Source organism: Microbacterium sp. KRD172, assembly GCF_017168295.1.
GTDB lineage: Bacteria > Actinomycetota > Actinomycetes > Actinomycetales > Microbacteriaceae > Microbacterium > Microbacterium profundi.
Map to the genome: position 1 here is coordinate 62,681 of NZ_JABFAS010000002.1, position 55,675 is coordinate 118,355.

Annotated in this window: 61 protein-coding genes, 3 pseudogenes and 1 other annotated feature (1 of these 65 only partly in view); of the genes and pseudogenes, 47 read left to right on the forward strand and 17 right to left on the reverse strand. The window is 65.0% G+C overall.

Annotated features, from left to right (window positions below):
• Positions 1-411: 411 nt before the first annotated feature.
• Positions 412-1,581: a DNA cytosine methyltransferase gene (locus J1M43_RS00360; protein ID WP_241245161.1), complete on the reverse strand. Its 1,170-nt coding sequence runs from the start codon at positions 1,579-1,581 to the stop codon at positions 412-414.
• A 137-nt stretch (positions 1,582-1,718) separates the two neighbouring features.
• Between J1M43_RS00360 and J1M43_RS00365 the strand changes: the two genes are divergently transcribed.
• Entirely contained in the window at positions 1,719-2,129 is a 411-nt protein-coding gene (locus J1M43_RS00365; protein ID WP_206475331.1) for a very short patch repair endonuclease, read from the forward strand.
• A 69-nt stretch (positions 2,130-2,198) separates the two neighbouring features.
• Positions 2,199-2,435, forward strand: coding sequence for a hypothetical protein (locus J1M43_RS00370; RefSeq protein ID WP_206475333.1), 237 nt, complete (start codon positions 2,199-2,201; stop codon positions 2,433-2,435).
• Between the two features lie 153 nt (positions 2,436-2,588).
• On the opposite strand, the gene J1M43_RS00375 is transcribed toward J1M43_RS00370, so the two are convergent.
• Positions 2,589-3,452, reverse strand: coding sequence for an NAD(P)H-binding protein (locus J1M43_RS00375; protein ID WP_206475334.1), 864 nt, complete (start codon positions 3,450-3,452; stop codon positions 2,589-2,591).
• An 82-nt stretch (positions 3,453-3,534) separates the two neighbouring features.
• Between J1M43_RS00375 and J1M43_RS00380 the strand changes: the two genes are divergently transcribed.
• The 4 genes from J1M43_RS00380 (at position 3,535) to J1M43_RS00395 (ending at position 5,820) form a co-directional block, all read left to right on the forward strand.
• The gene (locus J1M43_RS00380) at positions 3,535-4,263 is read left to right on the forward strand and encodes a WYL domain-containing protein (RefSeq protein WP_307823186.1); all 729 of its coding nucleotides are present in this window, start codon (positions 3,535-3,537) and stop codon (positions 4,261-4,263) included.
• A gap of 134 nt (positions 4,264-4,397) precedes the next feature.
• Positions 4,398-4,883, forward strand: a complete 486-nt coding sequence (locus J1M43_RS00385) for a pyridoxamine 5'-phosphate oxidase family protein (RefSeq protein WP_206475337.1) — start codon at positions 4,398-4,400, stop codon at positions 4,881-4,883.
• Between the two features lie 48 nt (positions 4,884-4,931).
• On the forward strand, positions 4,932-5,102 hold the full coding sequence (locus J1M43_RS00390) for a hypothetical protein (RefSeq protein ID WP_206475339.1): 171 nt from the start codon (positions 4,932-4,934) through the stop codon (positions 5,100-5,102).
• Between the two features lie 313 nt (positions 5,103-5,415).
• Positions 5,416-5,820, forward strand: a complete 405-nt coding sequence (locus J1M43_RS00395) for a hypothetical protein (protein WP_206475341.1) — start codon at positions 5,416-5,418, stop codon at positions 5,818-5,820.
• A 153-nt stretch (positions 5,821-5,973) separates the two neighbouring features.
• Here the strand turns inward: J1M43_RS00395 and J1M43_RS00400 are convergent, their stop codons facing one another.
• Both J1M43_RS00400 and kduI (J1M43_RS00405) read right to left on the reverse strand, forming a co-directional pair.
• Positions 5,974-6,753 carry an SDR family oxidoreductase gene (locus tag J1M43_RS00400; RefSeq protein ID WP_206475343.1) on the reverse strand — a complete coding sequence of 260 codons (780 nt, stop codon included), beginning with the start codon at positions 6,751-6,753 and terminating at the stop codon, positions 5,974-5,976.
• The gene (gene kduI / locus J1M43_RS00405) at positions 6,750-7,568 is read right to left on the reverse strand and encodes a 5-dehydro-4-deoxy-D-glucuronate isomerase (RefSeq protein WP_206475345.1); all 819 of its coding nucleotides are present in this window, start codon (positions 7,566-7,568) and stop codon (positions 6,750-6,752) included. The genes J1M43_RS00400 and kduI (J1M43_RS00405) overlap by 4 nt, the downstream gene beginning before the upstream one ends.
• 158 nt (positions 7,569-7,726) lie before the next feature.
• Between kduI (J1M43_RS00405) and J1M43_RS00410 the strand changes: the two genes are divergently transcribed.
• From J1M43_RS00410 to J1M43_RS16600, 9 genes are all read left to right on the forward strand, one after another.
• Complete coding sequence (locus tag J1M43_RS00410; RefSeq protein WP_241245264.1) at positions 7,727-9,025, forward strand: sugar ABC transporter substrate-binding protein; 1,299 nt, start codon at positions 7,727-7,729, stop codon at positions 9,023-9,025.
• 11 nt (positions 9,026-9,036) lie between these two features.
• Positions 9,037-9,945 (forward strand): carbohydrate ABC transporter permease, encoded by a 909-nt coding sequence (locus J1M43_RS00415; RefSeq protein WP_206475347.1) that lies wholly within the window; start codon positions 9,037-9,039, stop codon positions 9,943-9,945.
• On the forward strand, positions 9,942-10,823 hold the full coding sequence (locus J1M43_RS00420; RefSeq protein WP_206475348.1) for a carbohydrate ABC transporter permease: 882 nt from the start codon (positions 9,942-9,944) through the stop codon (positions 10,821-10,823). Before J1M43_RS00415 ends, J1M43_RS00420 begins: the two co-directional genes overlap by 4 nt.
• A gap of 92 nt (positions 10,824-10,915) precedes the next feature.
• Complete coding sequence (locus J1M43_RS00425) at positions 10,916-13,648, forward strand: hypothetical protein (RefSeq protein ID WP_206475349.1); 2,733 nt, start codon at positions 10,916-10,918, stop codon at positions 13,646-13,648.
• Positions 13,649-13,697: 49 nt separating this feature from the next.
• Positions 13,698-14,774 carry a glycoside hydrolase family 88 protein gene (locus J1M43_RS00430; protein WP_206475350.1) on the forward strand — a complete coding sequence of 359 codons (1,077 nt, stop codon included), beginning with the start codon at positions 13,698-13,700 and terminating at the stop codon, positions 14,772-14,774.
• Positions 14,771-15,607 (forward strand): 5-dehydro-4-deoxy-D-glucuronate isomerase, encoded by an 837-nt coding sequence (gene kduI / locus J1M43_RS00435; protein ID WP_206475351.1) that lies wholly within the window; start codon positions 14,771-14,773, stop codon positions 15,605-15,607. The genes J1M43_RS00430 and kduI (J1M43_RS00435) overlap by 4 nt, the downstream gene beginning before the upstream one ends.
• Positions 15,608-15,629: 22 nt before the next feature.
• Positions 15,630-16,406 (forward strand): IclR family transcriptional regulator, encoded by a 777-nt coding sequence (locus J1M43_RS00440; RefSeq protein ID WP_206475352.1) that lies wholly within the window; start codon positions 15,630-15,632, stop codon positions 16,404-16,406.
• Between the two features lie 381 nt (positions 16,407-16,787).
• Entirely contained in the window at positions 16,788-17,117 is a 330-nt protein-coding gene (locus tag J1M43_RS00445; RefSeq protein WP_241245162.1) for a DNA/RNA helicase domain-containing protein, read from the forward strand.
• Positions 17,118-17,123: 6 nt separating this feature from the next.
• On the forward strand, positions 17,124-17,315 hold the full coding sequence (locus tag J1M43_RS16600) for a hypothetical protein (protein WP_241245163.1): 192 nt from the start codon (positions 17,124-17,126) through the stop codon (positions 17,313-17,315).
• A 167-nt stretch (positions 17,316-17,482) separates the two neighbouring features.
• On the opposite strand, the gene J1M43_RS00450 is transcribed toward J1M43_RS16600, so the two are convergent.
• Positions 17,483-18,103 (reverse strand): cupin domain-containing protein, encoded by a 621-nt coding sequence (locus J1M43_RS00450; RefSeq protein ID WP_241245164.1) that lies wholly within the window; start codon positions 18,101-18,103, stop codon positions 17,483-17,485.
• Positions 18,104-18,280: 177 nt separating this feature from the next.
• Here J1M43_RS00450 and J1M43_RS00455 point away from each other — a divergent pair, with 177 nt between their 5' ends.
• From J1M43_RS00455 to J1M43_RS00485, 7 genes are all read left to right on the forward strand, one after another.
• Complete coding sequence (locus J1M43_RS00455) at positions 18,281-19,225, forward strand: zinc-binding dehydrogenase (RefSeq protein ID WP_033105472.1); 945 nt, start codon at positions 18,281-18,283, stop codon at positions 19,223-19,225.
• Between the two features lie 204 nt (positions 19,226-19,429).
• Positions 19,430-20,392 (forward strand): alpha/beta hydrolase fold domain-containing protein, encoded by a 963-nt coding sequence (locus J1M43_RS00460; protein ID WP_206475353.1) that lies wholly within the window; start codon positions 19,430-19,432, stop codon positions 20,390-20,392.
• Between the two features lie 189 nt (positions 20,393-20,581).
• On the forward strand, positions 20,582-21,499 hold the full coding sequence (locus J1M43_RS00465) for a hypothetical protein (protein WP_033105473.1): 918 nt from the start codon (positions 20,582-20,584) through the stop codon (positions 21,497-21,499).
• Positions 21,474-22,214 (forward strand): HIRAN domain-containing protein, encoded by a 741-nt coding sequence (locus tag J1M43_RS00470; protein WP_052166805.1) that lies wholly within the window; start codon positions 21,474-21,476, stop codon positions 22,212-22,214. Before J1M43_RS00465 ends, J1M43_RS00470 begins: the two co-directional genes overlap by 26 nt.
• 306 nt (positions 22,215-22,520) lie before the next feature.
• Entirely contained in the window at positions 22,521-23,006 is a 486-nt protein-coding gene (locus J1M43_RS00475) for a pyridoxamine 5'-phosphate oxidase family protein (RefSeq protein WP_033106388.1), read from the forward strand.
• Positions 23,007-23,055: 49 nt separating this feature from the next.
• Positions 23,056-23,226, forward strand: coding sequence for a hypothetical protein (locus tag J1M43_RS00480; RefSeq protein ID WP_206475355.1), 171 nt, complete (start codon positions 23,056-23,058; stop codon positions 23,224-23,226).
• A 127-nt stretch (positions 23,227-23,353) separates the two neighbouring features.
• Positions 23,354-24,088 carry an SGNH/GDSL hydrolase family protein gene (locus tag J1M43_RS00485; RefSeq protein WP_206475356.1) on the forward strand — a complete coding sequence of 245 codons (735 nt, stop codon included), beginning with the start codon at positions 23,354-23,356 and terminating at the stop codon, positions 24,086-24,088.
• Here J1M43_RS00485 and J1M43_RS00490 read toward each other — a convergent pair.
• Positions 24,085-25,764: an RNA-binding domain-containing protein gene (locus J1M43_RS00490; protein ID WP_206475358.1), complete on the reverse strand. Its 1,680-nt coding sequence runs from the start codon at positions 25,762-25,764 to the stop codon at positions 24,085-24,087. The two genes, J1M43_RS00485 and J1M43_RS00490, sit on opposite strands and share 4 nt — an antisense overlap.
• Before the next feature lie 302 nt (positions 25,765-26,066).
• Between J1M43_RS00490 and J1M43_RS00495 the strand changes: the two genes are divergently transcribed.
• Complete coding sequence (locus tag J1M43_RS00495; protein ID WP_206475359.1) at positions 26,067-27,590, forward strand: ATP-dependent DNA ligase; 1,524 nt, start codon at positions 26,067-26,069, stop codon at positions 27,588-27,590.
• Positions 27,591-27,600: 10 nt separating this feature from the next.
• Here the strand turns inward: J1M43_RS00495 and J1M43_RS00500 are convergent, their stop codons facing one another.
• Positions 27,601-27,777 carry a hypothetical protein gene (locus tag J1M43_RS00500; protein ID WP_206475360.1) on the reverse strand — a complete coding sequence of 59 codons (177 nt, stop codon included), beginning with the start codon at positions 27,775-27,777 and terminating at the stop codon, positions 27,601-27,603.
• A 114-nt stretch (positions 27,778-27,891) separates the two neighbouring features.
• Between J1M43_RS00500 and J1M43_RS00505 the strand changes: the two genes are divergently transcribed.
• Both J1M43_RS00505 and J1M43_RS00510 read left to right on the forward strand, forming a co-directional pair.
• Positions 27,892-28,155, forward strand: coding sequence for a type II toxin-antitoxin system Phd/YefM family antitoxin (locus J1M43_RS00505; RefSeq protein WP_033105475.1), 264 nt, complete (start codon positions 27,892-27,894; stop codon positions 28,153-28,155).
• Positions 28,152-28,532 carry a type II toxin-antitoxin system VapC family toxin gene (locus tag J1M43_RS00510; protein WP_033105476.1) on the forward strand — a complete coding sequence of 127 codons (381 nt, stop codon included), beginning with the start codon at positions 28,152-28,154 and terminating at the stop codon, positions 28,530-28,532. The genes J1M43_RS00505 and J1M43_RS00510 overlap by 4 nt, the downstream gene beginning before the upstream one ends.
• 167 nt (positions 28,533-28,699) lie before the next feature.
• On the opposite strand, the gene J1M43_RS00515 is transcribed toward J1M43_RS00510, so the two are convergent.
• On the reverse strand, positions 28,700-29,236 hold the full coding sequence (locus J1M43_RS00515; protein ID WP_206475362.1) for a hypothetical protein: 537 nt from the start codon (positions 29,234-29,236) through the stop codon (positions 28,700-28,702).
• A 224-nt stretch (positions 29,237-29,460) separates the two neighbouring features.
• The gene (locus J1M43_RS00520) at positions 29,461-29,685 is read right to left on the reverse strand and encodes a DUF2188 domain-containing protein (RefSeq protein ID WP_033105477.1); all 225 of its coding nucleotides are present in this window, start codon (positions 29,683-29,685) and stop codon (positions 29,461-29,463) included.
• A gap of 237 nt (positions 29,686-29,922) precedes the next feature.
• Between J1M43_RS00520 and J1M43_RS00525 the strand changes: the two genes are divergently transcribed.
• Positions 29,923-30,159 carry a toxin-antitoxin system gene (locus tag J1M43_RS00525; protein WP_206475364.1) on the forward strand — a complete coding sequence of 79 codons (237 nt, stop codon included), beginning with the start codon at positions 29,923-29,925 and terminating at the stop codon, positions 30,157-30,159.
• A complete protein-coding gene (locus J1M43_RS00530; protein WP_206475366.1) occupies positions 30,156-30,584 on the forward strand; it encodes a type II toxin-antitoxin system VapC family toxin in 429 nt (142 codons plus the stop codon). The genes J1M43_RS00525 and J1M43_RS00530 overlap by 4 nt, the downstream gene beginning before the upstream one ends.
• 3 nt (positions 30,585-30,587) lie before the next feature.
• Here J1M43_RS00530 and J1M43_RS00535 read toward each other — a convergent pair whose 3' ends face one another.
• Positions 30,588-31,190 (reverse strand): TetR family transcriptional regulator, encoded by a 603-nt coding sequence (locus J1M43_RS00535; protein WP_206475367.1) that lies wholly within the window; start codon positions 31,188-31,190, stop codon positions 30,588-30,590.
• 87 nt (positions 31,191-31,277) lie between these two features.
• Here J1M43_RS00535 and J1M43_RS00540 point away from each other — a divergent pair, with 87 nt between their 5' ends.
• From J1M43_RS00540 to J1M43_RS00580, 9 genes are all read left to right on the forward strand, one after another.
• Positions 31,278-31,871, forward strand: a complete 594-nt coding sequence (locus J1M43_RS00540) for a biotin transporter BioY (protein ID WP_206475368.1) — start codon at positions 31,278-31,280, stop codon at positions 31,869-31,871.
• Positions 31,872-31,975: 104 nt separating this feature from the next.
• On the forward strand, positions 31,976-33,349 hold the full coding sequence (locus J1M43_RS00545) for a plasmid pRiA4b ORF-3 family protein (protein ID WP_206475369.1): 1,374 nt from the start codon (positions 31,976-31,978) through the stop codon (positions 33,347-33,349).
• Between the two features lie 80 nt (positions 33,350-33,429).
• Positions 33,430-35,760, forward strand: a complete 2,331-nt coding sequence (gene purL, locus J1M43_RS00550; RefSeq protein ID WP_206475370.1) for a phosphoribosylformylglycinamidine synthase subunit PurL — start codon at positions 33,430-33,432, stop codon at positions 35,758-35,760.
• Positions 35,757-35,906, forward strand: coding sequence for a hypothetical protein (locus tag J1M43_RS00555; RefSeq protein WP_160175039.1), 150 nt, complete (start codon positions 35,757-35,759; stop codon positions 35,904-35,906). The genes purL and J1M43_RS00555 overlap by 4 nt, the downstream gene beginning before the upstream one ends.
• A 319-nt stretch (positions 35,907-36,225) precedes the next feature.
• The gene (locus tag J1M43_RS00560; RefSeq protein ID WP_206475371.1) at positions 36,226-36,951 is read left to right on the forward strand and encodes a DUF2786 domain-containing protein; all 726 of its coding nucleotides are present in this window, start codon (positions 36,226-36,228) and stop codon (positions 36,949-36,951) included.
• A gap of 128 nt (positions 36,952-37,079) precedes the next feature.
• Positions 37,080-37,448, forward strand: a complete 369-nt coding sequence (locus tag J1M43_RS00565) for a helix-turn-helix transcriptional regulator (RefSeq protein WP_206475372.1) — start codon at positions 37,080-37,082, stop codon at positions 37,446-37,448.
• On the forward strand, positions 37,445-39,124 hold the full coding sequence (locus J1M43_RS00570; protein WP_307823187.1) for a SulP family inorganic anion transporter: 1,680 nt from the start codon (positions 37,445-37,447) through the stop codon (positions 39,122-39,124). Before J1M43_RS00565 ends, J1M43_RS00570 begins: the two co-directional genes overlap by 4 nt.
• A gap of 185 nt (positions 39,125-39,309) precedes the next feature.
• Positions 39,310-39,663 (forward strand): TraR/DksA C4-type zinc finger protein, encoded by a 354-nt coding sequence (locus tag J1M43_RS00575; protein WP_307823188.1) that lies wholly within the window; start codon positions 39,310-39,312, stop codon positions 39,661-39,663.
• An 89-nt stretch (positions 39,664-39,752) separates the two neighbouring features.
• Positions 39,753-39,923, forward strand: coding sequence for a hypothetical protein (locus J1M43_RS00580; protein WP_206475373.1), 171 nt, complete (start codon positions 39,753-39,755; stop codon positions 39,921-39,923).
• Between the two features lie 57 nt (positions 39,924-39,980).
• Here J1M43_RS00580 and J1M43_RS00585 read toward each other — a convergent pair whose 3' ends face one another.
• Positions 39,981-40,748 carry an SDR family oxidoreductase gene (locus J1M43_RS00585; protein WP_206475375.1) on the reverse strand — a complete coding sequence of 256 codons (768 nt, stop codon included), beginning with the start codon at positions 40,746-40,748 and terminating at the stop codon, positions 39,981-39,983.
• 100 nt (positions 40,749-40,848) lie between these two features.
• Between J1M43_RS00585 and J1M43_RS00590 the strand changes: the two genes are divergently transcribed.
• Entirely contained in the window at positions 40,849-41,712 is an 864-nt protein-coding gene (locus tag J1M43_RS00590) for a helix-turn-helix transcriptional regulator (protein ID WP_206475377.1), read from the forward strand.
• A gap of 28 nt (positions 41,713-41,740) precedes the next feature.
• Here J1M43_RS00590 and gnd read toward each other — a convergent pair whose 3' ends face one another.
• Positions 41,741-42,796, reverse strand: a complete 1,056-nt coding sequence (gene gnd, locus J1M43_RS00595; RefSeq protein ID WP_206475378.1) for a phosphogluconate dehydrogenase (NAD(+)-dependent, decarboxylating) — start codon at positions 42,794-42,796, stop codon at positions 41,741-41,743.
• 156 nt (positions 42,797-42,952) lie between these two features.
• On the opposite strand from gnd, the gene J1M43_RS00600 reads away from it, so the two are divergent.
• On the forward strand, positions 42,953-43,762 hold the full coding sequence (locus J1M43_RS00600; protein WP_206475380.1) for a hypothetical protein: 810 nt from the start codon (positions 42,953-42,955) through the stop codon (positions 43,760-43,762).
• Between the two features lie 108 nt (positions 43,763-43,870).
• On the opposite strand, the pseudogene J1M43_RS00605 reads toward J1M43_RS00600, so the two are convergent.
• From J1M43_RS00605 to J1M43_RS00615, 3 genes and pseudogenes are all read right to left on the reverse strand, one after another.
• Positions 43,871-44,797, reverse strand: a pseudogene (locus tag J1M43_RS00605) (lipase maturation factor family protein); the annotation flags it as partial.
• Between the two features lie 350 nt (positions 44,798-45,147).
• Entirely contained in the window at positions 45,148-45,573 is a 426-nt protein-coding gene (locus J1M43_RS00610) for an NUDIX domain-containing protein (protein ID WP_206475384.1), read from the reverse strand.
• Between the two features lie 108 nt (positions 45,574-45,681).
• Entirely contained in the window at positions 45,682-46,080 is a 399-nt protein-coding gene (locus J1M43_RS00615; protein ID WP_206475386.1) for a VOC family protein, read from the reverse strand.
• 631 nt (positions 46,081-46,711) lie between these two features.
• Between J1M43_RS00615 and J1M43_RS00620 the strand changes: the two genes are divergently transcribed.
• Positions 46,712-47,095 carry an RNA polymerase sigma factor gene (locus J1M43_RS00620; RefSeq protein WP_206475388.1) on the forward strand — a complete coding sequence of 128 codons (384 nt, stop codon included), beginning with the start codon at positions 46,712-46,714 and terminating at the stop codon, positions 47,093-47,095.
• Here the strand turns inward: J1M43_RS00620 and J1M43_RS00625 are convergent.
• Positions 47,092-48,356, reverse strand: a protein-coding gene (locus J1M43_RS00625) for an IS3 family transposase (RefSeq protein WP_241245166.1) whose coding sequence is annotated in 2 segments (ribosomal slippage) — positions 47,092-48,071 and positions 48,071-48,356 — 1,266 coding nt in all. Because the reading frame shifts where the segments join, the coding sequence is not laid out codon by codon here. The two genes, J1M43_RS00620 and J1M43_RS00625, sit on opposite strands and share 4 nt — an antisense overlap.
• Positions 47,944-48,071 (reverse strand) — a sequence feature (AL1L pseudoknot). It overlaps the preceding gene by 128 nt.
• 80 nt (positions 48,357-48,436) lie before the next feature.
• Between J1M43_RS00625 and J1M43_RS00630 the strand changes: the two genes are divergently transcribed.
• The 8 genes and pseudogenes from J1M43_RS00630 to J1M43_RS00665 all read left to right on the forward strand — a co-directional run.
• A complete protein-coding gene (locus J1M43_RS00630) occupies positions 48,437-48,649 on the forward strand; it encodes an RNA polymerase sigma factor (protein WP_274607460.1) in 213 nt (70 codons plus the stop codon).
• 166 nt (positions 48,650-48,815) lie between these two features.
• Entirely contained in the window at positions 48,816-49,775 is a 960-nt protein-coding gene (locus tag J1M43_RS00635; protein WP_206475390.1) for a hypothetical protein, read from the forward strand.
• Between the two features lie 102 nt (positions 49,776-49,877).
• Positions 49,878-50,588: a hypothetical protein gene (locus tag J1M43_RS00640; protein WP_206475392.1), complete on the forward strand. Its 711-nt coding sequence runs from the start codon at positions 49,878-49,880 to the stop codon at positions 50,586-50,588.
• Between the two features lie 313 nt (positions 50,589-50,901).
• Positions 50,902-52,305 carry a phospholipase D-like domain-containing protein gene (locus J1M43_RS00645; RefSeq protein WP_206475393.1) on the forward strand — a complete coding sequence of 468 codons (1,404 nt, stop codon included), beginning with the start codon at positions 50,902-50,904 and terminating at the stop codon, positions 52,303-52,305.
• Between the two features lie 535 nt (positions 52,306-52,840).
• Positions 52,841-53,158 (forward strand): P-II family nitrogen regulator, encoded by a 318-nt coding sequence (locus J1M43_RS00650; protein WP_206475394.1) that lies wholly within the window; start codon positions 52,841-52,843, stop codon positions 53,156-53,158.
• A complete protein-coding gene (locus J1M43_RS00655; protein WP_186806244.1) occupies positions 53,155-53,655 on the forward strand; it encodes a hypothetical protein in 501 nt (166 codons plus the stop codon). Before J1M43_RS00650 ends, J1M43_RS00655 begins: the two co-directional genes overlap by 4 nt.
• 9 nt (positions 53,656-53,664) lie before the next feature.
• On the forward strand, positions 53,665-54,663 hold the full coding sequence (locus J1M43_RS00660) for a TerC family protein (protein WP_147040078.1): 999 nt from the start codon (positions 53,665-53,667) through the stop codon (positions 54,661-54,663).
• 109 nt (positions 54,664-54,772) lie between these two features.
• Positions 54,773-55,043, forward strand: a pseudogene (locus tag J1M43_RS00665) (CNNM domain-containing protein); the annotation flags it as partial.
• Positions 55,044-55,198: 155 nt separating this feature from the next.
• Here J1M43_RS00665 and J1M43_RS00670 read toward each other — a convergent pair.
• Positions 55,199-55,675: pseudogene (locus J1M43_RS00670) on the reverse strand (lipase maturation factor family protein); its annotated part runs 51 nt beyond the window's last position; the annotation flags it as partial.

Genomic DNA, 55,675 nt, shown 5'->3' on the forward strand with positions numbered 1-55,675 from the left:
CGACCGAGACCCCGTTGGCCTCGGCTGACAGCCATCCTCACGGTCCAACCGCCCCCGGCGCTACCAGACCAACCCACGAGTGCTACCAGAACGACCCACCCGCGCTACCGAACGACTCGGCTAAACAATGAAGATTCAACGAAACGTTTGGACGGATATTCTTCGTGACTCACGCGGATCCGGAATCCTTAGCCCGACGGATCTCGGCATAATTCAAACGGTGGCCGGCGGAAATGTGCCGTCGGATCGACAGGCAGCACGCGCATGGCGCGTGCTGGAGCGATGCGTGGATGAGGGACTGATCACGATTGCGGATCTGTCCTGATTGCGTTGAAATCTCGCGAGAACCATCGACATCATCAGAACGGCGCGAGCCTTGCATCGATCGACCGGCGGTCCGGGCGCTATATGTCAGACGGCGACGCTTGTTCCTGAACGGAGCATCTTCTGCAGATCCACGTTCGCCTCGATCGACGGGTAGTCCACCCCGGCGAACGAACGGAAGAGTGCCGTGAAGATCGCTTCCGCCCCCTTGACCGGGACGGCCATCCCGACCTGCTTCCGGACGCTCTCCTTACCGCCTTGGAATACGAACTCGTCAGGGAATGATTGCAATCGCGCCCGCTCGCGATTGGTGAGAGCTCGGTTCTGCACCCAGTGATACATGTGCGAACCGCCGCCGCCACCGCCGGTGACCGTATACGCAGGCTTCTGTGCTTCAAGCCGCTTATAGGTCGTACTGATTGTCGTCCGGGTCTTGATCTTCAAGCGCTCGGGCATGATCTCGAGTGCGCGCGGGGAGAAAGCGTGCTCTCCGGGTAGCAGGTAGCTCAGTCGTTCAACAACGGTCGGGGATTGCCTGGTGTACTCGTGATTCGGTGCACCGACAGGAATGCGGGGAACAGTCAGGGCAGTCCCGACGGAAACATCGTCATCGACGTGCATGGCCGGGGACGGGACGCGGAAAACGGTATCGAGGTCTTCACGGATTCCAACAATGACAATCCGCTGCCGCCGTTGCGGAACACCGTACTCATCGAAGGAATAAAGGTGTGGCACGAGACGGTAGCGCAACCCTGGTACAGGCTCCTGGAGATGTGCCAGTATCTGCTTGAAAGCTTCTCCTTCGTTCGCCCCTCGGAGCCCCGAGACGTTCTCCGCAACGAACCACTTCGGCACCTTCGTCGCGAGCACTTTCACACCGTACGTGTACAAAGGTCCGAACTCGCCGTCGAGCCCCTTCCACTCGCCCACCAGGCTGTAGTCGTTGCAGGGGAACCCGAAAGCAAAACCCTCGATGGGACCCAACGCCTCGATGTCCAGGTCGTGCACATTCTGATGAACGATGCCACCACCGTCGAGCGGAAGCTCGCCAGCCGTTTCGACCACCTCGGCTTCCTCACCGTAAGCCGGAACGAGGATGTTCTCGCGATAGGTTCTGCAGGTATCGCGGTCATAGTCGTTAGCCCATGCGTGCCGGAGCTCGACGCCTTCGACAGCAGCCGCAGCCCGCCGCGCCCCCAGCGCCATGCCCCCGGGACCGCTAAACAGCTCGCCCATTCGGAACTGGTACTCGGACAAATTTGCTCCTAAACAGTTGACTCTTCTTCAGCAGCTTACCGCGATTCCACCGCCCCAGCAGCTCAGCCGCGCCCGTCGCGACATTCTCGAAGATTAGTTCTAAGCTCTGACATGCTAGTTCGACGTATGCTCGTCACATGTCGTGGGCAAGCACAGAGGGCGTCCGGCGCTCGATGCAGTCCAACCGACGGCGGGACACCAAGCCCGAACTCGCTATTCGGGCGCTCCTCCACGCTGCGGGCCTCCGGTACCGCGTCGACTTCGCGCCGTTAGGCGGACGCAGGCGCGCGGACATCGTCTTCACACGAGCCAAGATCGCCGTCTTCGTCGACGGTTGCTTCTGGCATGGGTGCCCCCTCCACGCCACGCTCCCCAAGCACAACAGCAACTACTGGGTTCCGAAGCTCCAACGGAACATCGACCGAGATCGCGACACCGACGAGCAGTTGCGTTCCGCCGGATGGACCGTCTTCAGGTGCTGGGAGCACGAATCACCGACTGAGGTCGCAGATCGGATCAAACGACTCGTAAACAGGCGTGCGGTGTGAGCACGCGATCCGAGTCTGCATCCAGCGCGCCATCGTCCTCATCTATCCAGGCGGCGCTATGTTGATGCTGTGGCACGGATACGAAGATTCATCCAGGGCGACCGCGAGGTTAAAGCGCCGCGATCCGAAGTGGACGCCTACGTGCAGATGGTGCAAGACGCGGACGGCGAGCTCTTGCTCTATCTGTACAACTACGCGGCGAGCGGCCCTCAGTTCGGGGCGTCTCCAACCCAGAGCACTCATTTCGATCGCGACGCTGCAAAGGCCTTTAAGAAGATACTCGAGGACGCATTCGGTCCGCTCTGATCTGACGACGCCTCTGCTACCGTCGCTCCCAATCCGACCACCCCGACGCAGGAAGCCCTCCGCACCACCCGGAGTCGGGCCAGCATCGAGGTAGCCCGAGCGACAGGCTCCATCGATGGACGGATGAGCCCGACCAGCTGGCGGCGAAGACCGTCACCCCGCCAGCTCCTCCCGCACCCACGCCCGCAACATCGTCGGAGTGGTCGTCACCACCGACCGCTCCTGCTCGGGCGTGAAGTCATCGCGCAGTCCGGTCGACATCCCCAGCACGGCATCCGCCATCGCCGCCGGCATCCGGGCATCGACGTACTGCTGCCGCATCTCCTCATCCGCGATCCTTTCGACGACCACATCTCGCCCGAGCTCCTGCGTCAGGATCCCGGCGACCTGCGACCAGCTCAGGTCTTCAGGTCCGTGCACAGCCTGCACGCGATGTCCCGTCCACTCACGATTGAGCAGCGTCAGGGCGGCCACCTCGGCGATATCACGGGGCGCCACCCAAGCCATCGGCGCATCGATCGGCAGTACCGTCTGCATCTTCCCCGACTTCAACGACTCGACGTCGAGCAGCAGGTTGGTGAAGAAGTAGCCGCACCGCAGGTGAGTGACGTCGATGTCGAGACCGTCCAGCGCGACCTCGGTCGCCGCGAGCCCGTCGATCTCACCGGCGCCGTGGCGCTTCTCGGCGCCGATGCTGCTCTGGAAGACGACCCGAACGATACCGTTCTCGGCGACCGCACGCACGAGAGCCTCCGTGGCGCGGGCGTAATCGGCGAGCGGATCCTCCGTCATGACAGACGGATCGACCCAGTAGATAGCATTCACACCGCGAGTCGCGTCCACGACCTCGTCGGCATTCTGCGAGTCCGCACGCGCCACATCGACGTAGGGGATCAGCTCCGCGGAGATCTCCTCCGGGTGCCGCGTGAGCAGCAACGGCCGGACGCCTGAGCGCACCAGCATCCGCGTGAGGTGGTGTCCGACATTGCCGTTGGGTGTGGTGACAGCGATTCGCATGGTGAGTCCTTTCGTGTGTGACTGGCCACGTTAGAACCAGATGCGGCCTGTTTTTGGCCGCATCCTCGGCGATCATGGGATCGTGGACTCGCCATCGAATCGCACCCTAGGTCTGCTGTCGCTGCTCCAGGCAGGCGGCGATTGGAGCGTTGCTGCGCTCGCTGAGCGACTGGAAGTGAGCCAGCGAACCGTGCGACGAGACGCCCAACGACTGCGGGAGCTCGGGTACGACGTGCAGTCCAGACCGGGTCCGGGAGCCGGATATCAACTGCGCCCGGGGACGAAGATCCCCCCGCTACTCCTCAGCGCTGACGAGGTCGCCACGATCATCACGAGCCTGCTCGTGCTCGAGACGTGGAGCCCCGATGACCCGACGGCATCCGTCGCCCGCTCGAAGCTCGAGCAGACATTGCCGCCCGCCCTGCGCCGACGCGCGGCCGCCACCGCGATCTCGACCCAGATCCTGCAGGAGCCGCCCGCACCCGTGGACTGGGCGATCGTCGGCATCCTGTCCGATGCGGTCGCCCAGGGTGCACGCGTCGGCTTCGAATACACCGATCAGTCCAGGCGGCAATCCGCGCGCGTGGTCGAGCCGCACCGCCACTTCCTGCGGGACCGGCAGTGGTATGTCGTCGGCTTCGATCTCGACCGAGGCGATTGGCGCCTGTTCCGACTGGACCGGATGCAGTCGACCAGCATCCTCCCGGGCGCGCATTCGCCCCGCGAGTTTCCGTTCGCGTCGATCGAGAGCTGGTTGGCGAGCGACTTCGGCCGGACCAGCTCACCAGCCGATGGAGCCACGAATCGCTGAACACCCCCATGGCAACGTTCGGAGATCACCCCGCCATATCCCTGACACGCGTCGCTTTCAACCCCGTTCCCACGAATGCGCAGACAGCGCATCATTGGCTGCGACAGATGGAACGGAAGAGAAAGGTGAACGCCATGACTGACGCCACGGACGATCGCGCGAAGGTCGCAGAACTCGTCAAGAAGTTCCGATTCGCGATGTTCGTCACCCGCCACACCGACGGCACGCTCGTCGCGCACCCGCTCACAGTGCAGGAAGCGGAGTTCGACGGCGACCTGTGGTTCCTCGTCTCGAAGAACTCCTCGCCGATCAGAGATCTCGCCGCTGACTCGCACGCCAACGTCTCGCTCAGCTCGAATGACGCCTGGGTCTCGCTTTCGGGCACGGCACGACTCATCGAGGACCGCGAGAAGATCGACGAGCTGTGGAACCCAGTCGTCGAGGCCTGGTTCCCCGATGGTCCGGACGACCCCGCTGTCGGCGTGCTCAAGTTCAGCGCGGACTCGGCCGAGTACTGGGACACCCCGGGCGGAAAGATCGCCACAGCATTCAGCTTCGTGAAGTCGAAGATCACCGGGGAGCGCTACGACGGCGGCGAAAGCGGCAAAGTGGATCTCTGACCCCGGCGGGCGCGACGAGCGCAGGCTGCCACAAACGAAGGAGCCTCCATGAGTTCCCCCGAGGACCAGCCACACCGGAAGCACATACCCGGCCCGACCGAGGCCACCGTGCCGGAGATCGAACTTGACGAGAACATCGCGCCCCGCCCCGAGGAGGAAGTCGCTGACCTGCTCCGGGCAGAACCCGACGTCGAGGATCACAGCCAGCATAAGGAGTGAGCCTGCACGCAAGCCGAGTGGTCACCTTCGATCCAGGATGCGACCCGACCTGGTCGCATCAGCATTTCGACGACATTGGGGCGGGCCCGCCCCGACTGGTCTGGTGTCGCTCATCGCTACGCTGTCCCCCGTGATGAGTTTCTCGAAACGGGACCTGCCCGAAGCTCTGAGATGATCGAGCCGGATCTTGCAAGACGACTCACTTCCGACGAGATCAGCGCGTTGTAGCGCGAGGCACATGCGATGCACATCGACGGCATCACGGTCAGTTTATGAACTTCCATCTTCGCGCCGTCGTCCCGGCGACCCGATCGTGTCAGAGCTGCTCACTCCGGACGAGCGATGGCATATCAACACCACCAAATTGCGAAAGGACGCGCTCTGGCAACTGCTGATCGGGCTTATCTCACTGGCGACGGGTCAGGCGTTCCTTTCGGCCGGAGCCGGGATCGCACAGATCCGCAGCATCGCAGAAACAATCACCCGATTGGGCTCGGATGAGGGAGATGTCGCAGGGACTCTCGTGCGACTGATGCAGGAGTTTGACGGCCCAGTGCCGCGCGAGCGTTTGGAAGCGGCGTACCGTCATGATCCCGATCGTGACGGCGCCACGATAGATGGTTCGGCGCCCATCGACGCTCCTGCGGTCATCAACCGATTGATCGACAAGAAGGTCATCGTCGTCGCGGCCGACGGCAGCCTGACGATCCCGTTCTGACCGAGCGATTCCTCGCCAGTGATCGAGGGTCAGACCGATGACTGGGGTTCGTCCGTGAGCGCCGGTTCGACCGCGTTCGCCATGGCTTCATGGTCGTCGACGGGGACTGATCAGGACAAGCAGACAGCCGAACACCTCCGGGGCGAGAGCGCGTCAGCGCGACAGCCAGCCGCCGTCGACCACTAGGACATGTCCGTTGACGTACGCGGCATCCGGGCCGCTGAGGAAAGCCACCGCGCCGGCTATATCGCTCGCCTCGGCCCAACGCCCAGCGGGGATACGCGCACGGATCTCGCGCTCGCGTTCTTCGTCCTCCCTGAGAGCCGCCGTGTTGTCTGTACGCACGTAGCCAGGGGCGACGCAGTTCACGGTGACGCCGTGGGCGGCCCATTCGTTGGCAAGGGTCTTGGTCATGCCGACGCTGGCATGTTTACTGGCGGCGTACGAGACGACATTGATGCCGCCCTGAAATGAGAGCAGTGAAGCGATCGTGACGATGCGTCCGTAGCCACGTGAGACCATCCCGGCGCCGATCGCCTGTGTGAGCGCCCACGGCGAGTTCAGGTTGACATCGAGCACGCGCCGCCAATCACTGCGATCGTGGTCCACGGCAGGCTCACGATGGATAATGCCTGCGTTGTTGACGAGGATATCGATCGGTTCGCGCGCAGCGACTTCGGCGCCGATCCGGTACGCCTCATCGACATCGGAGAGGTCGCACGTGACAGTCGATACGGCGTGTCCCTCGCTCCGAAGCGCCTCGGCGCCGCGTTCCACAGAGGCACGACCGAGCAGTACGAGCTCAGCTCCGCGCTGTGCGAGCGATCGCGCGCAGGCAAGCCCGATACCACTGCCCGCGCCGGTGACAAGTGCGCGCCGGCCGCGGAGCGGAGCTCCGATATCGTCTTGCTCTGCGACCACGGGGCCGCTCATCGCAGCTCCAACGGGGCGACGGCGACCACGTCGGCATAGTCGATATTCTCGCCCGCCATAGCCCAGACGAAACTGTAAGCGCCCGTCGCGGAACCGGAATGAATCGACCATGGCGGCGAAATCACAGCATCCTTGTCGTGCAGCAGCAGGTGCCGGGTGTCGTCGGGTCGCCCCATGAGATGCACGAGCGGGTTGTCGCCGAGCCCGTCATAAAGGTAGATCTCGGTACGGCGACTGTGAGTGTGCGCAGGCATCGTGTTCCACACCGATCCCGGCTCGAGCGTCGTGATGCCGAGTACGAGCTGATTCGACGCTATTCCGTCCGCGTGGATGTATTTGCGAATAGTCCGGTCGTTCGCTCCCTCGGCCGACCCGAGGCGAATCGCCTCGACGCCCTCTCGTGTGGCCAACGCAGCCTCACCCTCCGCGTGGGCAGGGGCCGAGACTACGTAGAGGACACCTCGGCCACCGACGCGGACATCGCGCGTGCCCTTGGGCAGGTACAACACGTCGTGCCGGCCTACGAAAAACTCGCCCGCAGAACTCGTGACACAGATGTCTCCATCGAGACCGACCAAACCCAGCTCTCGCCGATCTAGAAGCTGCGGCGTGTTCAGCTCGAGTGGGGCATCGAGAGGAATCTCTTCGTCATCGAGCACCACCCCTCCTACTAGGAGCCTGTCGTCATGGGAATACGCGAAGGTGAACGCGCCGCTCTCGAAGAGACGGGGCACCACAAATCGTTCGCGCAGCTCCGCCCCGTTCAGGATGCTGAGCTCTTGGGGGTGCGTGCTCCACAGCTCCGTGAATGACATCGACGCCTGCTCCGTTCAGTTTCAGTTGCGTTAAGTTTTCCACTCAGCAGAAAGAGTTTCCTATCCATTGGAATACTAGGTCAGAATGCTGATGGTTGTCATCTGCTTCGACTAATCACGTCACCCGCTCACCGAATCAAGGAGGATCCGTGGCACTTATGCGAAAGCGCACTCTCGCTGCGCTGGCTCTCAGCGCATCCGCGCTGCTCATCGCTGGTTGCGCACCAGGCCAGATCGAAGACGACTCGCCGCAGCCTGTCCAGACGGTTGACCCTGCGGACTTCGCCGGGAAATCCCTGACGTACATGTACTTCACCGACGGTCCGGATGAGGAAGCGACTCGTCAACTCATCGCGGAGTTCGAGGACAAGTACGACGTCACGGTCGAACTCGAGATCCTGCCATACGCCGACCTCGTCACCTCGACGCTCAACCGTCTTTCGGGCGGCAACGCACCCGACGTCGCTCGCCTGACCGGCCTAACGGACTTCCGCGACGATCTGCTCGTACTCGACCCATACCTGGGTGACGCCTACTCCGACGAGTTCCTTCCCGGGCCCTTGCAGGCGGTCGAGAACGCGGACGACGAGATGATCGCCGTCCCGAGCGACCTCACGATGAACGGCCCCTTCATCAACGTCGAGCTCTTCGAGCAAGCGGGTGTCGATATCCCCGAGAAGTGGACCTGGGAAGAGATGCTCACCGCCGCGAAGGAAGTCAAGGAGAAGACCGGCACGCCATACGCGTTCGCGATGGACAAGTCCGGCCACCGCCTCTCGACAATCCTCAGCCAGTACGGCACGTACATGCTGGACGCCGACGGGAACGCCCTCGACATCGACAAGGCAGAGCAGGCACTGCAGCCACTCGTGGACCTGATGGCGGACGGTGACATGCCGGCTGACTTCTGGCTCGGATCGGGTTCTCGCTATGCGGGTGCCAACGAGATCTTCCTCGCCGGCGAGACGCCGATCTACCTGTCGGGCAACTGGCAGGTCGCGCAGTTCGCGGCAGACGCCTCGTTCGATTGGGCTGTTGCGCCGAACCCGTGCGAGGCGGAGTGCGGCGGCTTCCCCGGCGGCAAATTCATGGCCGCGTTCCAGCAGTCGGAGAACCCCGCGCTGGCCGCCGAGTTCATCCGATTCATGAACGACACGGAGAATCAGGAGACGTTTGTCACGACCGCCGGAGCGCTGCCAACCAGGGTCGACCTGTCAGAGAGCGGAGTCACCTATCCCGACGAGAAGACTCAGGCGACGATGGACGTATTCCTCGCCGACTTGCTGGTCACCCCCGACGAGGGCTTCGCGGCCAACGCCAACCCGGCGTTCTCACCCTCGGCCACCGAGCTCGTCGAGTCGCTTTCGACGGTTGTGGCCGGCCAGGTCGATCTGAACACGGCGCTCACGTCTCTGAGCGAGGCGATCGACGCACTCGTCGCCGAACTCGGCTCGTGACTACGACGACCATGACCACCACCCGTCCGCCGCTCACGCGGTGGACGGGTGGTGGTTGGGGCATGAAGGTGGCTCCGTACCTGTTCCTCATTCCGAACATGGTGATCTTCGCCATCTTCACGATCTATCCGGCGCTCAACGGCTTCAACATGTCGCTGTACGAGTCGAACAACGGACGCACGTTCCGGTGGGTGGGCCTCGAGAACTATCGCAATATCCTCACCGATGCCGAGTTCTGGGAAGTGGTGCGCAACACGGCCATCTTCGCCATCGCGTTCGTCGTGTTGGGAACAGCTGTCGCGCTGGCGGCAGCCGCGCTGGTGAATGCCCAGCGACGTGGCAAGACCTTTTTCCGTGCGGTGTTCTTCATCCCCGTCCTCATGTCGCCTGTTGTCGTCGGCCTCATGTGGAACTGGATGTTGGAACGGCAGAACGGCATCGTCAACACGGCACTGAACTGGTTCGGGATCCCCTCGGTCCCGTGGCTGGTCGACGACGCGTGGGCGATGGTCGCCATCATCCTGGTCGGGATCTGGATGCAGATGGGCTTCTACATGCTCATCCTCCTCGCGGGTCTGCAAGCGATCGATCCCGCACTTTACGAGGCCGCGCGCATGGACGGCGCCAACTGGTGGCAGCAGTTCCGCGTGATCACCGTGCCGTTGCTTCAGCCGAGCATCGTGGTCGTGGTCGTCCTCGCGACGATCCACGGGTTCCAGTCCTTCGACTTCATCTGGACCCTCACGGGTGGCGGTCCGGTCGGTGCGACGACCCTCATGGTGCAGTACATCTACGAGAACGGATTCCAGTCACCGATCCGCTACGGCATCGCTACGGCCGGTGGCGTCCTGCTGTTCCTCACTGTCTTCATACTCACGCTCGTCAACTGGCTAATCAGCCGTAGAAGGGAAGCGGTATGAGCGAGACTCGAACGATCATCACCGGCCAGCCGAAGCGCACGTGGACGTCGATCAGTGCCGGGACCGTGCGAGTCTCCGACGTCCTGCGCGTTGTGGTGCTCGTCGGCGGCTCATTGGCGTGCCTCGTGCCCCTGCTATGGATGTTCCTCGGGTCGTTCAAGACTCCGACGGAGCTTGCGCAACGCCCGCCGACGCTTCTGCCGGAGTCCTGGCTGCCGATCAACTACATCGAGGCGCTGAGTCGCTTCAATTTCCTTCAGTACCTCACCAACAGCGTGATCGTGACGGTCGTTGCGACAGCGCTCACGCTCGTCATCAATGCGATGGCGGCATATGCGCTGGCGAAGTACAACTTCCGTGGCAAAACGCTCCTGTTCCTGCTCACACTCGCGACCATCATGATTCCGCTCCAGGTGATTCTCATCCCCGTGTATCAGGTGGTGGCATCGCTCGGACTCGTCAACACCCTGTGGGGCATGATCATCCCGGCCGCGGCGACTCCCACTGGCGTGTTCCTGCTGCGGCAGTACATGCTCTCGATTCCGGACGAGCTCATCGAGGCCGCCCGCGTCGATGGTGCGGGTGAGTTCCGCACGTTCGCACAGATCGTCATCCCCTTGTGCACGCCAGCGCTGGCTGTCGTCGCAATCTTCTCGGTCATGTGGCGGTGGAGCGACTTTCTCTGGCCGCTCGTCATCGCGCAGAGCGAGTCGGTCTACACCCTGCCGGTTGCCCTCGCGCGCTTCAATGCGGAACTGACCGTGCCGTTCAACCTCATCCTCGCAATGGGTGTGGTCTCGACGATCCCCGTTCTGGTGATCTTCCTCTTCTTCCAGAGGCAGATCGCGACGGGAATCGCCAATACGGGCATTAAGTAGCACCCCGTCCATCCCGCAGAACCTGACCAGAAGATCCAGACAATAAAGGCATGATGTCCCATCTCCTCGCCCCTTCTGGGCGCACAGTACACGTGACCGATCCCGACGGCACCGTCCGCGACTGGCTCGTATCCCCGGCCTGGGCACTGCCGTGCGAAGACCTCGGAGACTTCCTTCCCGCAGACGGCGAGCCCTGGGGGGAAGGTCGTCGCTTCTCGGACGGAGCGCCGAGCGCCGAAGACGGCCGTTGGGTCCTCACGCAAGGCCCCGACGTCGGTCCCTTCAAGGAACGACTGCTCGGCGCGCAAGCGTTGGATCTCGATCAGGCCCTGCCTGCGATCTCCGAGGGCGCACGGATCACCTGGACGGCATTCGACACGGTGCACGAAGGCTCATGGCGGCGAGTGCGCGCCGGATGGGACGGCTACCTCGACTGGTCGGCGTTCTGCTTCACCCCGGAGTATCGTGCCTCAATCGCGAGCACGGTGCTCGAGGTCGATCAGGCAGAGTGGCGCACATTCGAGGTCCACACCACCGGACCTTTCGCCCTGTGGGTCGACGGCGAACTCGTGCTGCGCGGCGGCACCGTGTCGTACATGGAACCCGAGGTTTCCAGCATGCGGCTGCGGCTGCACTCCCGCACGACGACGGTGCACCTCGCGACCTGGCAAGCGGCGTTCCGCGAAGTGCGGCACATCGCACGCCTGCGCGTGATCGGACTTCCGGTGCGCGTCGTCATCCCCTCGCCGGGGGCAGATGAGACAGCCGCTCGCCTCGCGGATGGCGTGCTCGGGCGAGTCGGCTCCCCCAGTTGGGCGCAGGAGCGTGCGACCGCGAGTCTCACGGCTCCCGCCAGCGTCCGACTGCGGATACGCGTCGGCGACGGTGCATGGCAGCAGGTGCAAGCAGATTCCCGCGGTCTGGCCGAGTACTCGCTCTTCGGCGCGATCGAGGCAGAGGACGAGGGTGCCGATGTCGCACGGTCAGCCGGCGCGTCGATGCTGTCCACCGGAGAGTCGATCATCGAAGTCGGAGTGGCGGATCAGCGGTGCCCGCAGACGGTGCGTCTGCGGGTCGCGTCTCTCCCCCAGGACAGCCGCCTGACGAGCGAGGGCTCGCCCGACTCGTGGCGACAGGATGTCCTTGAACACGTCGGGGCTGACGGCAACGATGTGCGCGAGGTCGGCGTCGCGGGGGTCCTTGCGCGCTTCGCGCTGGATCCGTCAACGACAGTTGTGCCGAACGACCTCGCCTCGGCGCGCCACCGTGTCGTGACCCGCGGCGACTGCGCGGACTTCGAGGTGATCGCGCTGCTGCTCGCCTGGCACTGGATACCCGCCGAGCAATGGGCCCCTGGACTCCGCGACGAGATCCAGGCGGAGCTGACCTCGATGAAGTACTGGATCACGCAGTCGGGTCTGGATGCCATGTGCTACTTCACCGAGAACCATCAGTTCGTCTGGCACGTGGCCGAGACCCTGGCCGGCGAGGCGTTCCCCGACGCGCACTTCGACGTCGACGGTCGCACCGGACGCGAACACGCTGCCGAGGCGCGCGCCCGAGCAGCGGCGTGGCTCACCCGCAAACTCGAGGGCGGATTCAGCGAGTTCGACTCCAACGCCTACTTGGCGATCGACTCGTACGCGCTGGCAGCCCTGATCGAGCTCGCCACAGATCAGCGCCTCACCCTTCCGGCGACGACCCTGCTCGACAAGACGCTGGTCAGCCTCACGAGCAACTCCTGGCGTGGAGTGCATGGTGCGGCGCACGGCCGGTCCTATGTGCACACTCTTCGCAGCAGCCGATACGAGGAGACCTCGCCGCTGCTGCGCCTGATCGGCGGTGTCGGGACGCTGAACGACGCGGTGCTGCCGGTGACGGCGCTCGCGATGGCTCAGAAGTACACGATCCCCGCTGTCGTCCGCGAACTCGCACGCACCGAACCCGAGGAGTGGAACGGCCGTCAGGTCTACCGGGGAGCGCTGGCCTTCGAGCGCGATCTTCTCGCACGCCCCTACCGCTCCGACCTGCGCATCCATCGCACACCCGATGTGATGCTCGCGAGTGTGCAGGACTACCGTTCGGGCCTGCCAGGGCTCCAGGAGCACCTGTGGGGCGCCACTCTGGGCCGGGAGTTGCAGGTATTCGTCACTCATCCAGCCAACGCCGACACCGGTTCAGCGGCGCGCCCCAACGGGTGGGCGGGACACCGCGTGCTGGGGAGAGTCCATCAGCACCGCAACGCACTGGTCCACGTACAGCGGTTCACCTCGACCGACCCGAGAAAGAGCACCCATCTCTGGTTCCCCACAGTCCAGTTCGATGAGATCGTGCAGCATGGCGATTGGCTGTTCGGACGCCGCGGTGACGGGTACGTCGTCGTGGCCGCGGAAGGCGGGCTGCGTGCCATTACCACCGGTGACACTGCACAGCAGGAGTGGATTCCGGCAGCGCACGGCGCATCGTGGATCGCGGCGATCGGACGCCGCGCCGTCGATGGGGAATTCGCTGCATGGGTCGAGCGTCTCACCTCGGGGCATATCGAATGGAACCCGCTCGGTGACCACGATCCGGGGGTGCGATGGGAGAGAGTGAGCGATCCGTCGCTCGAGCTGACATTCGACGGTCCATTCCTCATCGATGGTCTGCCCGCCGGATTCGAGGACGGTCACATCGAGGAGGAGCCGCACCTGGCCAATCCCGCCGTGACGCTCCGGTTCGGAGAAGCGGAAGCTATCGTAAATTGGGCCGGCCAGTCTCTACGGCTTGCGATCGCTGAGGCAATTGATTCGGCTAAGGAGGTGGCAGCCGAACATGGCCGGTGAGGATCTCTCGTCATCGGAGCGCGCCGCTCCCCTTCGTCAACCGCTCACATTGCCCGAGTTTGAACAGCAGCAAAGCGCGCTGGAGGACGTACTGCAGGAGGCGACGGCCGCACAGGGAATGCATCGTTGGTTCTGGGGAGAGGGCGTCTGCCTCCTCGCCTCTCACCGCCTCGCCGTCTCGCGCGGAAAACAGACTCCGGCGTGGGTCAACGGGTTCTTCGAGCCTTACATGACAGCAGCCCCCATGCTCGAGCACGTCAACAACCTTGCGCCCGGAGCCGCGCTGGCGGAGCTATATCGGAACGATCCAAACGATCGCCGACTCGCGCTCCTGCGGGATTGCCTCTCGTGGTATCAGTCGGCGCCCGAAGCCACCCGCGCGCCCAACGGCGCACTCGAGCACTGGCCTGGCGGCGTCTGGGCCGACACGGTGTACATGGCCGGTCAATTTCTTCTGCGCATGGGGTCGGTGCTCGATCGCCCCGATCTCGTCGACGAGGCAGTGTCGCAGTGGTTGCGTCACGCCGAGCTTCTGCAGCATCCGCAGAACCATCTTCTCGTGCACGGCACGCATGGTGGCGCGCGGATCGACTGTCACTGGGGCCGCGCGAACGCATGGTTCGCGCTCGTCGGCGCCGACCTGCTCGCCGCTACCGGCGACGAACAGGTCGAGCGACGCCTGGTCGCCCTGCTCAAGGCCGTGGCCACGGTGCAGCCCAGCCACGGCGTCTGGGACGTGCTGGTCGATTCCGTCCCGGAGGTCCGCGGACTCATCGAGACCTCCGCCGCAGCAGGGCTCGGCGCGGCGCTCCTGAGGACCGCCGCGACGCTCGGACCTCAACGGCTCGGAGCCGACGCATACGCGCAGCTCTTCGAAGCGGGCGAGCGCGCCGTGCTCGGCTCGATGGCCTATGTCGATGCAGGCATCCTCACCCGTGTCAGCGCCGGGACCATCCTGCAGCTCATTCCATTCGGCTACTCCGTCATCCGCGACGACCGTTCCCAGCCGTGGGGACAAGGGCTCGCGATGGAGGCGCTCGCCGCGTGGCGTGAAACCCATCCGACGGACCGGTCGCGCCGCGCCGTAAGTACGATGAACGAATCAGAGAAGGACCCCACCCCATGACTGTCGAGACTCGATACGCGCACAACCCGGTTGCCGTCGCCGCGATGGACACGGCGGGGCTGCGCGCAGCATTCGTCGCAGATGATCTGTTCGTCCCTGGTACGGCGCGAGGCGTCTACCTGCATTACGATCGCATCCTCGCCTTCGGCATCGTCCCTACCACCGAGCCTGTCGCGTTGCCGACTCCCGACCAAGTCCGCGCGCAGCACGTACTCCAGCGGCGTGAAGCCGGCATCCTGAACGTCGGTGCGCCAGGTGTCGTCCGCGCGGACGGTACCGAGTTCTCCGTCGGACACGGTGAAGCGGTGTACCTCGGCCGTGGCGCACAGGACGTCTCCTTCCGCTCCGATGGTCCCGCCGACCCCGCTGCCTTCTACGTGTTCACTGCCGTCGCGCACACGCAGTTTCCTCATGCCCTCATCACGCGCGAAAACATGAACATCGTCGAGCTCGGCTCGGCCGAGGACTCGAACCGACGCACGCTGCACCAGTGCATCATCGAGAGTCGCACCCCGAGCGCGAACATCGCTTTCGGCTTCACCACGGTGCATGCTGGAAGTGTGTGGAACACGATGCCGCCGCACACGCATGACCGGCGTACGGAATGCTATCTCTACTTCGACCTCGCCGAGCAGGATCGGGTTTTCCACGTGCTCGGGCTCCCTGACCAGACCCGGCATGTCGTCCTCGGCAATCGACAGCTCGTGGCCTCGCCCAGTTGGTCAGTGCACTTCGGGGCCGGGACAGGTTCGTACAGCTTCGTCTGGGCGACTGCGGGAGAGAACGCCGCCTACGATGACATGGATCACGTCTCAGTTGCTGACCTCCAGTGAACCCTCGAGAGCAGGAGAACCGATGACCGACGGCGACGCGCCCCGATCCGCACTCGCGAAGGGGCTCGCGTTGCTCGAAGCAGTGTTGTCGAACGAACGGCTGTCCGATCTGTCGAAGGCGACCGACCTGTCGTTCAGCACGGCACACCGCGTGCTCAACGAACTGGTCGCCACGGGCTGGGTGTTCCAAGATGAAGACAAGCACTATCTCCCAGGACGTCGCATGCACGCAATCGCCGGGCTGCTGCGCGAAGACGGTGAGATCGGTCGCGTTGCCCGTCCGCACCTTGAGGTGCTGCGCCGTGCCAGTGGGATGACAGTGCACTTCGGTCTGATAAAGGGCGACAGTGTCATGTACGCCGCCAAGCTCGACGGGCTCGGCTCATACCGGATGCGATCCCGCGTCGGAGGCATGGTGCCCCTTCACTCGACCTCCATCGGCAAAGCGTTCCTGGCGACGGTGTCGGACGCGCGCGTCGCCGAAATCGTCAAGCGCACCGGGATGGAGCGGGTCGCCGACGCGACGCATACGACCATCGCTACGCTGCTCGACGATCTCCGCTCCACTCGCCAGCGCGGCTGGGCCATCGACAACGGAGAAAACGAGGACAATCTCCGGTGCGTGGGCGCTCCGGTCTTCGACGCCTCCGGCGCCAGCATCGGCGGCGTGAGCGTCTCCGCCCTCGAGTTCGAGATGCCGTTACCCCGACTGCGGGAGGTCGCTGAGCACGTCACCCGCGCAGGTCACGACATCAGCGACGCGCTCGGATACTCCGCAGCCACCGATACCGCCGAATGAGCGCACCAGCGTGTTCTATTGTCTCGGTAGCTCACGACGGACGGCTAAGTTGCCCTGCACACGCCCATGAAAGCCGGGACGAACGGCGGATCGAATGCGTGTGACAGACATAAGAGTGCAACGCTCGACCTGAGGGGCGGAGACTGTCAACCACGGGGTCGGGGACCTGGGCAAGCGCGGCCGCGAGCGACGACACGGGCGCGTCGAGCGGGATGTGCGTGGCGTCTACGGCGTGGATCAGCGAAGATAGCATTCGGGACTCCTGTCATCCGGGGTGGTGAACAAACACCGGATTAACAGCTCCTAACACCCTGCTACCGTCACTCACATGCCCTCCCCGGCAACGCTGCAGGCCCTCCGCACCTTCGTCGCGGAGCGGGAATGGAACCAGTTTCACTCCCCGGAGAACCTCGCGAAGAGCATCTACTCGCCGATGATCAGGCGATCGCCATCGAGGACATCATCGAGGGCCTGCTGGCCGATCTCCGGCATCCGGATGCCCGCTCCACCCTCGTCGTGCAGGGCGACCCCGGCACCGGCAAGACGATCGTCGCGATCTTCCTCATGAAGCTGCTCGCCGACATCCGCGACTTCCAGGATCACGACGACGTCGAACCCGACTCGATGTTCGCGGAGTTCTTCAGCCCCGAGAACCGCGACCTGCTCGCCGATCTGAAGATGGCGCTCGTGATCCCGCAGCAGTCACTGTGACAGTCGGTGAAGAAGGTGTTCAAGAAGACGCCCAAGCTCGACCCGTCGATGGTGCTGACCCCGTTGCAGGTCGGGGAGTCGGATGCCCTGTTCGACTTGATCCTCGTCGATGAGACCCACCTTGGGCCGTATCGTGCGAGGCATCCGAGGGTATGGAAAGCGGATGTGAGCGTCGACGATCGAGTTGTCCGTCACTAATCAGGTCACGACGGTTCGTATCTGGGTCATGCGGCGATCGCGATCGAGCTGGCGCGGGTGCTCGGCTCTACGGGTGAGACGCGGGTGCTGATCGATCTCACCCGCGGGTTGCCGTGGCGCGGCATCCGCACTGGCCACGGGTCCAAAGTCTCGCGCGCACGCGCGCGCTATTTCGACCAGGGCATCGGGCGTTCTCGGTCGAGCTCGCCGTCGCGGCCGATCTCACCGAGGGTCGATCCTCCTGCGCGGACGCACAGCCAGCGCAGGGGTTCGGAGCTGTCTGCTGCCGCGTGCCACGCCCGCCATGTTCCTGTTCCGACACGAACGATCGTGCCGGGTTCGATGTCGACGACCTCATCATCCAGTGCGAGCTGCCCGCGACCGGTGAGGAAGACGTACAGCTCTTCGTGCTGCGAATGCGTGTGCCATAACGATGCTTCCGAACCGGCGGCATTCGAGTTCACGGACAGGCCGAGATACTTCGTGGCGAGATCCTTCTCCACGAAGAGCTTTCCCGGTGCCGCACCCTCGATTTCGTCCCAGGAGTCGAGGCCGCCGACCTGCACCACATCAAAGTCAGTCATGGCGCCACCATACAGGCATGGCTGAAGCCACTCGTCTCGACCGAACGCCCCGCGCAGCACCAGGTACACCACGACGGCGACGACCACGACGACCAGCAGCTTCACGACGAACCAGAGAACGTTGAACAGCAGACTGGCCAACGTCCACGCGATGATCACCGCGATGACGACGCCGACGATGGTCCAGATGGTGCTCTTGTTCATGATCCAGCGTCGCGCCCGGTCGCGAAGGTCTCGGGCTCCCCGGCGCGTGAATATTCCTTTCATATGCATATTCTGCTCGCGGCGAACCCCGTCCCTCATGTGCGCTCCAGTGCCTACCCTGGAAGGACGAGGGAGCCCGAAACCCCCGCTCCCGAAACGCAGTTCTAAGGAGTTTCCATGCGCGCATGGCAGTTCGTTGGCACACACAAGCCGTTTGAGCGAGTCGACATCGAAGAACCGACGGCCGGACCCGGCAAGGTCGTCGTCGATGTGAAGGCGGCGGGTCTTTGCCACTCCGACGTCGGCATCCTCGAGGACGAGAAGTGGCTGTCCTCAATGAAGGAGCTTCCCGTCGTCCCCGGCCACGAGACTGCAGGCATCATCAGCGAGGTCGGCGAAGGCGTGACCGACTGGAAGGTCGGCGACCGCGTCGCCGTCTGGCCCATGCTCGGCCAGGGCTACACCGTCAATGGCGCCTGGGAAGACCGCACCGAAGTCACCAGCGATGCACTGGTCGCCATCCCCGATGAGGTCAGCTTCAACCAGGCTGCGGCGGCCACCGACGCGGGCATGACCTCGGTCGGCGCCCTCTCGACCGCCGGTGTCGAAGCGGGCATGAAGGTCGGCGTGATCGGCTTCGGTGGCCTCGGCCAGATCGGTGCCCGAGTCGCTTACCTGCGCGGCGCTGAGGTCTACGTCGCCGAGGTCAACGAGTCGATCTGGGACCGCGCCCGCGAAGCCGGCGCCGTGAAGGTCGCCAAATCGATCACCGAATTCACCGACGTCGAGCTCGACGTCATCATCGACTACGCCGGATTCGGTGTCACCACCGCAGACGCTCTCAAGACCGTAAAGTCCTCCGGCGGCGGACGCGTCGTGCAGGTCGGCATGGGCAAGCTCGAATCGACCATCGACACCTACTCGCTCATCCTCGGCCGCAAGCAGCTGCACGGCTCGATGGGCGGCAGCAAGGATGACATCGAAGAGACCATGCGCTTCATGGCCTCGGGCAAGCTGACGCCGACGATCACCGAGATCGACTTCGAGGAGATTCCCGCCGGAATCCAGCAGCTCACCGACGGCACTGTCGTCGGACGCCTGGTCGCGAAGGTCGCCGACTGACTCACCTGCTCCCCGGGGCCCGCACGGCCTCGGGAGCCTCTTCGGCTCAGAAGGACAACCCGCCGGATGCTCCGCGGCTGAAGACCATACTGGCCTCGGGTGCCCCGCTGACCTGGGTCGTGGCGGGCGACTCGACGACCCTCGGGCTCTTCCACACGCGCGGCGCGCGCCGCCGCCGTCGTCACGTCGGGTGGAGGATTATCGATGCAGCACGCACCGCCCCTGATCCCGGTCCGAGAGGATCCGATGTCGAAGTCTCCGTATCACCCTGAGCTCGCGCTCGCGCGCTTCGTGCCGAACGTACCGTCCGGTCCGCGGATGGTGAAGCTCATACGAAAGGCGAAGCCGCGCGGCATCGATCCCGGCCCCGACGTTACCGTGCAAGAGATCGTGATCTCTCCGACGGTCTCGATTCGCCTGTTCCGTCCTGCCGTCACCGTCGGTCCGGTTCCCGCGATGCTGTGGATGCACGGCGGCGGCCACCTGTTCGGCACGCCCGAGCAGGACGACCGCAGCAGCATCGCCTTCGTCAGGAAACTCGGCATCGCCGTAGCGGCAGCGCGTTACCGCCTCGGCTCGGATGCTCCGGCACCGGCCTCGGTCGAGGACTGCTACGCCGCACTCCAGACGCTCGCGACCCGCGGTGCAGACTGGGGCATCGACCAGACGCGGCTCGCCATCGGCGGAGCAAGCGCCGGTGGAGGCGTCGCTGCAGGTCTCGCTCTGTACGCGCTCGACCAGGGCGGAGTGCAGCCCGAGTTCCAGCTGCTGGTCTACCCGATGCTCGACGACCGCACGGTCCTCAGGTCGCACGCTGACGCGAAGTACCACCGCGGCTGGAACACCAAGAACAACCGACACGGTTGGACCACCTACACCGGCGGCGAACCAGGACGGCCCGGAGTCTCCCCCTACGCGGCCCCTGCGCGCCGAGAAGACCTCACCGGTCTCCCGCCGGCGTGGATCGGGGTAGGAGCGATCGACCTCTTCCATGACGAAGACGCCGAGTACGCGCGACGGCTCGACGCGGCCGGCGTGCCCTGTGAGCTGTACGTCGTTCCCGGCGCGACGCACGGGTTCGATCAGATGTTCACCAAGACCGAAGTCGTGAAGGACTTCTGGCGGCAGCAGGTGAACGCGCTTCGCAGCGTGGGGTTCACGGCGTAGCCACGGGCGCGCTCGCGCGATCGCCCCAGCGGGCAACTGACATCGACCGCCACGACCGTCGCATCCATGAGGTTCCCCCTCAAGGCGAAGCCGCGGATGTCATGGTCGCCGCGCTCACGTCCGCGGCGGGTCCTCAGTGCAAATGCTGTTCAGTCGGCCGAAGTCCCCGGCAAGCGATAGCGTCTTACCATGTCTCCGACCTGGGATCCTGTCGAGCTCAACATGTCTGACCTGGACATCGACGATCCGGAAGAACAGATGGGATCGAAGGACAAGAACTGGATACGAATTGCCCGCGACGATCGCCGCTGGCTCGTCAAGATCGCCCGCACCGACGTTCGCGACGGAACGGTCAGCGGAGAGGATTGGGCGGAGTGGATCGTTCAGCACGTCGCCGCCCAGCTCGGAATGCCGACTGCCGAAGTGCGACCTGCGATCTTTGACGGCAATCGCGCAACCGCTTCGCGGTCGATGTTGCACGATGAATCAGAGCGTCTCACTCACGGCAACGAACTCCTCAGCGCCCGCTTCGAGGACTATGAGCAGAGCATTCGCGGGGAGAATCCTGGCTACACACTTTCGGCGATCGAAGTCGCGCTCGCAGGCATCCCGGGTCCGCGTGAGTTCGGCGAGCCATTCGATGCATACGACACCTTCGCGGGCTACCTCCTCTGCGACGCACTCGTTTCAGGCCGTGACCGTCACCATGAGAACTGGGGAGCGATCCGACGTGGAGGCGAACGCTGGCTTGCGCCATCCTTCGATCACGGGAACGCGTTAGGTTTTCAAGAACGCGATGACCGCCGCGCACGAATGCTGGCCGACGAGTCACACCTCTCACGCTGGCTCGGACGCGGAACCAGTCCGCATTTCGTTGGACGTCCTTTGCTGACTGATGTTGCGATGTCAGCACTCGAGCGTGCCTCGCCAGAGGCACGGGTGTACTGGTGGGAACGCCTCGACGCATTTGACCTGGAAACCGCCGAGGCTGTCATCGATCTGGTCCCCAGTGACGTAATGTCTGATGTATCACGTAGGTTTGTGTCTTCCCTGCTTTACACAAATCGAAGGAGGTTGCTCGATGGCTACCGAACTCCTGGGTTCTGATCAGATCGATCTCACGGCGAGCCGCCGCGCACTGATCCTCGTGTGGCAGAATCCCGAAACTCGTCGATTTTCGAAGGTTGGTCAGATCGACGCCCTTCCCCATGCGCGCATCGCATTCCACTACCTCCCCGACGCAGCTAACGTTGACGGGTTCGTGCATTTGGATGAGTTCCCGAGTTTCGATGGGGTCTACGTTTCGGACGAGATCCCAGCGTTCTTCGCGAACCGCATTCTGTCAGCCGATCGCCGTGGGTACGACAAGTATCTGGGCTGGCTTGGTCTGTCCGAATACTCGGCGAATGACATCCCTTTTGAAGTCCTCGCCCGCACGGGCGCTGGCCGCGCCACCGACACTTTTCACGTCGTCGATATGCCGGTGGATGACGACGATCGCTTCTCGAGCCGATTCTTCATCTCAGGTATCCGGTACTCGCCCGATGCTGACGCGGCAATCAGCACCATTCGGGATGGCGCCGATCTCGTGCTCGAGCTGGACGAGTCCAACGAGGCGAACCCGAAAGCCGTACTGATTGACACCGTTGAAGGCACCAAGCTCGGATATGTCCCGGACTGGCTGTGCGGGGATGTGCACGCGCTCGTGAAATCTGGCTGGACTCTTCGGGCAGTTGCAGAGCGAGTGAATGCAGACGCGCCCGCGCACGTCCGTGTGCTCTGCCGCGTTGAAGCGAACCGCAACTTCGAACGCCGCAAGTGAGGACGGTCGGTGCGGTACCCCCGACCATCGAAAAGCCACGACTGAGCTCTCGCGCCAGGCGTGGCTTCTCTTATCCAGGCGGAGTACCAACCTCAGAATCCGGCGCGCAACCTGGGTCCATCCGAGGGCGGCGTCCCGAGGTCAATCAGACTGCCGCGGCCACGAGACCCGGGTATCGCCTGATACGCGACCGCCTGCGGCTGTCCCTATCCCGGGATCGACTTGCTAATCAACCCCGTTCCCACGAAGGCAAGGGCGGAGCATCGTTGACTGCGACAGATGGAACGGAAGAGAAAGGTGAACGCCATGACTGACGCCACGGATGATCGCACGAAGGTCGCAGAACTCGTCAAGAAGTTCCGATTCGCGATGTTCGTCACCCGCCACACCGACGGCACGCTCGTCGCGCACCCGCTCACGGTGCAGGAGGCGGAGTTCGACGGCGACCTGTGGTTCCTCGTTTCGAAGAACTCGTCGCCGATCAGGGATCTCGCCGCTGACTCGCAAGCCAACGTCTCGCTCAGTTCGAATGACGCGTGGGTCTCGCTTTCGGGCACGGCACGACTCGTCGAGGACCGCGAGAAGATCGACGAGCTGTGGAACCCAGTCGTCGAGGCCTGGTTCCCCGATGGTCCGGACGACCCCGCTGTCGGCGTGCTCAAGTTCAGCGCGGACTCGGCCGAGTACTGGGACAGTCCGGGCGGGAAGATCGCCACCGCGTTCAGCTTCGTGAAGTCGAAGATCACCGGGGAGCGCTACGACGGCGGCGAAAGCGGCAAGGTGGATCTCTGAGCCTGACGGGCACGACGTCCACAGGCTGCCACAGAACGAAGGAGCCGCCATGAATTCGCACGACGACCACCCACACCGGAAGCACATCCCCGGCCCGAGCGAGGCCGCCGTGCCGGAGATCGAGCTCGACGAGAACATCGCGCCCCGCCCGGAGGAGGAAGTCGCTGACCTGCTCCGGGCAGAACCCGACGTCGAGGATCACAGCCGGCATCCCGCCTGACCCTGCGCCAGGGCAACAGGCTGCTCGCCACCTACAACGTCAACACGTTCGATAATGTCGGCGATGTGTATTACGACGCCTCCATCTCCCGCCCACGCTTCATCGACGGCGAGCTGGAGGTGAGTCGATGACGGATGCTACGCAGCTGAAAGCTCTGCTGGCCTCGGATGCTCCGCTGACCTGGGTGCTCACGGGCGACTCGATCACCCACGGGCTTCTGCACACGCGCGGCGCGCGCAACTACGTCGACCATCTGCACGAGCTGATCCGCGGGGATCTGGGTCGCGTGCAGGATGCCGTGATCAACACCGGGATCAGCGGATGGCGCATCCCGCTGATCCTCGACGATTTCGAGCGTCGCGTGGCGACGTGGCGACCTGATGTCGTCACGCTCATGATCGGCACGAACGACTGCTCGACCGTGTGGGTTGACCCGATCGTTTCGCCTGCGGAGTTCGGGGAAGGCATCGCGTCATTCGTGGCACGCGTGCGTGAGCTCGGTGCGATCCCGGTGCTGCAGACGCCGCCGTTCATCGACGTGAAGCATTCGCCCGACCGGTCGCGCATCGGCGAGTTCGCGGAGCAGATCCGCGCTGTCGCCGCGACTCACGATGTCATCCTCGTCGACCAGTTCCGCCTCTTCGCCGAGTTCTCGATCGGCACGGGCCCAGGCAACGAGGGGATGCCGTGGGGCCTGCTCGACGATGCATTCCATCCGAACGCGGCCGGGCACGCGGCTGTTGCGCTGGAGGTGGCACGCATGCTCGGGCTGGGCTCCGTTGCGGAGTCTCGAGTGCTGACCGATCTCACCGCGCGCCTGGCCGTGGCGCGGCATCCGCAGTGGGGCGTCGCCCAGGCCTAGTCGGATTGCGACGCCAGCTCGTACCGTGCACCCCTGCGTTCGCCGCGCATCTCGAGTGTCCCTCGTGTCCGCATGCCAACCAACAGCGTTTTCGCAGCATCCGAAGAGATCGAACACAACTCAGCCGCCTCACGCCGTGTAATGCTGCCATGTGAACGCACGTAGGTGAGAACCATCTGCTCTTGCTGCACCGAGTCGAACGCGCGCACTCTTACGTAGCCTGCTTTTGTCGAGAGCTGACGATACGAAGAGGCTGTGAGCGTGTATCGACGACCGCGACCATCACCCCTGGACTCGACAATCCCGCCCTCAATAAGTCTTGTCAAGGTGCTGCGGGTCGCCACATCGCTCGCCTGGGTGATGTTGGATAGTTCGCCAAGCGTCAACCGAGGATCGTCAAGCAACGCGTGCACAATCTGAAGTTCCTCAAGTGCGAAAGGTCGACCGCTTCGCTCGTCATGCTCGACAATGAACCTCACCACCGCGAGATCAGCGCGCCCCACAGCCACCGAAACTGCTACCTGCGAGCTGTCGCTTCGTGCGTAATCCGGCGCAGTCCGTCCGGTCCGCAATGACCATTCAAAGACTCGGTTGATACCGCGCCCCACGCGTTCGACGAGGCCCGCGCGCTGGAACGCTTCAGAGAGAGTTCGACTGCGCGGTCTTGAATTGGTCAAGAAGTTGTCCAGCGTGATTCCACGGGGGAATCCTCCCGGATTCGTGATGTTCAGCTCGTCTTCATTCAGCCGGATGGCGACCGCTCCTTGCACCGTGTAGTCGCGGTGCACCAGCGCATTCGCGATTAGTTCGCGGGCTGCCACTGGCGGAATTCGAGGCACTGCTACGCGAGTGAGGCCGATATCGATCTCTTCTTCCTCGTTGTATCGCTGTAACTGGGCAAAGAGCTCCTCAGCGGACTTCAGGAGCGGATCGTGCGCGAACACATTCTGCTTCACGGCTGTTCCGTCCATGACCTGAAAGGCAGTCTCATGCGTAGGTATGAAGCGCCGAATGCTCTCGGGGCGTCCGAACAACAACAGCGCCCCTCGACGGACAACAGGTACGTCTGGGCGTCCATCGAGCACGCCCAGCGCTCGACCGAGTTCGAAATCCGCGAGGCTGGCCAGCACACTCCCGGAGCTCGCACCTGCTAGACGTCTCATCCGGTCAAACTCAATCGGGTCTAGATCGTCAAGCGTCGCCAGTGGCTCAGCGATCAGCGAAAAATCAGTCTCGCCACGCTCGATACGCTCAGCGAGCATCTCGTGAGCGAGAAACGGTAGGCATCCAGGTTTGCCATCTCCCCCGAGTCCGCGTCGGACATACAGCCCTTTCGATGTACCAACCACCGTGGGTGCCGAGGGGACTCGGACGGTGATGATCGCCTTCTCGTGGATCATCACAGTTTCGACGTCGGTGACGACCGGCGGCACCGTCTTGTTCGAGATGACTGCCTGCAGCCGCAACGGATCGGTGTTGTCACCATGGCGACTACGCGCGCCCGTGATTACTCCGTCATCCTCGACGCCTATCAGTAAGAGTCCTCCGCCGCCGTTTGAGAGGCAAGCGACCGCCTCGGCGATCTTGTCGTCGCTGAAGCCGCCCTTGTCCGATTTGAACTCGACGGCCAGAGTCTCCCCGCGGTCGATGATCTCTTGCAGCTCATTTGGCGTCATATGGAAGAGTTTCCCATAAGTTATGGAATTTAGGCAGGTGCTCTCATGTCATCCAAACTTTCCATTCCATATTCCAAATCCCGGTGAACCTCGTCAGAGGGACGTTAACTCCACCGATCCGAGTCCCCGGGATCACGAACGACGCTGTGAGGTGCTCCGCCGCATCGTCAGTCGGGCGTTCGCGCCGCCTGCGCGCTGACGACGAATTTCGGATGCCGGCGGACACGGCCGCCCTCGCAACCCTGCGGCGCGGCCTTTCACCGTCTGACCCGAACGTCGCACCCCGGTGCGAGAATGCCGTCATGAAGCTCTCCGAGCTCACAGACACCGCCGAGGCGGTCGCGGCCACGTCATCGCGACTGGCGAAGACCGACGCCCTCGCCCGGCTGCTCGAACGCGCCGGGCCTGACGAGATCCCCGCGCTGATCGGGCTGCTGCTCGCCGCTCCGCGCCAGGGGCGTCTGGGCGTCGGATGGCGCGGCCTCACTGCGCTCGTGGTCGCTCACGCCGACGAGTCGGCCCTCGGCATCACCGACGTCGATCGTGCGCTCGAGGCCCTTGCCGCGGCATCCGGGGCCGGATCAGCCGCCGCCCGCACGCGTCTGCTCACCGACCTTGCATCCCGCGCGACTGCCCAGGAGTGGGACCTCCTCGCACGCGCGATGCTCGGCGAGCTGCGCACCGGTGCGCTCGGCGGAGTGCTGCTCGACGCGATCGCCCGCGCCTCCGACCGCCCGGTCGCGAGCGTGCGCCGCGCCGCCATGCTCTCCGGCGACCTCGGCGACACCGCGCTTCTCGCGCTGACCGGCACCGCAGAGCAACTCGACGAAGTCGGCCTGCAGGTCGGCCGGCCTGTGTCGCCGATGCTCGCAGGCACCGCCACGACCGCGACGGCCGCGCTCGAACTCACCGGCGAAGCATCCGTCGAATACAAGCTCGACGGCGCCCGCATCCAGGTGCACCGGCACGGCGACGACGTCGGCGTCTACACCCGCAGCCTCGCCGACATCACCCACCGCGTGCCCGAGATCGTCGAGATCGTGCGCGGACTGCCCACCACCGATCTCATCCTCGACGCAGAGACGCTCGCACTCGACGAAGACGGCGGGCCGCGCCCGTTCCAGCAGACCATGTCGCGCTTCGGCGCCGATGTCGCCCGCGATGTCGTGCTGCGGCCGTGGTTCTTCGACCTGCTGCACGTCGACGGCCGCGACCTCATCGACGAGCCCCTCTCCGAGCGGCTCCAGGAACTGGATCGGATCGCAGGCGAGTGGCGGATGCCGGGAATCATCACCTCCGATGCGGATGCCGCTGAGCAGCTCTCTCGCGAAGCCCTCGCCGCAGGGCACGAGGGCGTGCTCGTGAAGGCGATCGGATCGACCTACACGGCCGGACGGCGCGGCAAGTCGTGGATCAAGGTAAAGCCGGTGCTCACCTACGACCTCGTGCTGCTCGCGGCGGAGTGGGGATCGGGGCGCCGGCGGGGCAAACTCTCGAACCTGCACCTTGGCGCCTACGACCCATCCGGCGAGTTCGGCGAACCGGGCGGCTACGTGATGGTCGGCAAGACGTTCAAGGGACTCACGGACGAACTGCTGCAGTGGCAGACCGAGACCTTCCCGGCGTACGAGACGCGGCGGACGGCGAACACCGTTTTCCTGCGACCGGAGCTCGTCGTCGAGATCGCGATCGACGGGGTGCAGACCTCGCCCCGATATCCAGGCGGCATCGCTCTGCGCTTCGCCCGAGTCAAGAGGTACCGCCCCGACAAGACCGCGGCGGAGGCCGACGGCATCCAGACCCTGCGAGCGCTGCTGCGGGGGTGAGTCGGGCGGGCTACTCCTGCTTGCTGAATGCCCCGCGCAGCACCAGATACACGACCACGGCGACCACGGCCACGAGGGCGAGCTTGGCGATGAACCACAGCACCGAGAACAACGCGCTGACGACGAACCATGCGACGATGACCGCGACGACGACACCGACGATTGTCCACACGTTGCTCTTGTTCATGAGTCCAGCGTAATCGCGCAGCATCCACGAGTTTGAATGTCGGCGATACCCGTAAGAATGACCACAGAAGCATGTGAACTAGTACTTCTAGTAGTTCAGGCGTATTCTGGGGAGATGGCCGATGTGACGAAGACCGAACTCAACCAACAGACCGCGCGAGTGCTGGCGCGTGTCGCTGCCGGCGAGCGGCTCACGGTCACCGATCGCGGGCGGCCGATCGCCGAACTGTCACCACCCGCGAAGGATACCTGGGCCGAGCTCGTCGCGAGCGGCCAGGTGACAGTGCCGAAGGCCAACGGCGCGCTTCGGCTACCCGCCGTCAAGTCGGGCAAGACCAGCCGCGAGATCCTCGACGACCTGCGAGCGGATCGCCTGTGATCTACCTCGACACCTCCGCCGCCGCGAAGGTCTTGATCGATGAGGCCGAGACCGACAGCATCCGAAAGCTGTTCGCCGACGACACTGAGTTCGTGTCATCCAAGCTTCTGGCCGTCGAACTTCATGCCGTCGCTGATCGCCGCATGGTCAGCGCGGATGCTGCACAGGAGTTACTCGACCGTGTGGCACTCGTCTCGCTCGGTGACGGCATCCTCGAAGACGCGATCACGATGCACAGCGGACTCCGCACGCTCGACGCCCTGCACCTCGCGACCGCGGTCCGCATCAAGAGCGCAATCTCCGGCATCCTCACCTTCGACAACGAACTCGGCGCCGCGGCGGAGCGTCACGGGATCCCCCTCGAAGAGGTTCAGTAGGGACCGAACCGCTCCGCTGACGCGACCTGCTGCGCCACGCGGCGCAGCGCCAGCAGCAGCGCGCTTCGTGGACGGTCGCACTGAGGCGGGTGCGCGCGCCTAGGGTGTCGCAAAAGGTCGCTGAAACCGCGCGAAGGCGGCAACACGCGCCACCTCCCGCGGACGCGTTAGCGCGGTTCGCCCACCAGCGGCCAGCGGCCGGTGCGCTCGCGGAACCGGATGGCGTCGAACAGGGGCTCGACGGGGAACAGCCGCGGATTGATGCTGAACTTCACGCCGGATGCCGAGCGCACCCGGAAGTTCGGCTGCCCGTTGATGTCCCGCATCCGGTAGTCGACGATGTCGACGTACTTGATGACGCGCTCACGGCCGAGGATCGTGCGGAAATGCACTTCGTCTGATCGGGCATCGACGTACCAGTTGTTGTACATGACCAGGAAGAACACCCCGCCGGCGGCGATCACGAGCGAGGCGATGCGCATCGGCAGCAGATCGGCCGTGTAGCGGGACGTGAACGCACTCAGCGCCAGCAGGAATCCGACCGCGAGCAGCATCCATCCGGCGAGCGGGACGAAGATCGGCATCCGCACGCGGGACGGCGCCCGCTTGGAACGGTTCGGACGCTTCATCGCCCACCACACTCCGGCTGCGACGACGAGTATCGCCAGCGCGATCAGGGCGTACTTCAGGGCGAATGCGGACACGTGACGACCTTACGCGTTGGCGGCATCCTCCCGCCCAGCCCGGAGGTGTCGCTTGGTGCCGCCTCTGCGCCACTGAGGCGGCCACTCACGCCACCTCCACCCGCGCGCATCCCCCGCGCAACCCGGAGGTGTCGCTTGGTGCCGCTTCAGTAGCGCAGAGGCGGCCACTAACGCCACCTCCACCCGCGCGCATCGGCGACACCGTGCGGGCGTGCCGATCGGGCTCAGACGAGGTCGCGGGGGTTCGTGCCGTGGGCCGCGCGGTCGTCGGTCGGGCCCTCGGAGAACTTGAGGTTGTGCTCGACCTGCCGCGCGACGGCGGCTTCACGCCCCGCGGCGATCGCTTCCTTCTCCTTCTCGAAGCCGGGGCCGAGCGTGCGCGATTCACCTTCGATGCGGTTGAACCACAGCCCGTCCTGGCGGAACGTCTCGATGTCGCCTGCAGCCATTTCGTCTCCTTACGTCGTGTTCACTTCTTGTCTACGACAGCGCCGGCGCACGGCGAACCCCCTTGCCTGCAGAGCGGATGCTGGCTAGCGGAGCCACGCAGGTCACCGCTGTCGATCAGATCGGCGTCAGGTTATCCACACTCGATCCAGCACGGTGCCCTGACTCGATACAGTCGGCCGACGACGCTCTGGAGGTAAACTGTGACAGCAATGACAGCAATGCCGTCAGGAGGCACCATGTCGACCATCACAGTGCGCGGGCTCGACGACGTCGTCGTGCGTGCACTCAAGCTGCGCGCGGCACGAGAGGGTCGGTCGATGGAGGCCGAGGTTCGCTCCATTCTGACCGCCGCAGCGAAGGGCACCGAGAACGAACGCGGATTCGGCAGCTTCCTCACGACGACCTTCGCTGGTGCCGGCGCGCCTGAGATTCCCGCCCGCACCGAGCTTCCCGAGGCCGTCGATCTGACGTGATCATCCTGGACACGAACGTGATCTCCGAGATGATGCGCGCGGAGCCGAATCCGGACGTCGTCGCCTGGCTCGATGAGATTCCGCGTGGAGAGATCTGGACCACGACGATCACCGTCGGCGAGATCGCGGCCGGAATCGCACTGCTCCCGGCGGGCGCCCGTCGGAACCGACTTGCGGAAGCATTCCAACTCGCGCTGGACGGCTTCGAGGAGCGCATCCTCTCGTTCACCACGGTCGTAGCTCTCGCGTACGGAGACCTCATCGCGGCACGCACCGCCGCCGGAACCCCCATTAGCATCGCCGACGCGCAGATCGCGGCCATCGCCGCGGTGTCCGGCGGCACGCTTGCCACTCGCAACCTCACCGACTTCGTCGGCACGGGCATCGATCTCGCCAGCCCGTGGGACACGGCCCGTCGCCGTTGAAGGTCAACGACCGCTACGGGCACCGGCGGCGGACCGCACGCCTGCCACCACCATCTTCAACCCGGCATCGAAGGCGTCGACCTGGTCCGCGACCTGCGCCGGTGTGAGATCGGCCGAAGCATCCGCCGCCCCCACCACAGCGGCGTGAACGCGCTGCTGTTCGTGGAACGTGTAGCCGATCACGTAGTGCACGACGGTGTCGGCCGCGATCTGCGCCGACGCAGCGTCGAGCCCCGAGGCTTCCGCCGCGGCGACGAGCCGAACTCGGCTCGGCAGCGCCAGCAGCCCTAGCGCGAGCGAGCTCGACACGAGCTCGGCACCGTCGCGGTGTGCGAGCAGCTTCTCTCGCAGCGTCTTCGCGATGGCGACGAGATCGGGCGCAGCATCCGGGGTCTGGTCACCCAGCGCGACGATCCGCTCACTCACCGCCGCGAGCAGGCTCTGCTTGTTCGGGAAGTGCCAGTACAGCGCGCTCACCTGCACATCGAGTACGTCGGCGATCCGCCGCATCGACAGGCCGGGCAGTCCGTTCTCGGCGAGCACACGCATCGCGGCGTCGACGACGCCGGTGCGGTCATTGCGGGCGGATGCAGGCACGGCATTCATGCTGCTACTCTACAGAACACCGTTCAGGTGAACACTGTTCTAGTGAGCACTGTTCAGGAAGCAATCAAGGAAGCCCCAAGGAGACCGATGTCAACCGCAGCAGCCCCGCGCCGCACCTTCCCGGTGCTGGCAGACCTCATTCCCGGCACACGAGTGCGCGATGTCGTCCTGACTCTCATCGGCACGGCGTTCATCACGGTCGCCGGCTACATCACGATCCCGCTGCCGTTCACGCCGGTGCCGATCTCGCTCGCCACCTTCGCGGTGCTGCTGACCGGCGCGGCGCTCGGTCCGCTGCGAGGGTCGGCGAGCGCAGGCGTCTACCTCGTGCTCGGCCTCATCGGCGTGCCGCTGTTCGCCCATGGTGCATCCGGCTGGGCGTTCTCGTCGTTCGGCTACATCCTCGGCTACGTCGTCGCGGCCCTGATCGTCGGGGCGCTGGCCCGCCGTCGCTCCGACCGCTCTGTGTGGTCGACCCTCGGGCTCGCCGCCGTCGGATCGCTCACGATCTACGCCTTCGGAGTGCCGTGGCTCGCCACGTTCGCGGGCATCGATCTCGCCACGGCCTTCGCTCTCGGCGTGCTGCCCTTCCTCATCGGAGACGCTGTGAAGATCGTCGCGATGGCGGGGCTCCTTCCCGCTACCTGGCGCATCGTGGATCGGTCGGGCGAGCGCAGCTGAGCCACGCACTGTGCGACCGGCAAGAGCCACCGGCACCAACGGCATCCGTCGCAGGCGCTCGACCGAACTCGCCTGATGTCCGACCCGAGTTCTACGCTTGACATATGACCCGCTATCGATTGCGTTCGAGCCTCGTCGGCAGTGAGCCGGAGATCTGGCGCACGTTCGAGATCGAAGGCAGCGCCAGCCTTCGGATGCTGCACCTCGCGCTGCAGACGATCATGGGGTGGCGCGAGTCACACCTGCACGCGTTCACAGATGCCGACCCTTACGATCGCGCTCAGCATCCGTCGCGCCGGTGGGAGGCACTCGATTTCGAGAGCGATGAGGGCACGCTCTCCGAAGATGACTTCACCGTCGACGACGTGCTGCAGGGCGGGAGGACGCTCTGGTACGAGTACGACTTCGGCGACGGATGGATCCATCGGTTGGACGTCATCGAGCAGCTGCCGTCCGAGCCCCACTTGACCACGGTCGTGCTGCTCGACGGCGCGAATCGCGGACCGTTCGAAGACTCAGGCGGTGTGGGCGGGTATGCCGAGAAGATCGCGATCGCGGCCGACACGCAGCATCCGGAGCACGAGTCGATCGTCGACTGGATCGACACCACGGTCGGGCCGTGGGCGCCCCGCGAGCCGGGAATGTTCGACCTCGTCGGCGTGCAGTCCGAGCTGAATCTGATGTTCAATCCTCGCGCTTCAGGAATTTCACCGAACGACATGTCCGGGCTCGTCAAGGTCGAGGCGCATCGACGGCGCGGAGACGTCGATGAGACCTCACCGATCGCCGATTTCGCGTCGCAGCTGCCACCGCCGATCCGCTCCGAGTTGCGTCAGCATCTGCAGCACACCGGCGTGCTGGGTCCCAGTGCGGTCGATGCCGACACTGCGGCGCGCATCATCCGTCCGTTCGCCTGGCTGATGGATGCGGTTGGGCCCGCGGGCCTCGACTTGACCGCCGCCGGGTGGATGCCGCAGGCCACGGTGCTCGCAGGCATGACCGAACTCGGCTGGATCGCCGACTGGATCGGCAAGGGCAACCGCGAAGACGTCACCCCTCCGATCGCTGTGCTGCGCGAGACGGCGCAGCACATCGGGATTGTGCGCGTGCAGAAGGGCCGCCTGCTGCTGAGCGCGGCGGCGAAGAAGGCGCTCGGCGACCCCGTTGCACAGTTGCGACTGATCGCCGGGGGTCTGTATCGAAGGCTCAGCGATGCCGAGACGGATGCCGCGGTGCTGCTGCTCCTCACCGTCGCCGACGGCACACCCCGCGAAGAACGTTGGCGGGCCATTGCCTTCGGCCTGGAGATGTGCGGATGGCAATCGTCGACCGGGTGGCGCTTCACGAAGCAGGACATCGGCCACGCGACGTTCTGGGTGCAGCGAGTGCTCGATCAGCTCGGGGACACACCTCGCCTGCGTAGATTCGACGAGGAGAGCCCACTGTTGAGCACGTTCGCCCGCGAGGCGCTGCGTTAGCGCGTTGCGCACACAGATTCACGCACGTGAACCGCCGGTAGACTTGACCTCGCCCCGCCGGCCCTGATCTTGGAGTGCGCGTGACCACCCCCACCCCCGAAGCATCCACTCGTCAGCACGTCCCCGACTCCGTGAGCAACGCCGAGGCGACTCCCGAGAAAGAGCAGCCGTACGCGGCGCTGGGGCTCAAGCCCGACGAGTACGCCCGCATCCGCGAGATCCTCGGTCGTCGCCCCACCTCGGGCGAGCTGGCGATGTACTCCGTCATGTGGTCGGAGCACTGTTCCTACAAGTCGTCGAAGAACTACCTGAAGCGCTTCGGCGCCAAGGTCTCCGACGAGATGAAGGAACGCCTCATGGTGGGCATGGGCCAGAACGCGGGCGTCGTCGACGTCGGCGAGGGCTGGGCCGTCACGTTCAAGGCCGAGTCGCACAACCACCCGTCCTTCATCGAGCCGTTCCAGGGTGCGGCGACCGGAGTCGGCGGCATCGTCCGCGACATCATCTCGATGGGTGCTCGCCCTGTGGCTGTCATGGATGCGCTCCGCTTCGGCGCCATCGACCACCCGGACACCGCCCGCGTCGTGCACGGTGTCACCGCCGGCATCAGCTTCTACGGCAACTGCCTGGGGCTTCCGAACATCGGCGGCGAGACGGTCTTCGACTCCGTCTACCAGGCCAACCCGCTCGTCAACGCACTCGCGGTCGGTGTGCTCCGCCACGAAGACCTCAAGCTCGCCAATGCCGAAGGAGTCGGCAACAAGGTCGTCCTCTTCGGCGCCCGCACCGGCGGCGACGGGATCGGCGGCGCCAGCATCCTCGCATCCGACTCGTTCGACGACGGCGGCCCGACGAAGCGCCCCGCGGTGCAGGTCGGCGACCCGTTCGCCGAGAAGGTGCTCATCGAGTGCTGCCTCGAGCTCTACAAGGGCGAGCTCGTCGAGGCCATCCAGGACCTCGGCGCAGCCGGCATCTCGTGCGCGACATCCGAGCTCGCGGCCAACGGCAACAGCGGCATGAAGGTCTCGCTCGACAACGTGCTGCTGCGCGACCCCTCGCTGACCGCTGAGGAGATCCTCATGTCGGAGTCGCAGGAGCGCATGATGGCCATCGTCGCCCCCGAGAAGCTCGATGCGTTCATGGAAGTCGTGAACAAATGGGAGGTCGAGACCAGCGTGCTCGGCGAGGTCACCGGCGACGGCCGCCTCGTCATCGACTGGCAGGGCGAGCGCATCGTCGACGTCGACCCGTCGACGGTCGCGGTCGATGGCCCCGTCTACGACCGCCCTGTGGCCTACCCGACGTGGATCGACGCTCTGCAGGCGGATGCTGCTGAGCTGCTGCCCCGCACCGACGACGCCGAGGTGCTGCGCGAGCAGTTCCTCCTGCTCGTCGCATCCCCGAACCTCGCCGACACGAGCTGGATCACCAACCAATACGACTACTACGTGCTCGGCAACACGGCGCTGGCCTTCCCCGATGACGCCGGCATGATCCGCGTCGACGAGGAATCGGGCCTCGGCTTCGCGATCTCGACCGACGCCAACGGCCGCTACTGCCAGCTCGACCCGTACGCGGGCGCGCAGTTGGCTCTCGCCGAGGCATATCGCAACGTCGCCGTCACCGGCGCCACCCCGACCGCGATCACCGACTGCCTGAACTTCGGCTCTCCCGAGAACCCCGAGGTCATGTGGCAGTTCGGTCAGACGGTCGACGGCCTGGCCGACGGATGCTACGAACTGGGCACCCCCGTCACGGGAGGCAACGTCTCGTTCTACAACCAGACCGGCGACACCCCGATCCACCCCACCCCGCTGGTGGGCGTTCTCGGCATCATCGACGACGTGTCGCGCCGCATCCCCTCGGCCTGGCAGGACGAAGGTCAGAACATCTACCTTCTCGGCACCACCTCGACCGAGCTGTCCGGCTCGGCCTGGGCCGAGACGGTACACAACCACCTCGGCGGTCTGCCCCCGAAGGTCGACCTCGCCGGCGAGAAGCGACTGGCAGGGCTCATCGCCGCCGCGCGCGATGAGTGGTTGATCTCCAGCGCCCACGACGTGTCCGAGGGCGGGCTCGCCCAGGCCCTCGCCGAGGGCGTCACGCGCTTCGGCATCGGCGCCCGCGTGTGGCTGACGGAGATCATGGACCGCGACGGCGTGGATGCTGCATCCGCTCTGTTCTCAGAATCGACGGGCCGCGTCATTGTGACCGTTCCTCGCGAGGATGACGTGAAGTTCCAGGGCCTGTGCGAAGGACGCGGATACCCGGTGCTGCGCATCGGCGTGACCGACACGGTCTCCGACCTCGAGGTCACCGGGCTGTTCACGGTCTCGGCGGCCGAACTGCGTGAGCGCTCGCAGGAAACACTGCCGGCGGCGTTCGGTCCGACCGTTTCGGAGCCCGTGTGAGTGACGTCGAGCGGCACAGCGATGACGACTACGGCGACCTCAACGCGACGCGCAACCGGCGCATCCGCATCATCGCCTGGACGACGATCATCGCGCTGATCCTCGGCGGCGGCGGCGCGACCGTGCTTTCGCTGCTCTTCGGCTGAGCGTACGTCGGCCGAACGTCCGTGCGGGTCGTTGAGCGAGCAAGCGGGTCGTTGAGCGAGCAAGCGGGTCGTCGAGCGGGCAAGCGGGTCGTCGAGCGAGCAAGCGGGTCGTCGAGCGAGCAAGCGGGTCGTTGAGCGAGCGGAGCGAGACGAAACGCGTTGAGCGAGCGTAGCGAGTCGAAACGTCACGCCCCGCAGCCCCGACTCCTCCTCCACAGCATCCGCCTTCCACCGAAAAATCCACCTTTCACACCTTCGTGTGCTGGAATGTCGGACTGTCCGCGAAGACTGAACGGGATCGCAGACAAGGGAGAACACGATGAGCGAATCCAAACTGGACCTGATCGCGAAGCTGCTGGCGAAGGCTGAAAGCACGACGCCGGAAGAGGCTGAGGCGCTGACCGAGCACGCCGAGCGGCTGATGGTGAAGTACGGCATCGAACAGGCGCGGCTCGATGCGCGGCGCGCGAAACTCGGGCAGGAGCGCGAGGAGATCGTGCAGGAGCAGATGGTCTTCACGGGCTCCTACGCACGAGACATCCGCGAGTTGGGCGGCAACGTCGCGTTCGCACTCGGCTCGATCAGGCCGATGCAGTCCGAGCGGCCGGGCGGCGGATTCATCCTGTACTTCGTCGGGTTCACCTCAGACGTGCAGCAGGCGAAGATTCTCACTGCGAGCCTCGAGGTGCAGGCGATGGTCGCGATGCGGCAATGGTGGGCGAGCCGCCGCGAGCTGTACCGATGGCACTCCGAGAGCGAGAAGCGGCGCGCGCGCAGCGGATTCATCCGCGGGTTCGGGATCGGTGCCGCCCAGCGTCTACGCGAGAGTCGCGCCACGATCCTTGAGGAGGAAGGGTCGGGCACAGCGCTCGTCCTCGCGGATCGCCAGGATCAGGTGGATGCCGTGGTCGACGCGATCCCGCATCGTCGGGGACGAGCGCGCCAGGGCGCCGATCGTTCGGCCTTCACTCACGGACATCGATCGGGTCTCGAGGCGAACACCGGCGGGAGCGCGGTCACGGCCGGGCGGGGCCTGTCGGGCTGAGCGCGAGCGAGCGAGTGGCGGCAGGCCGGGTTCGTTGTGGCTGTCGTTGTCGCTGTCGTTGTCGTTGTCGCTGTCGCTGTCGTTGTCGTCAAGTAGGGTCGACATTCAGGCAATATGATGGATTTATCATGCCACTAAGTGATGCACACCGTCCGCTGTACGAGGTGAAGGCGAACCTCTTCAAAGGGCTCGCCCATCCGCTCCGCATCCGCATCCTCGAACTGCTCTCAGACTCGGACGAAGTGAGCGTCGCCCGCCTCGGCGAAGAGACGGGGCTCGAGGCCTCGCATCTTTCTCAACACCTTTCAGTACTGCGCCGCCACCGGCTCGTCGTGTCCGAACGCCGCGCCAGCCACGTCTACTACCGCCTGGCCGATCGCCGCACCGCTGAGATGCTCGCCGTCGCCAGGGCGCTGCTGCTCGAGATCGTGCGCTCCGACGGCGAGCGCATCGACGAGGTCGACGGTCTGCCGGCACTCGCCCAGGCCCGTCCGTGACACCCATCACCCGAGCCGCGGCATACATCCGCGGCTACCTGCCGTCCCGCACCGACTACCGAGACCTGCGCCGCACGTGGAAGGGCGACCTCGTCGCCGGTCTCACGGTCGGCATCGTCGCGCTCCCCCTCGCTCTGGGATTCGGCGTCAGCTCAGGTGTCAGCGCGGAGGCCGGGCTCATCACCGCGGTCATCGCCGGCGTGCTCGCCGCGATCTTCGGCGGCTCTAACGTCCAGGTCTCCGGACCCACCGGAGCCATGGTGGTCGTGCTGCTGCCGATCGTCGCCGATCACGGCGTCGGCACGGTCGCCCTGGTGAGCATCATGGCCGGCATCATCGTGCTCGCGGCGGGCGCCCTGCGCCTCGGACGCGCTGTCAGCATCATCCCGTGGCCCGTGATCGAGGGATTCACGCTCGGTATCGCGGCGATCATCTTCCTGCAGCAGGTGCCATCGCTCACAATCGGCGGGCACGCGGATGCCGCGAGCCACAGTTCCAACGCCCTGGTCGCCGCCGTCCAAGCGATGGGCAGCGCCGACTGGACGTACGTGCCTTGGGCGGTCGGCGCCGCCCTCATCGTCATCGGGTGCATGCTTCTCGCGCCGCGCCTGCATCCCGGCATCCCGGGCTCTCTCGTCGGAATCGCGGTCGTGACGATCCTGTGCCTCGTCATCGACAGCCCCCTTGCCGTCATCGGTGCGCTGCCAGACGGGCTGCCGATGCCGGCCTTTCCGACGCTGACGCTCGGCGGCACGGCATCCCTGCTCGGACCCGCTCTCACGATCGCCGCGTTGGCAGCCATCGAGTCGCTGCTCTCGGCCCGCGTCGCCTCGTCCCTCGCAGACACAGGGCCGTACGACCCGGATCGGGAGTTGGTCGGACAGGGCATCGCATCCATCGGTTCCGGCCTGTTCGGCGGGATGCCGGCGACCGGAGCCATCGCACGCACCGCCGTGAATGTTCGGTCGGGCGGCCGCACCAGGCTCGCATCGATCGTGCACGCGGTCGTGCTGCTGCTGTTCGTGCTCGTGCTGTCGGGGCCGGTCGGAATGATCCCGCTTGCGGGCCTCGCCGGCGTGCTCATGCTCACCGCCTACCGGATGGTGCACAGGGCGACGATGCGGTCGATCCTGCGCTCGGCCAGATCGGATGCCGCGGCCTTCATCGTCACGGCCATCGTCACGGTGTCGTTCGACCTCATCATCGCCGTCGTGATCGGAATCGTGTTCGCGGGTGTCTTCGCGATCCGCAACCTCTCACGTGGCGCGGGCGTGCAGCGCGAGGAGATCGCCGGTGTCCCGCAGTCGGGCGATGAGCGCATCTCGGTCGTGCGCATCGACGGGCCGTTGATCTTCGCATCCGCCGATCGGGTGTTCGAGGAGATCACACGCATGCGGGGCGCCACGGTCGTCATCCTGCGCATGTCGAAGCTCGAGCACGTCGACGCGAGCGGAGCTCATGCCCTGCAGGACATCGTGCAGTCCCTCGAACGACGAGGCGTGACGGTGCTCATCAAGGGGGTGCAGCCGGTGCACGAGGACCTGTTCCGCACGATCGGGGTCCTGACCTCGCTGCGCCATCACCGTCACCTCTTCACCGCATTGGATGACGCCATCGCCCACGCTCGCAGTCACATCTCGCGCGAGCAGGGTCCGGCCGCGTCCACGTCCCAGTGATGCGGGTCGACTGAGTCGTGACCTTTCCCGCGCCCGCACCCGCGCGATCCGCACACTTGTCAGCCCAGATCACGGATGTCAGCCTGAAGGGCCGGTTTCCGACTGACCTCCGTGATTCCGGCTGACATCGATGATTCCGCGCCGGCTGACATCCGTACCGCGAGGCGCGGCGATACCCTGAGACCGTGACCGACACCGAGCTGCGCACCCTGCTGGAGGTGCTGCGCCGTGAGGCGAACGCTCGCACAGAGTCGCTCTCCGCCACGCTCGCCGAGCTGACACACGATCGCAGCAGCCAGAGCGACGACGACGAGCACGATCCGGAGGGGGTGCCGCTGTCGGCCGAGTGGTCCCGTCTGAGCGGGCTGCTCGACGGGGCCCGCGACGAACTGCAGCAGGTCGACGACGCGCTGACCCGAATGGATGCCGGCGACTACGGCGTCTGCGCGAACTGCGGTCGCAGCATCCCGATCGCGCGGCTGCGCGTCAGGCCGTTCGCCACGCTCTGCGTGCCCTGTGCGGAGAAGCTCGGGCGCTGACCACCCGGGCGTACGCGGTTGTCAACCCTCTGGCGACCGCGGATCGGACGGACGACGCTGAGCGGACATCCGACGAACAGGAGCACCTCATGAGCGAGCCGAACACCGGCGAGCCCCGCATGGACGACCCGATCGAGACGGGTCTCGACAAGGGGACCGGCGACCCGAACGACGACCGCACCTATCTCGACGACCTCCCACCCGCCCAGGTCGAAGACGAGGACGAAGACGACACAGACGAGACGGATGCCGACGCCTGATCCCGGCGCCTGAGCCCGGCGCGCGGCCACCGGTCTCGTGACCGTGCGCCCGGGAACTCAGTTCGCGGCGAGCGCGTCCGACCCGTTCAGCGCCCTGATGACCTGCGCCTGATCCCCGCGCGCTTCGCCGTAGCGCAGGAACTTCACGCGCTCGACCTGCACCTCGGTCGCGTCCGGCTGCGACTCGAGAATACTCATCGTCTCGTCGATGTACTCGTCGAGAGGCAGCGCGAGCGGGTCGTCCTGATGCCCCGGCATGAGTTCGGTCTGCACCGACGGCGGCACGAGTTCGACCACGCTGACGCTCGTGCCTGCGAACTGCAGCCGTAGCGTCTCGCTGAGCTGGTGGATCGCCGCCTTCGTCGCGTTGTAGGTGGGCGTGACGCGCAGAGGGGCGAACGCGAGCCCCGACGAGACGGTCACGATGGTGGCATCCGGCTGCCCGAGCAGATGCTCGATGAACGCCGAGATGAGCCGGATCGGTCCGAGCAGGTTCGTCGTCACCGTGGCCTCGGCGTTCTCGAGGAAGCTGCCGGGCGTGGTCCAGTCCTCCATGCGCATGATGCCCGCCATCGCGACGAGCACGTTGAGTTCCGGATACTTCGCGATGACCTCATGCGCCGCGGCGACGATGGATGCGGCATCCGTCGTGTCGATCCGGACGGTGTCGATTCCCGGATGCTGCGCTGCGATGTCCGCGAGAAGCTCGGTGCGGCGACCGCCGATGACGACCTGATTGCCGGCCTCGTGGAGGCGGAGCGCGAGGGCGAGGCCGATACCGCTGGTCGCGCCGGGGATGAAGATGGTGTTTCCGTTGATTCGCATGCTTCGAGTGTCGATCGAGCCGGCGGCGCGCGGCAGAGAGCGGTTATCGGGGGATCGGCGATCCCTGGATACCAGGGCGTAGCGCGCGCATGATGGAGGGATGGATCGTGAAGCACTCGCCGTGTTCCTCCGTCGGCGCCGGGAGCAGCTGCAGCCCGGCGACGTCGGACTGTCCGCAGGTGTGCGACGACGTGCGCCAGGACTCCGCCGCGAAGAGGTCGCGCAGCTGGCGCTCATGTCGACCGATTACTACACGCGACTCGAGCAGCAGCGCGGACCGCAGCCGAGTACACAGATGCTCAGCTCGCTCGCCCGCGCGCTCCGTATCACCGCCGACGAACGCGACTACCTCTATCGCGCCGCAGGTCACGCCGTGCCCGACCGGATCACGCCGTCCGACCACGTCGCGCCGGCGCTGCAGCGCGTGTTCGACCGACTGCACGACACTCCGGCGCTGATCATTTCGACCCTCGGCGAGACCCTCGTGCAGAACGCCCTGGCCGCAGCTCTCCTGGGCGACAACGTCGGCGCCGCAGGGCTCGAGCGCTACGAGCCGTACCGCTGGTTCATGCGACCGGAGCAGACGCGGGCCCACTACCCGTCGGAAGATCACGCGCGGAACAGCCGAGCGCAGGTCGCCGGGTTGCGCGCAGCGTACGGCGCCATGGGCCCGGATTCGCAAGCAGGGATGCTGGTCGCCGAACTGTCACGTCGCAGCGAGGAGTTCCGTGAACTGTGGGAACGGCACGAGGTCGCCCAGCGCTTCGCCGATCACAAGACGCTGATCCACCCCGAGGTCGGCCCGATCGAAGTGGACTGTCAGGTGCTCTTCACCGAAGACCGCGGTCAGGCGCTGCTCGTGCTGACCGCCGCGCCCCGGAGCGAGGACGAAGAGAAGATCCGGCTGCTCGGCGTGCTCGGGGCGCAGCGGTTCGGGGTGGATGAGCGGGTTCGGAAGGTCTGAGGGAGCGGGCGCGCAGCGCCTCCCGGTTCTAGCCGGCGTCGGCCTTGCGCGCACCCGCCTCCAGCACGTCGCCGGCCGGCCGCTCCTTGTGCCCGCCGAACTGCAGACGCATCGCCGAGAGCACCTGGTTCGCGAACTGGTCCTCGTCACGCGAGGAGAAGCGCTCGAACAGCGACGCCGCGAGCACCGGGACGGGAACGCCCACGTCGACCGCGGCCTTGACCGTCCATCGGCCCTCGCCGGAATCCGACACCCGCCCGGCCAGCCCGTCGAGCGTGGGGTTCTCGTGCAGCGCGGCCGCGGTGAGGTCGAGCAGCCACGAGGAGATCACGGAGCCTCGTCGCCACAGCTCGGTCACCTTGTCGGTGTCGATCGGGAACTGGTAGAACTCCGGCTCCTCCAGTGGCGCGATCTCTGCCGAGTGCTCGGCTTCGCGCACACCGGCATCCGCGTTCTCGAGCAGGTTGAGGCCCTCGGCGATCGACGCCATGATGCCGTACTCGATGCCGTTGTGCACCATCTTGACGAAGTGCCCCGCACCGGACGGGCCGCAGTGCAGGTAACCCTGCTCCTCGGGGGTGAGGTCGCCGGAGCGCCCAGGGGTGCGCTCGATCTCACCGGCGCCCGGAGCGATCGTGCGCAGCACGGGTTCGATGTGTTCGAACGCCCTCTCGCTGCCGCCGACCATGAGGCAGTAGCCGCGCTCGAGTCCGAACACGCCGCCGCTCGTGCCGATGTCGACGTACTCGATGCCGGTCTCGCGCAGTTTCGCGGCCCGGCGGACGTCGTCGCGGTAGTTCGAGTTGCCGCCGTCGATGAGGATGTCGCCCTTCTCCAGGACGGCCGCCACCTCTTCGGCCACCTGTCCGGTGAGGGAGGCGGGCACCATCATCCAGACGACGCGGGTCGGGGTCAGCTTCGCGGCGAGGTCGGCCATGCTGTCGGCGCCGGTCGCTCCTTCCGCGACGAGTGCGGCGACGGCATCCGCGTTCACGTCGTAGACGACGCAGTCGTGCCCGTCGCGCATCAATCGCCGGACGATGTTCGCGCCCATCCTGCCGAGTCCGATCATGGCCAGCTGCATATCCCGCTCCTGCCGTTCCGCTCGGCCCGCGGTGAGCCGAGTCGTGGTCATCCTGACACGGCCCGCGGCGCGATGCCAGCATCCGGCGCCACCTCCGCAGAACTCATCGATCCGAGGCGGGTGCGCGGCAATCCACCGCAGTAGGCTGAACGCATCATGCAAGAGTTCTGGCAGTGGGCGGGCAGCTTCTGGTGGCTCATCTTCCCGATCATGGGAATGGCCGGCGGGGCGGCGAAGGCGTGGGAGCAGGGCGCGAAGCGCCGGCACGAACGACGCCTCGAGACGCTGCGGCTGAAGGGCGAGCTCAAGGCCGCCGAACTCGCCGCCCGCGGTGGCCAGGTCGCACCCTCGAAGAAGCCGCGGGAGATCGCCTCCGACGCCAGGGTGTCGTCGAACCAGCTGCTGGCGCGGCTGTTCCAGGAGCATGACGAGATCACCGCCCGTTGGCTCGACTACGAGCTCGACGTCGCGAAGCTCATCGCCTTCCCGGCCATGAGCGACGGCCGCCAGCCGCTGACCGCCGCATTCCTGCGGGCGAAGAAGACGGCTGATGCGCTGCGTCCGGTGTCCGCGGACACCGAGGTCAGCGAGCAGCGCGTATCTGAGTACCTGGATGCCGTCGGCAACTACGCCGTCGCGTTCGAGATCGCGGAGAAGGATGCCAGGCGCCTGCGCGATTCGTCGTTCACCGATGCCGAGCGCAAACGCCTCGATCGCGCCCAGAAACTGCTGAAGGTCGCCGTCGACGAGTCGGCCACCCAGGCCGAGCGCAACGTCGCCTACAAGCGCGTGCGCGAAGAGCTCGAGGGGCTGATCCTGCTCTCGGACGAGGCCGTCACAGTGCTCGAGAATCAGGTGGCCAGAGAGATCACGACCGGCCAGGCGCCGGTGCCGCAGCCGGAACCGGTCGCAGAGCCTGCCCCCGAACCGGAGCCGATGCGTCAGCCGAAGCGCGACGCCTCGTAGAAGCACTTGCGCCGGGGCCCCCTCCTGCCGCCGGCGCCCCCTCGTATGTACGCACCCGAGAGGGGGCGCCGACGGAGAAAGGGGGCGTCGACGTCGCGGGCGCGCGACTCACGGCAGTTCGGCAGGCCCCACGATCTCCCGCCGCCGATCCCGCACCCACACGACCCCGTCGCGCCGCCGCTGCTCCCTGGTCGCGAAACGGTACCGGTACGACACGGCCCTCACCCACCGCGGCTTCTGCCCCGCGAACGGGTCGGTGCGCAGCAGCGCCAGCGTCGCAGCATCCGCCTGGAGCAACCGTGCCAGCAGCATCGTGAACCAGTCATCCAGTGAGCGCCCGAGCGGCAGGAACCACATCAGCCAGTCGAGGCGCAGATGGTACGGCGCGAACTGCCGCGGCACGCGGCGCACGTCACCGGGCTTGCCCTTGAACTCGTACTCGCGCCAGGTCGCGGCATCCGGGTCGTCGTCGAGAGTGCCCTCGATGACGATCTCCATCCGCTCCTTCGTCACGGTGCCGAACGCGCCGTAGGCGTTCGCGAGCTCCCAGCGGTTGAAGCTCGCGTTCATCAGCTGGCGGCGGGCGAACAGATTGCGCAGGGCCGGCCAGCTGACGACGAGGTACAGGATGCCGACGGCCGACGTGATCACGACCCAGTACAGCGGAATCGGCTGCTGTCCGGTCCCACCTGACGGGATGCCGATCGCCGAGAAGGCCAGCACGATGGTCGCCCAGTTGAGCCACGCGAAGTTGCCGGTGATCACGAGCCACAACTGCGTGACGATGACGATCGCGCCCGCGACGGCCCCGACGATCGCCGGCACAGGGCTCTCGATCCACAGCCCCAGGATCGGTGAGAACAGGAAGAACGGCACCACCAGCTGCGCGAAGTGGTTGCCCACGACCTCGGCCTTGTGGAACCACCGTGGCAGCAGGTGCGCCTGACGGCTCAGCGGACCAGGCATCGGCTGCGTCTCGTGGTGGTACGTGAGGGCGGTGAGGTCGCGCCACTCCCGCCCGCCGCGGATCTTGACTGGCGGAACGGCAATATTGAGATGTGCGATATTTGCCGATCTTGATTCTGTGACCATGGCGTATTCACGCATCGGAACGATGCACCGGGCAGCAGCGAACTAGCGGGCGCCCAGAGGCCGGTGGTCGGCTTCACCAAACCAACAATGCACCCGTCGCAAACGAGCGTTTTCGGCTGTCTCGTAACTAAGGGTTAGTACCTCGGCTCCCCCGGCAGGTCGCGAGACATAGATATGAGACTCGCGCGACCGTGGAGCCCCGTCAGCCGACTGCTGGTCCTATGAGACGTCCCGCAACCGTAGGGATACGAGACAGTTGTCGCAAAGTTGGCGTCGGCTGAAGTCCGGACGACTCACTCGCCGGATTGAGTGGCGCTTATGGCCGCATGGGCAGCCATGGGTACCAGGTCTGTGAGCGAGTCCAACCCGGCCCACAGCGGCTCGTAACGATTTATGGCGGAGCTTCTCTCGACTTCGGGGCCACCGAGACGCAACCGTCGCGTTCGAACAGCAACCTCGAAATACACCGCCTCTTCATTGGAGAGGCCCGGAATGGCGAGGCGTCGGACGATTGTCCCTTCCAGGCCTGTCTCCTCGCGAAGCTCCCGGAGGCACGCCTGCTGAGGCGATTCGTCCAGCTCGACCCCACCGCCGGGAAGTACGCAGTACTTCTTGCCGGCCTTTTCGCGAGCGATGACGAGTACCTCGCCGCCCTCGATAACGACCGCAACTGCCCGAACTCTCACGCGAAGGACTCTAGTCCGGATTCGCGTCGCCATGTGGTGGTTGCTAGTTGGATGTCTCGTAACCTCGGTGTCGCAAAACGCATCGGATACGCGACAGTGCACGACGACGGCTCGGTCCTCCGGTTGTGCATGCGCTCTGGTTCACTCCGGAGAGGCGGTGGCGACGACCTCGGCTTTGAACCCAGCAGAGTTCTCGATCCAGCCTGCGTAGTGGTCCTCGCCACCCGCATGCGGATAGCGATCCTGATAGAGCGGATGCCAACCGTGTGCGGGCGCGTCCTCGATGATTGCGTCGACCTCCGCCGCAGACTCCGCCTTGAACGCCAAGTGATTCACTCCCGCCCGACGACGGTCGTGCACGGGCGTCGACAGGTTGGGCGAAGTCGTGATGGTGAGATATTCAGCGCCGGCCCTCCAAGACTGCCCTTCGGCCCAGGAGCTATCGAGCGCGAAACCTAATCTGCTCAGCAGCCAGCCCCACTCCGCTTGCGCCTCCGCAAAATCCGCAACCCACAATTCGACGTGATGGAAACCTGGCATCTCCCGATCCTGTCAGGCAGGCCGGTGTCTCATAACCTCGCCTGTCTCAAAACCCATGGGATACGAGACAGTCGCCCCACCTCGCGCGATCGGCTGACGCACACGAGTGTTGAGGACTTCGGACAGAAGTGCCGATGACTTCGGACATTGACACGCCGACCGTGCGACACGCCGGGGAACGACCCGCCAAAACCTCCTGCCGAAACTGATCGCGCCGAAACGGCATGGTCGACGTTTTCGGCGCGGGCTCCAGCGCGGCGCGTGTGGGGCGATTAGTGAAGAAACGGATAACGGGATTACCCATCAGAAGTTGCGGTATCAACTCCCGGCCGATAGATAACCATTCTCATCAGGTCGTTCTGTGTTCATGTTTGCAAGAATCGCAACCGGCATTTTCGCATCAGACGCGAGATACGAGGCCGCTGCCCGCACCTCGTCGCGCCGCGAGTCCTCATGAGGATCCGCTTGCGCGACTCCTATCGTTCCACAGAAGGATGCCCAGTCCGGCGCACGATAAGTTCGGGCAGCGCGTGTGTAGCTCGGGCGCGGAATCACGGGGCCCATCCGAGGACGCCCAGCTTTCCTCGAAAGAAAGATGGAAGGAATTGCCGCTGTGGGAGGAATACCTAGTGTGAGCACAGACAGCGACATCTTGAAGCGGGCGGAGCGGACTCCGCAGGCGTTCGCTGAAGTTTTCGACCGGCATGCCGGTGTGGTCGAGTCGTTCTTGCGGCGCCGGCTAGGGGCGGATGCCGCTGAGGACGCCCTGAGCGATACGTTCCTCGTCGCGTTTCGTCGACGGGGTTCGTTTGATCACGCGTGGGAGTCGGCGCGGCCGTGGCTGTTGGGGATCGCTGCCCGGGTGGCGGCGAAGCATCGCGTGACTGAGGCGCGACACTGGCGGGCGGTGGAAGCTGCCGCTGCGCGCGGAGAAACGACCAGTGGTGGAGGGTTTGAGGAGTCGACCGGACGGTTGGATGCTGCCGCCGCGATCCGTGAATCGCCCCGGGTTTAGTGGAGGGCGAGTTCTCCCAGCGCCGGCTGGCGTTGGGGGTTGATCTCACGGTAGTACTCGTTCTCCTTCTCGATGGGTGTGAGGTAGCCGATCGAGGAGTGCAGCCGGTTCTCGTTGAACCAGTGCACCCAGGACAGCGTCGCGAGTTCGAGGTCGTCGGCGCTGCGGAACGGGCCATCGATCTTCACGCACTCGGTCTTGTAGAGCCCGACGACGCTCTCGGCGAGGGCATTGTCGTAGCTGTTGCCGACGGTCCCGATCGATGCGATCGCGCCGACCTCGGCGAGCCGCTCGGTGTAGCGCAGCGCCGTGTATTGCGACCCGGCGTCCGAGTGCTGAATGACGCCGGTGATGTCTTCACCGGCCCGATCGCGGATCCAGAGAGCCATCTCGAGCGCGTCCAGTGGCAGGTCGGTCGGCATCTTGGACATCGTTCGCCAGCCGACGATGCGGCGGGAGAACACATCGGTGACGAACGCGGTGAACGCCATCCCCGACCACGTCGGCACATAGGTGAAGTCGACCACCCAGAGCTCGTTCGGCCGGTCAGCGTGGAACTCCCGCTTGACGTGATCCTCCGCCCTCGGCGCTGAGGAATCCGGGCGGGTCGTGATGAACTGCTTGCCGCGGCGGATGCCGCGCAGGCCCTGCTGACGCATGAGGCGTTCGACAGTGCAGCGCGCGACGATGATGCCCTCCCGGGTCAGCAGCCGCCAGACCTTCCGGGCGCCGCTGATCCCACGACCGAGCTTGCGGTCCCAGAACACCCGCTCGATCTGCACGACCAGTTCCGCATCGCTGACGGTTCGCGCGGAGACGGGTCGCTTCTTGAAGGCGTAGTAACCGGACGGAGCGATCTTCACCCCGTGCTCTGTGAGCACGCGGCAGATCGGCTCGACTCCGAACCGGTCACGATGATCGTCGATGAACTGAACTACCACGGCAGTCGCGGGTCGAGCTCCCGCGCGAAGAAACTCGACGCCGCCAACAGGATCTCGTTCGCGCGCTTGAGCTCACGCACTTCCGCCTCGAGTTGCTTGATCCTCGACGCATCGTCAGTCGTCGTTCCAGGACGCTCTCCCGCGTCGATTTGGGCCTGCTTGACCCAGCCGCGGAGCGTGTCAGGATTCACCCCGACACGCTGTCCGATCCGGATCACTGCCTGATTCACAGACAACTCCGGATCCTCCTTCCGCGCTTCCTGCACGAGCCGCATCGCTCGCTCCCGCAACTCCGGCGGATACTTCCTCAAAGCTGGCATAGGCCTCATCCTCTCGGGACTTCAGACCCTCCACGAGACCCGGGGCGATTCACCGTGCCCTTGCACCACGCATTGCGGCACTGTCTGCCAAGGAGCGCGACACGTTGTTTATGTATGCCTGGTCTGACCTCGCACCAGAGCAGATCGCTCAAGCACTGAAGGTCCCTGTGGGCACCGTCTGGTCGCGGCTGCATCGGATCAGACGCAAGCTCGCCCCACCGGGGTCTGATTCCGCTCGGCTGACATGGATAGCAAGGGAGATGGATCATGGAATTGTTCGAGATGGTGCGTGAAATCGAGAACACGCAGGATCCCACGACTCCTGCGCGGATTGCGCGATCGCGTGCGCAGTTACTGACCAAGTTGAGAGTTGAGCCGAAGCGACGCGTTCGCGCACGCTGGGTGTGGGGTGGCACCGCCGCGGTGGGAGGCTTGTCTACCGCAACTGTCGTAGCCAGCGTGATCATCGCCGGCCTGGCGGCTCCCGTGGTCGTGCAGCCCGCGTCGGCGGCCGCTGTCGAGGTTCTGAACGACGCAGCCGAAGTGGTAATCGAGGGCGCAGACCTGGTAGTTGGCCCGGGCCAGTATTTGAGGGTCCGCGAGACCTACGAGCGGGTGTCACTGTGGGACGCCGACGCTGGCTTTAACACGGCCACACTTCCCGCATCCGAAGGCGCAGTTCAGGTGCGCGGTGTCCGAGACCTGTATGTACCCAGCGACCGCACCGAGGATTGGATTCTCGACGACCGCGCGACAAACGAGGTACTCGAGGTGTGGGGAGATCCGCGGACCCAAGCCGCGTACGACCAGATGGCCGAGATGTCGGCGGTCCCACCCGGAACCGACGCAGATCCCGCGGGGATCCGGGTTCTTCCGCAGGGCGCTGACGGAAGCCCAGCTCACGAAAGCACGCCCCAGCCGACCCCCTCGCCCGGCACAGTGAACAGCGAAGCCAGCGCGCCCTCGGTCGACGATATCGGGTACTACGACCAGCTCCGCCCGTTCTACGACGAGATGCCGAGAGACCCACAGCAACTCCTCACCTGGTACCGCGAGAACTTGGGAACGTCCTCGGACGACTGGTACGTGTTCCAGAGCATCGGCCAGGGACTCCGGATCAACCTGATGCCGAAGGACCTGAGAGCAGCGTCGCTTCGAGTTCTTGGCCTGCTCAGCAACGTCGAAGTGGCGGCAACTAACGGGACGATCACCACGCTCACACTGCCGGCCAAGCTTGGCATAGGGGGACAGTTCGGGGACTTGCTGGTGTCCGAGCTTGACATCGACACCAGCACGGGGCAGATCGTCGGAATCCGGGAGACCTACCCGCACCGTTCAACGAGTCTCATGCCAGAGGGAGTCCCCTGGGTATCGTGGCAGATCGAGATCACCGTCGTCGACGAAGCCCCGACCCCCTAAACGGACGCACCGACTAAGACGAGCGTTGTCAGGTACACGTGACTGATTAGTGAAGAAACGGATAACGCGGTTACCCATCAGAAGCTGACATGTTCTCGGCTCGTGATCCCCTTCCGTCCACAGATCCCCTGCGATACTGAAATCATGTTGGCTCGCGATGAGGTTGAGGAACTCGCCCGTCTAAGAAAGGCTGCGTATGGACCCGAGTCCGTCGAGCTGGCGGCCGACACACTGACTCGACTGAGCGAGCTTGAAGTATCTGCGCGAGTTCAGGATCTCACTTCCGATGACCCAGATATCGCCTCGGAGCAGGCTCCTGCGGTAGCGCCGGATGAGTCCCGCGATATAGGGACGAACGCGGTAGGAAGATCTGGCGAACGCCGACATCTGCCGAGCTGGTCGATTCCCGTTCTCATCGCTAGCGGCTTCGCTGTCGGAGTCATTGTGGGCGTCCAGCCTGAGTGGTTATCGATGTCGCCTCCGTCTCCAGAGAACGCAGGAGGAGTGTTGTCAGCGGAGCAGTTTCAGAGTTATGACCGCGTGACTGCGACGCAACGCTGGGACGATCCGGAACAGGTGAAACTCGCTGCCGGGGCCAACCACGCTATCGCCTGGACGGGGTTCATGGCGGACGGCGACGACTATTGCGTTGCGATAGATGAGAAGCCCGCAATAACGCTGGTGTGCCAGCGGGCCGATGATCCGGACGCCTATCCGTTGCGCTTCGAGTGGGTAAGCCCCATCTCCGGCATTTCACTTCACCACATTGCGAAAGCGGACCGCTCGACGACGACGACGATAGGTGTCTATTGAGCCAGCGGGATTCTACCGCGCTATAAATCCGGAGAATACGCCGGTCCCGATTACGCCGGGTCACCAGTACGGTAAGGCTTCTCCTGATGATTCGATGAGGCACTATACCTCGAATCGAGGAAGAGGCGCACGCTGCCACAGCTGAGTGCACCCTCGCCCGAGGCCGTCTGACCGCACCGATTAATGTGGTGTTTCGCCGTTGGCGCTCGCGCTTTCGTGTGCACCTCGCGGGTTCGGCTTGCACAGGCGTTGCGCGCCCACTTATACGCTTAGCGAGCGGCCACCTCGGTCCACTCTTAGATGTAGGAGCAGCGTGACCCATATCTTCGACAACATCGAGCTCGCGCTTGGCGGGCACCTCGTCCAGACGCTGAAGGACTCGACCCGCATTGACGCGGCCGTCGGTTACTTCAACTTGCGCGGCTGGAAGCTGTTCGGGGACGTAGTCGCCGAACGAGAAAGTGGGGACCACCCCATCGCTCGGGTGCTTATCGGCATGGTGCATGGCGACCCGGAAGCACAGGTCATGGCCCATCTCCAGCGGACGCTCGAGGGCGGTCAGGAGTCTGATGACATCGACCGAAAGACTGCGCAGGCGCGGTTGAAGCAAGCCAAGCTGAAATTCCGTCAGCAGCTCATGCGTGGCGCACCCACCAAGCAGGACGAGCAGACGATCCGGGCGCTCCGGGAGCAGTTGGCAGATGGTCGGGTCGCCATCAAGCTATTCACGCGTCGCCCGCTGCACGGCAAGACGTACATCTGCCATCGACAGGACAAAATCACACCCATCGTCGCCTACGTCGGCTCTTCCAACCTGACTACATCTGGCCTCGTGTCGAACTTCGAGCTCAACGTGGACGTCGTAGATTCCGATGGCGCCGAGAAGCTCGATGGATGGTTCGAAGCGCGGTGGGATGACCCGTTCGCCGTTGATGTCACCGCGGACCTCATCGATGTCATCGACGAGTCCTGGGCTAGTGAAAACCTTCTGTCGCCCTACGAGGTGTACCTCAAAGTCTGCTGGCATCTCTCGCGCGATGTCCGAGAGGGCCTCATCGAATACACCTTGCCGCCGTCTATGCGGAATCAGCTGCTGGAGTATCAGGAGAGTGCCGTCAAGACCCTCAGTCGGCGCATCATGACCCGCGGCGGCGCCATGCTCGGAGACGTAGTTGGGCTCGGCAAGACCATCACCGCCACGGCGACGGCGATGATGCTCAACGAGGCGGAGGGCTACCGCACTCTCATCGTCTGTCCACCGAACCTCGAGAAGATGTGGTGGGAGTACAAGGAGAAGTACGAGCTCAACGCCACAGTCGTGCCCTACTCCATGGCCGCGAAGCGGTTGCCGGACCTGGGCAGGTATCAGTTCGTCATCGTCGATGAGTCGCACACGATGCGCAGCGACAGTCGCCAGGACTACAAGGCGCTCCTGGAGTACATCCGCAACTACAACTCAAAGGTGCTTCTGCTCACGGCGACGCCCTACAACATACGGTTCCGCGATGTTGCCAATCAGCTAGGTCTTTACCTTGAGCCTGACGAGGACCTCGGACTCCAGCACCGAAGGCTAGTCCATCCCATATGTACCGGTCTGGGTTTTCGGCCAGCATGGGCCAGACCTGGAGGCCATTCCTTTCGAACCGTTCCAGCACGACGGGCACCACGTCGGTCATCAGTCAGCCCATGTGTGCGACTGGCGGAGAGTCAATACTGAGGGGTGCAGTATTGGTCGGTTGCGCGGAGCGTCGACCTCTCGCAGCCGACTAATTCACTCCGATGGCCACCCCAGTCGCAGCCCGAGGTCAAATGACGTGATGGCCTCAGTCATCTGCCGAAGAGGTTTCCCCAGCCAGGGATGTCAATGTTGGAGAGCTGTTCCCCGAAGCCACTGATGTTCTCGCCCAAGCCCGCTGTGGCTCCGGCAGCGAGGTCGCTCGCCCCGCCAGCTAGATCACTCGCCCCGCCGGCAAAGTCGGTGGCTGTGGCGGTGACGTCCTCCAGTCCCGTGGCAAGCGCGGAAAGGTCGATCGCGCCGGCAAGTGTTTAGCCGAGCTGTTCGGTAGCGGGTGTGGGTCGAACCGGTAGTGCGGGCGCGGGGATCTGGTAGCGCCCGCGCCCGCACTGCGGTCACTCGGCCGGGACGAGCCCGGTGACGTGGCGGCGCATGCCCCCACAACTCCCTGGCACCGGTACACCCGCTACGGCTGGGCGAGCCAACCCACCCGCACACACAAGAAGGAGAACCGCTGATGCACGGACTGACCGAAATGACGAAGGTGGAATTCGTCGTCCCCGGCCGCGACGCCCCCTCGATCCGCGCCCTGATCACCGCCGCCGGCGCCACCGGCTACACCGGCGTCTCCGGCGTCTCGGGCATCGGCCACCACGGCCACCACTCCGGTGCGCTGCTGTTCAACGACTACGACACCCTCACCATGCTGATCACCGTCCTCCCCCCCGAGCGCGCCGAAGAGCTCATCACCGCAGCCCGGGAACTGTTCACCACCTGCAGCGGCGTGATGTTCGTCACCGACACCTACGTCAGCCGACCTGACTACTTCCAATGACACCCACCCCGAACCCCTACCGCGGTGCTGTCATCGCGTTTGCCACCATGCACGGCAAAGAACAACTCGCCCGCGGACCGTTCCGCACAATCCTTGGCGCCGCGGTTCTCGCCCCGGCAGGAATCGACACCGACCAGTTCGGATCCTTCGCCGGCGACATCCCTCGTACCCTCACCCCACAACAGGCCGCACGCAGCAAAGCACTCCTCGGACTCCGCGCCGCCAGCTTCCCCGTGCCCCCGGGCCGGCACATCCTCACCAGCGCACAAGCCCTCTCCAACGCCACCCGCCTCGGCTTCCCCACCAAGGCGTCATCGTGCAAGCCCACCACGACCTGTTCAGGAAACACGGCGAGGACATGCATACTTGGAAGTCCAAGGGGAGTACTCCGCCACAGTCGGCTCGTCATTACGGATGCACGCCGCATCCCGGGCCACCGGTCCTCGATCACGAGGATGGAGAAGACCTTGGCACTGATCCGCTCACGCCACGGTTAGGACCCCGCTGTGAACATCCCCCCGCTCGTCTGGATCATCACGATCGCAGTCACGATCGCGTTCTTCGTCTACGAGTTCTACGCGCACGTGCGCAAGCCCCACGAGCCGACCATAGGCGAATCCGCCCGCTGGTCGGCCTTCTACATCGGTCTCGCGCTGCTGTTCGGCGTCGGCATCGGAATGGTGTCAGGCTGGACGTACGGCGGTGAGTACTTCGCCGGGTATCTGACCGAGAAGGCGCTGTCGATCGACAACCTCTTCGTCTTCCTCATCGTGATGACAAGCTTTGCCGTGCCGAAGATCTATCAGCAGAAGGTGCTGATGATCGGCATCGTGATCGCACTGATCCTCCGCGGCATCTTCATCGCCGTCGGCGCGACGCTCATCGAGAACTTTTCGTGGGTGTTCTACGGATTCGGTGCACTGCTGCTCTTCCTCGCCTACCGGCAGGCTTTCACACACGGCGACTCCAACCCCGCCGACGGCAGGTTCATGCGCTTCGTGCGCCGCCATATGCGCGTGACCGACGAGTACCACGGCGACCGCCTCACGATCGTGCAGCAGGGGCGCCGCTGGGCCACGCCGATGCTGCTCACCATCATCGCGATCGGCTTCGTCGACCTCATCTTCGCGGTCGACTCGATCCCGGCGATCTACGGGCTGACCGAAGAGGCGTACATCGTCTTCACCGCCAACGCGTTCGCGCTCATGGGCTTACGCCAGCTGTTCTTCTTGATCGGCGGCCTGCTGGAGCGGCTGGTCTACCTCGCGCAGGGGCTCGCTGTCATCCTGGCCTTCATCGGCGTGAAGCTGCTCATCCACGCCCTGCACAAGAACGAGTTGCCGTTCATCAACGGCGGCGAGCCGATCACGGTGATCCCCGAGATCCCGATCTGGCTCTCGCTACTCTTCATCGCCGGGACGATCGCGGTGGCGACCATCGCCAGCCTCATCAAGACCCGCGGCGACCGCCGCCCAGCCGAGCAGGTCTCAGCCGATGACACATAGAAGGAACTCTCGTGAGCATCCTGCACCGCGCTGATCCCTCCCCCGACCCCGACAGACCCGGCGCCCGGCCGATTCGGCGGGCGTACGCTGACGAAGGGCTTGACGTTCGATGAACGGCGACCTCACCCTGAACATCGCGCTGGTCATCGCCTTCGTGCTCATCGGCGGCGTCTTCGCACGCACCGAGATGGCGCTGGTCACCCTCCGCGAGAGCCAGGTCAACGCGATCGCCGCGCGCGGCCGGCGTGGTGAGCGCGCCGCCGCGCTGGCACGCAACCCCAACACGTTCCTGTCGGCGGTGCAGATCGGTGTGACCGTCGCAGGGATTCGCTTCGGCCGCCTACGGTGCGACCTCCATCGCACCGTCTGTCGCTCCGCTGTGATGCATCAGACCAGACATTGATGCAAATGCCCTGCCGAGGTTCCCGATCTCGGGGCCAATCTCTTTCAGCAACGCCACAAGTACCCACTTCTCGCTGCGGCGTGGGCTCGACCTTGCTCTCTTTCATGATGCATCAGACGGCAATATTGCTCGCTTGATCATGCCGGCACCGAACTCCAGCCGGAACACGAGCCACCACAGCAGCACAATCACGACGGTCGGCGGCGGCTGATCCCGCGAGCCGAGGAACGCGGCGAGGAACCCCGCCTCCAGCAGCAGCATCTCCCACCCGAAGCCGTAGAACGTCTGCCCGATGCTCGAGATCGACATGTACCCGAACCAGAGTGCGAGGAAGCACAGCATCGGCACCCACGGCGGCGCGAGCTGCGGGATGCCGGCGACGAGGAGTACGGCGATGACGATGCCGGCCCAGCACAGCGCCGCCAGTCGCCGGTCGGTGTACCGGATGCGGTGGAAGAGCGTCGGGCGCAGCATCCGCCTTCTCGCCTTCGACGAGGCGGCCCATTCCAGCAGCGCCGGCGCAGGCAGCAGCCCGCGCTCTCCGAGCAGCGGACGGAACTGGTTCACCGTCGACACGAACGCGACGAGGTACAGCGCCGCGATGCCCCG

What these genes read in the sequence shown, in the direction of transcription:
- kduI (WP_206475351.1), top strand. Translation starts at nt 14,771, where the DNA reads ATGACTGTCGAGACTCGATACGCGCACAACCCGGTTGCCGTCGCCGCG.
- J1M43_RS00465 (WP_033105473.1), top strand. Translation starts at nt 20,582, where the DNA reads ATGTCTCCGACCTGGGATCCTGTCGAGCTCAACATGTCTGACCTGGAC.
- J1M43_RS00540 (WP_206475368.1), top strand. Translation starts at nt 31,278, where the DNA reads ATGTCAACCGCAGCAGCCCCGCGCCGCACCTTCCCGGTGCTGGCAGAC.
- J1M43_RS00615 (WP_206475386.1), bottom strand. Translation starts at nt 46,080, where the DNA reads ATGCCAGGTTTCCATCACGTCGAATTGTGGGTTGCGGATTTTGCGGAG.
- J1M43_RS00485 (WP_206475356.1), top strand. Translation starts at nt 23,354, where the DNA reads ATGACGGATGCTACGCAGCTGAAAGCTCTGCTGGCCTCGGATGCTCCG.
- J1M43_RS00365 (WP_206475331.1), top strand. Translation starts at nt 1,719, where the DNA reads ATGTCGTGGGCAAGCACAGAGGGCGTCCGGCGCTCGATGCAGTCCAAC.
- J1M43_RS00390 (WP_206475339.1), top strand. Translation starts at nt 4,932, where the DNA reads ATGAGTTCCCCCGAGGACCAGCCACACCGGAAGCACATACCCGGCCCG.
- J1M43_RS00490 (WP_206475358.1), bottom strand. Translation starts at nt 25,764, where the DNA reads ATGACGCCAAATGAGCTGCAAGAGATCATCGACCGCGGGGAGACTCTG.
- J1M43_RS00545 (WP_206475369.1), top strand. Translation starts at nt 31,976, where the DNA reads ATGACCCGCTATCGATTGCGTTCGAGCCTCGTCGGCAGTGAGCCGGAG.
- J1M43_RS00445 (WP_241245162.1), top strand. Translation starts at nt 16,788, where the DNA reads ATGGAACCAGTTTCACTCCCCGGAGAACCTCGCGAAGAGCATCTACTC.
- J1M43_RS00420 (WP_206475348.1), top strand. Translation starts at nt 9,942, where the DNA reads ATGAGCGAGACTCGAACGATCATCACCGGCCAGCCGAAGCGCACGTGG.
- J1M43_RS00480 (WP_206475355.1), top strand. Translation starts at nt 23,056, where the DNA reads ATGAATTCGCACGACGACCACCCACACCGGAAGCACATCCCCGGCCCG.
- J1M43_RS00495 (WP_206475359.1), top strand. Translation starts at nt 26,067, where the DNA reads ATGAAGCTCTCCGAGCTCACAGACACCGCCGAGGCGGTCGCGGCCACG.
- J1M43_RS00400 (WP_206475343.1), bottom strand. Translation starts at nt 6,753, where the DNA reads ATGAGCGGCCCCGTGGTCGCAGAGCAAGACGATATCGGAGCTCCGCTC.
- J1M43_RS00500 (WP_206475360.1), bottom strand. Translation starts at nt 27,777, where the DNA reads ATGAACAAGAGCAACGTGTGGACAATCGTCGGTGTCGTCGTCGCGGTC.
- gnd (WP_206475378.1), bottom strand. Translation starts at nt 42,796, where the DNA reads ATGCAGCTGGCCATGATCGGACTCGGCAGGATGGGCGCGAACATCGTC.
- J1M43_RS00560 (WP_206475371.1), top strand. Translation starts at nt 36,226, where the DNA reads ATGAGCGAATCCAAACTGGACCTGATCGCGAAGCTGCTGGCGAAGGCT.
- J1M43_RS00650 (WP_206475394.1), top strand. Translation starts at nt 52,841, where the DNA reads ATGCACGGACTGACCGAAATGACGAAGGTGGAATTCGTCGTCCCCGGC.
- J1M43_RS00655 (WP_186806244.1), top strand. Translation starts at nt 53,155, where the DNA reads ATGACACCCACCCCGAACCCCTACCGCGGTGCTGTCATCGCGTTTGCC.
- J1M43_RS00505 (WP_033105475.1), top strand. Translation starts at nt 27,892, where the DNA reads ATGGCCGATGTGACGAAGACCGAACTCAACCAACAGACCGCGCGAGTG.
- J1M43_RS00610 (WP_206475384.1), bottom strand. Translation starts at nt 45,573, where the DNA reads ATGGCGACGCGAATCCGGACTAGAGTCCTTCGCGTGAGAGTTCGGGCA.
- J1M43_RS00470 (WP_052166805.1), top strand. Translation starts at nt 21,474, where the DNA reads ATGGCTACCGAACTCCTGGGTTCTGATCAGATCGATCTCACGGCGAGC.
- J1M43_RS00450 (WP_241245164.1), bottom strand. Translation starts at nt 18,103, where the DNA reads ATGAACAAGAGCACCATCTGGACCATCGTCGGCGTCGTCATCGCGGTG.
- J1M43_RS00475 (WP_033106388.1), top strand. Translation starts at nt 22,521, where the DNA reads ATGACTGACGCCACGGATGATCGCACGAAGGTCGCAGAACTCGTCAAG.
- J1M43_RS00565 (WP_206475372.1), top strand. Translation starts at nt 37,080, where the DNA reads ATGCCACTAAGTGATGCACACCGTCCGCTGTACGAGGTGAAGGCGAAC.
- J1M43_RS00585 (WP_206475375.1), bottom strand. Translation starts at nt 40,748, where the DNA reads ATGCGAATCAACGGAAACACCATCTTCATCCCCGGCGCGACCAGCGGT.
- J1M43_RS00410 (WP_241245264.1), top strand. Translation starts at nt 7,727, where the DNA reads ATGCGAAAGCGCACTCTCGCTGCGCTGGCTCTCAGCGCATCCGCGCTG.
- J1M43_RS00385 (WP_206475337.1), top strand. Translation starts at nt 4,398, where the DNA reads ATGACTGACGCCACGGACGATCGCGCGAAGGTCGCAGAACTCGTCAAG.
- J1M43_RS00460 (WP_206475353.1), top strand. Translation starts at nt 19,430, where the DNA reads ATGCAGCACGCACCGCCCCTGATCCCGGTCCGAGAGGATCCGATGTCG.
- J1M43_RS00415 (WP_206475347.1), top strand. Translation starts at nt 9,037, where the DNA reads ATGACCACCACCCGTCCGCCGCTCACGCGGTGGACGGGTGGTGGTTGG.
- J1M43_RS00600 (WP_206475380.1), top strand. Translation starts at nt 42,953, where the DNA reads ATGCAAGAGTTCTGGCAGTGGGCGGGCAGCTTCTGGTGGCTCATCTTC.
- J1M43_RS00520 (WP_033105477.1), bottom strand. Translation starts at nt 29,685, where the DNA reads ATGGCTGCAGGCGACATCGAGACGTTCCGCCAGGACGGGCTGTGGTTC.
- J1M43_RS00455 (WP_033105472.1), top strand. Translation starts at nt 18,281, where the DNA reads ATGCGCGCATGGCAGTTCGTTGGCACACACAAGCCGTTTGAGCGAGTC.
- J1M43_RS00440 (WP_206475352.1), top strand. Translation starts at nt 15,630, where the DNA reads ATGACCGACGGCGACGCGCCCCGATCCGCACTCGCGAAGGGGCTCGCG.
- J1M43_RS00525 (WP_206475364.1), top strand. Translation starts at nt 29,923, where the DNA reads ATGTCGACCATCACAGTGCGCGGGCTCGACGACGTCGTCGTGCGTGCA.
- J1M43_RS00375 (WP_206475334.1), bottom strand. Translation starts at nt 3,452, where the DNA reads ATGCGAATCGCTGTCACCACACCCAACGGCAATGTCGGACACCACCTC.
- J1M43_RS00590 (WP_206475377.1), top strand. Translation starts at nt 40,849, where the DNA reads ATGGATCGTGAAGCACTCGCCGTGTTCCTCCGTCGGCGCCGGGAGCAG.
- J1M43_RS00580 (WP_206475373.1), top strand. Translation starts at nt 39,753, where the DNA reads ATGAGCGAGCCGAACACCGGCGAGCCCCGCATGGACGACCCGATCGAG.
- kduI (WP_206475345.1), bottom strand. Translation starts at nt 7,568, where the DNA reads ATGTCATTCACGGAGCTGTGGAGCACGCACCCCCAAGAGCTCAGCATC.
- J1M43_RS00535 (WP_206475367.1), bottom strand. Translation starts at nt 31,190, where the DNA reads ATGAATGCCGTGCCTGCATCCGCCCGCAATGACCGCACCGGCGTCGTC.